We start from the raw sequence: 41904 nt of genomic DNA on the forward strand, positions 1-41904 counted from the left end.
CCTGATAAACCGCATTAACTAATGCATTCAGGTCTTTCTCTTCAATACTGGCGTCGTCGCTGTTTAAGGTAATTAAACGGCGAAGAGCGCTAATGCTGTCTACATCCATTCGTTCAACTTTACAGCCTAATGAAACCCGTTCTTTTCTACTGTCGGCATGACGATACAACTGCGAAATAGAGAGGGTTATTACAGGACTGTCTTCATTTGCTTGGAAGGTAGCAGTATAAGGGTCGTGACTGTCGAAGGGTAATTGTGACAACGCCGTTTCGGTAGCTTGAAGTTTAATGCCTTGAAGCGATACGTCGCTGACTACCACATCAATACTAACGTCATTGTGTGCCAGTGTGCCATTTACATTCAGAGATACCCGTTGGAATTGGCGCTTATCTGTCATTACTCAAATACCTAATGTTTGTCTACGACCTCAGTATTGGCCAATTTGCGTGGGTTCGCAATGAAAAGCGAACAAATAAAAAAGCCGCTATCAGCGATAGCGGCTTTAGGCGTAAAGCAGAGATACAGATCTTACATCTCTGAATTTGTGTTATTTAGACATACGCTTATATTTAAGGCGGTGCGGTTCAACCACATCTTGTCCAAATTCTTGCTTCAACCAGCTTTCGTAGTCTGAGTAGTTACCTTCGAAGAAGTTGATGTTACCTTCATCGCGGTAATCCATAATGTGTGTTGCTACACGGTCTAGGAACCAACGGTCGTGCGAGATAACCATGGCACAGCCTGGGAACTCCAACAGCGCGTTTTCCAAGGCGCGAAGTGTTTCTACGTCTAGGTCGTTGGTTGGCTCATCCAGTAGCAATACGTTACCGCCTGCTTTAAGCAGTTTCGCAAGGTGAACACGGTTACGCTCACCACCTGACAAGTCTTTGATGAACTTCTGCTGGTCGGTGCCTTTAAAGTTAAAACGGCTGCAGTAGGCGCGGCTGTTAATTTCAAAGTTACCAATGCGAATAATGTCTTGTTCGTCAGAAATTTCTTTCCACACGGTGTTGTTTTCGTTCATGTGGTCGCGGAACTGTTCTACCGCAGCAATTTGAACGGTTTCACCTAAATCGATGGTGCCTGAATCAGGTTGCTCAGCACCGGTAAGCATTCTGAACAAGGTTGATTTACCCGCGCCGTTAGGGCCTACGATACCTACAATGGCACCCTTTGGTACTTTAAACGTTAAGTCGTCGATAAGTACGCGATCGCCATACGACTTTTTAAGGTTGCTTACTTCAATAACCTTGTCACCTAAGCGTTCACCTGGTGGAATGAAAAGCTCATTGGTTTCATTACGCTTTTGGTAATCGCTGGTAGATAGTTCTTCAAAGCGGGCCATACGAGCTTTACTTTTAGCATGACGTCCTTTCGGGTTTGAGCGTACCCACTCAAGTTCCTGTTTCATGCTCTTCATACGCGCCGTTTCGGTACGCTCTTCTTGCTCAAGTCGGTTTTCTTTTTGCTCCAACCAAGAAGAGTAGTTACCTTCCCACGGAATACCTTCACCACGGTCAAGTTCTAAAATCCAACCTGCAACGTTATCAAGGAAGTATCTATCGTGGGTAATAGCGACTACCGTACCTTCATAATCGTGAAGGAAACGCTCTAGCCATGCGACTGATTCTGCGTCTAAGTGGTTAGTGGGTTCGTCTAGAAGCAACATTTCAGGCTTTTCTAGAAGTAGGCGGCACAGCGCTACACGGCGGCGTTCACCACCAGATAGTTTGCTAACGTCCGCATCCCACGCTGGAAGGCGAAGGGCATCAGCAGCACGCTCTAATGCATTTTCTAAGTTGTGGCCATCTTTGGCTTGAATAATAGCTTCTAACTCGCCCTGCTCTTTAGCAAGGGCGTCAAAATCAGCGTCTGCTTCTGCATAAGCTGCATATACTTCATCTAGGCGAGTTAATGCGTGTTTAACGTCGGCGACGGCTTCTTCTATATTGCCGCGAACATCTTTTGTTTCATCAAGCTGAGGCTCTTGTGGAAGGTAGCCCACTTTTAAGCCCGGTTGAGGACGCGCTTCACCTTCGATGTCGGTATCTACGCCGGCCATAATGCGAAGTAAGGTAGATTTACCTGCACCGTTTAGACCTAGCACACCAATTTTGGCGCCTGGGAAAAAGCTAAGTGAGATATTTTTTAGAATGTGTCTGTTTGGTGGGACGATTTTGCCCACGCGATGCATACTGTAAACGTATTGCGCCATGCTCTATCCTCGCTGAATAAGCGGTGAAAAATAAAAAAGTGATTGTGGTCTATTCTACTCGTAACAGGGTAGTTTGTGCCAGTTACTTACGCTTAGTGTATTTGTGCTTGGCGATATTTTAATCACTCATGCCAAAAAGATCGATTTATGCATCGGTTGGCGAGTTGATTTAAGGTAAACTTGTTTTTATAAGCATGAGTAAACATGGGCTTTAGGGTGAGCTAGCAAACAGCAATAAAGAACCCAAAGCGATAGACTCAACACTATTCATATCTCTGAACAGGTAATTATGATGACCGCTATGAGTAAACGCACATACAGTCTGGAAGAGCTTGCCAAACATGTAAGTGGGGAAGTGCAGGGCGATGGAAACATTACTATCTCTGCAGTAGGTACGTTATCCGGTGCAGCATCGCACCAAATTTCGTTTCTAACAAATCCTAAATACAAGCCGCAGTTAAAAGATACTCAGGCTGGTGCGGTAATTCTGCACAAAAACTTAAAAGATGATAGCCCAGTTCCAGCGTTGGTTGTGGCAAACCCTCATGCAGCGTTCGCCCTTATCGCTCAGTTGTTTGATACTACTCCAGCGGTAGCGACAGGTATTGCTGAGACAGCGGTTATTGCGCCATCTGCCCGCATCGGCAGTGATGTATCGCTAGGCCACAATGTAATCATTGAAGAGAACGTGGTTTTAGGCGATAGAGTTACTGTAGGCGCGAATACGGTTATTCGCAGAGGTACCCATATTGGTGAAGGCTGTACCATTCACCCGAACGTAACTATCTATCATGACGTTGTGATTGGTAAGCGCGTGACAATTCATAGCCAAACAGTTATTGGTGCGGCAGGCTTTGGTTACGCAAATGATAAAGGCGTTTGGATCCCTATTCCACAAACAGGGTCGGTTCGCATTGGTGACGACAGTCAGATTGGCGCAAGCAGCAGCATTGACCGCGGCGCCATGGAAGATACGATTTTAGGCACTAACGTTATTATCGATAACCAAGTACAAATTGGCCACAACTGTATTATTGGTGATCACTCTTGTATTTGCGGCGCTACAGGTATTGCTGGTAGCTGTCATATCGGCAAGCACGTTATTATCGGTGGTGGAGTGGGCATTAATGGCCATATTAGCATTTGCGATAATGTTCAGGTGACTGGCTATACCATGATTGTACAAGATATCACTGAACCGGGTGTTTATTCTTCTGGCCAGCCAGCACAAACCAACCGTGACTGGCGCAAAAATACGGTTCGCCTTGCCAAAATTGGTAGTTTATTTGACCGTGTTAAAGCCCTGGAAAAACAGGTCTGATCTCGCGCTGGCGCAGGTATTTCGTTAAACCTGCGCCATTTATATTAATTTGGTCACAAAGCGGTATACAAGCCCCCGAAAATGACTAGAATATGGCTCGAATTTGAGCAATCAGTGCGTAACGCCATATAAAAACCGCAGTTAAGGAGCCCCCATGTTTTCTCGCGAAATGAATATAGCCGACTTCGATCCTGAATTAGCCGATGCAATGTCTAAAGAGGTTGAGCGTCAAGAACATCACATAGAGCTAATTGCCTCTGAGAACTACTGTAGCCCACGTGTAATGGAAGCACAGGGTTCGCAGCTTACTAACAAGTACGCGGAAGGCTACCCAGGCAAGCGTTACTACGGTGGTTGTGAGCACGTAGACGTTGTTGAACAACTTGCTATCGATCGTGCAAAAGCACTATTTGGTGCAGACTACGCGAACGTTCAACCGCACGCTGGTTCACAAGCTAACTCTGCCGTATTCATGGCACTACTTGACGCAGGCGATACGGTATTGGGAATGAGCCTTTCTGAAGGTGGTCACCTTACTCACGGTTCACACGTAAACTTCTCTGGTAAAACCTACAATGCTGTTCAGTATGGTCTGAACAAAGAAACCGGTGAAATCGATTACGCTCAGGTTGAGGCACTTGCTAAAGAGCACAAGCCGAAAATGATTATCGGTGGTTTCTCTGCGTATTCTGGCATTGTTGATTGGGCAAAATTCCGTGAAATCGCTGATAGCGTTGGCGCTTACTTGCTCGTAGATATGGCGCACGTAGCAGGACTTGTAGCAGCGGGCGTTTATCCAAACCCGCTTCCCCATGCTCACGTGGTAACAACGACTACTCATAAAACCCTTGCTGGCCCACGTAGTGGTTTAATCCTTTCTTCATGCGGCGATGAAGCGATTTACAAAAAGTTAAACAGCTCTGTATTCCCAGGCAACCAAGGTGGCCCTCTTTGCCACGTGATCGCAGCTAAAGCGGTTGCATTCAAAGAAGCACTACAGCCAGAATTTAAAGCGTATCAGCAGCAGGTTGTTGCAAATGCGAAAGCTATGGTTTCTGTAATGCAAGAGCGCGGTTATAACATCGTTTCTGGCGGTACTGACAACCACTTGTTCCTTCTTGACCTTATCGACAAGGACATCACCGGTAAAGATGCTGACGCAGCACTTGGTGCCGCAAATATTACGGTAAACAAAAACTCAGTGCCAAATGACCCGCGTTCACCGTTTGTAACCAGTGGTCTTCGTATTGGTAGCCCAGCGATTACTCGCCGTGGTTTCAAAGAAGAACAAGCTAAGCAAGTTGCAACATGGATTTGCGACATTCTAGATAACATGGGCGATGAGTCTGTTATCAAACGTGTTCAAGACGAAGTGGTTGCACTTTGCGCACAATTCCCTGTTTATAAATAAATAGGTTTGTGTTTTATTGCGTACTTTGGTACTAATGCTGGACTAACTAGTCTAGGTTTAATTTAGATACCTAAGTACGCAATATTTAAGGATTATTCATGTTTTGCCCGTTTTGTTCAGAACAAGAAACAAAAGTCATTGATTCTCGTTTGGTTGCAGAAGGGCAACAGGTGCGTAGACGCCGTGAATGTATGGTGTGTCACGAGCGCTTCACGACCTTTGAAAGTGCTGAGCTCGTGATGCCTCGCGTTATTAAACGCGATGGTTCTCGTGAACCGTTTAACGAGGATAAACTTCGTGCAGGCTTGCAACGCGCACTCGAAAAGCGCCCTGTGAGCACAGAAAAAGTTGAACAATGTATCCTCTCACTTAAGTCACAGTTGCGCGCAACCGGTGAACGTGAAGTGAGCAGTGAACTGCTCGGCAACCTAATTATGAAAGCCCTCAAAGAACTCGATAAAGTTGCTTATGTCCGGTTCGCCTCCGTTTATCGCTCTTTCGAAGATATTCGTGAATTCGGAGAAGAGATTGCGCGATTAGGAGATTAAGTCGGCGACCTCTCAAACATCAGGCACTTAGGGCTACAACAGGAATCCAAGTGAACCACGATACGGTTAAAAACGATTATTTTTGGATGGCAAAAGCCATTCAGCTTGCCCAACAAGGGCGTTTTACCACTTCTCCTAACCCTCGCGTAGGCTGTGTAATTGTTGACGAAAACAATCATTTGCTCGGTCAGGGATATCACATTCAAGCTGGTACACCCCATGCCGAAGTGCATGCATTAAGACAAGCATCTAACGCACGTCCGCAAGGCGCAAAGGGCGCGACGGCATACGTTACACTTGAACCTTGTAGTCATTTTGGTCGCACACCGCCTTGCGCTGTTGCCTTGGTAGAAGCAAAGGTAGCGCGTGTTGTTATTGCTATGACCGACCCGAATCCAAACGTATGCGGTAACGGTATTAGCATTCTGCAGGAAGCAGGCATCGAAGTGGTAAGCGAAGTGATGGCTGCTGAGGCCGCAGCGCTAAACCCCGGGTTTATTAAACGCATGCTTACTGGTAAGCCCTTTGTTCGCGTGAAATTAGGCATTAGCCTAGATGGAAAAATAGCCCTTCAAAATGGGGTGAGTCAGTGGATTACTGGTGCAGAAGCAAGGCGGGATGTGCAACAGTATCGTGCACAAAGTTGCGTGGTGCTCACAGGCTCAGGTACGGTGAAAGCCGATAACCCTAGTTTGTTGGTTAGAGAACAAGAAGCACAGTTCACTAATTATCCTCTGGAACACATTCGTCAACCTGCCCGTGTTGTTATCGATGGCAAAAGCGCGCTTAGTCGAGGCTACGCATTGTTTAATGACGGCAACCTAACCTTAACTGCTACATCGCAAGCCCACCCAGATACGGCAACACAGCACTATCTTTCGGTAGATGAAAAAGACGGTAAACTCAATTTACATTCACTTATGTCAGCACTAGGCGATAAGCAATATAATGAAGTGTGGGTGGAAGCAGGCCCTGGCCTTGCCGGTGCATTATTGCAAGAAGGGCTGGTGGATGAACTTATATGCTACCAAGCGCCTAAGCTTTTAGGTGATAAGGGAGTCAGTATGGTTAATTTACCCGCGTTCACGTCGCTAAATGAATGTATTTCGCTTTCGCTTATTGAAAATCGTCAAGTGGGTAACGATATTAAGCTTATCTTCCGTCCTGATGTTAGCAACACCCGTGGTTAACGCGATTAAAGAGGAACTTTATGTTTACTGGAATTATTCAAGCGCTAGGTACAATTAAGAAGCTTGATAACCGTGGCAACGATATTCGACTTACCGTTTCATCGCCTACGCTTGATATGTCTGATGTCGCACTCGGCGACAGTATTGCGACCAATGGTGTTTGCTTAACAGTTACTGATATGGGCCCCGATTATTATTGTGCAGATGTGTCGGCAGAGACCATCAAATTAACAGGCTTTGCACATTACAGCGCAGGCTCTACGGTGAATCTTGAGAAAGCGATGCGTCCAAGCGACCGTTTAGGCGGACATATCGTTTCCGGTCACGTTGATGGTGTAGGCGAGGTTACACAAATCATTAAGCACTCAGACTACGTAGAGTTCTGGGTAAAAGCGCCAGAAGCCTTGGCTAAATATATTGCGCATAAAGGTAGTATCACCGTTGATGGTATCAGCTTAACTGTTAACGAAGTTAATGGCGCAGAATTTATGCTTTGGATCATTCCTCATACATTGCAAGAAACCATTATGGGGAGCTATAAGGTGGGCACAGCGGTGAACTTAGAGGTTGATGTTATTGCGCGCTATTTAGAGCGACTGATGTTGGGCGACAAAGCCGCCGAACCAAAAAGCAAAGGCATTGACATGGCATTTCTTGCCGAGAACGGATTTTTAAGAAAATAACCCTACAAGAAGCACACAACATGGCATTTAACACTACACAAGAAATAATTGAAGACATTCGCCAAGGTAAAATGGTTATCTTGATGGATGACGAAGACAGGGAAAATGAAGGCGATCTGATAATGGCGGCAGAGCATGTGACGCCTGAAGCCATTAACTTTATGGTAACCCACGCTCGCGGTTTAGTGTGTTTACCAATGACGCAAGAGCGCTGTCGCACCCTGAATCTTCCGCTTATGGTGGATAAAAACGAAGCACAGTTTTCTACCAACTTCACTGTGTCTATTGAAGCGGCAACCGGCGTGACCACAGGCATTTCGGCGGCAGATCGCGCAACAACCATTAAAGCTGCTGTAGCGAAAGACGCGAAAGCGACAGACATTGTACAGCCGGGACATATTTTTCCGCTAATTGCTAAAGACGGTGGCGTGTTAAACCGCGCAGGTCACACAGAAGCCGGTGTAGATTTACCGCGTTTGGCAGGGTTAGAGCCTGCTGGGGTTATTGTAGAAATCCTCAATGAAGACGGCACGATGGCCCGTCGTCCAGAACTAGAAAAGTTTGCTGAAAAACATAATCTTAAAATCGGCACCATTGCTGATTTAATTGAATATCGCAATCTCAACGAAACCACCATTCAAAAGGTCGCTCAATGCAATATGCCAACCGAGTATGGCGACTTCGAGCTTCACACGTTTAAAGACAGCATCGACAACCAACTTCATTTCGCACTTAAAAAAGGCGAAATTAAAGAAGATGAGCCGACACTTGTACGTGTACACCTTCACAATACGTTTAGTGATCTTCTTGGATCTACCCGCGGTATTCATCGCTCGATGACGCTTGCAGATGGCATGCGCAAAATTTCAGAAGACGGTGGCGTATTGGTGTTATTAGGTAAAGAAGAGCATATTGAAAGTCAGGTACGCCGCTTTGCCGCAGAAGACCGAGGCGAGCGCCCGACTGGCGCTGACTGGCAGGGATCGTCACGCACTATTGGTGTAGGCAGTCAAATTCTAGCATCAATGGGCGTACACAAAATGCGTCTTCTTAGTAAACCAATTAAATATCACGCACTTTCAGGTTACGGCCTTGAAGTAGTGGAGTACGTGCACGACTAGTGCTTAGCATTAGGGCGGAGCTTAAGTGGAGAGGGTTTGCGACGAGCACTCCCTTCCCACATTGAGTCAAGCTAACGTACCCGTTTACGAATAGTTGAAGTTAAAGAAACAATCGATTTAGTTTGGGCGCAGTTGTGGTATACTTCGCGCCGTTTTTTCTCGAGGAATGAATCCATGCAGGTAATTGAAGGTAATATCAGAGCAACCGGTAAGAAATTTGCTATCGTTGTATCACGCTTTAATAGCTTTGTAGTTGAAAGCTTACTTGAAGGTGCACTAGATACACTAGAGCGTCACGGTGAAGTGAGTGATGACGATATCACGTTAGTACGTGTACCTGGTGCTTACGAGTTACCTGTAGTAGCTAAGAAATTAGCTGAGAAAAAGTCATTTGACGCCATCATCGCACTAGGTGCGGTTATTCGTGGTGGTACGCCACACTTTGATTTTGTAGCAGGCGAATGCAACAAAGGTCTTGCGCAAGTTTCTCTTGAATACGGTGTACCCGTATCATTTGGCGTAATTACAACAGATTCAATTGAACAGGCTATCGAGCGTTCAGGAACCAAAGCGGGCAACAAAGGTGCAGAAGCTGCACTTGGTGCGCTGGAAATGGTTAACGTTATCGATGCTGTTGAAAAGCTTTAAGGTAAACATTAAGTGAAAGTTTCAGCTCGTCGTAAAGCCCGTGAACTCGCTCTGCAAGGCGTGTATTCATGGCAAATGAGTCACAACGATATTCAGCAGGTTGAACTGGCGCTAGCCACCAGTAACGACATGCAAAAGGTAGATATGGCGTATTTCCAAGCTCTGCTTCGCGGTGTTGCACACAACGCAAGTAAACTTGATGCGACCATCAAGCCTTACCTTGGCCGTTTGCCTGAAGAGTTAGACGCTATTGAAAAAGCAATCTTGCGCATTGCGACGCTGGAACTGACCGAGCGCATTGACGTCCCTTACCGCGTAATTATTAATGAGGCGATTGAGCTTGCTAAAGCATTTGGTGCTGAAGAAAGTCACAAGTTCATTAATGGTGCACTGGACAAAGCAGTGCGCACATTGCGCAAAGACGAGCGCGACTAACCTTACCGTGGCGGCATGGACTGCCGCTAAAAGGGTTTAAAAATTACCGTGAAAGAATTTGATCTTATCGGCCGCTACTTTTCAAACAGCGGCCACAAACGCAAAGACGTTGTTATTGGTATTGGTGATGACTGTGCTGTAACAACGGTTCCTGAAAACCAACAGCTTGCCGTTACCACAGATACCCTGGTTGCAGGTGTGCACTTTTTGAAAGACGCACCGGCGAAGTCTGTTGCGTATAAAACAGTGGCGGTAAACTTAAGCGATCTTGCCGCAATGGGCGCAGAGCCAGCGTGGATTAGTTTATCTCTGTCATTACCGGAAGTGGACGAAGCTTGGCTAGATGACTTTGTTTCGGGCCTCTATGAGCTAACTCAGTACTATTCTGTACAGCTTATCGGTGGAGATACGGTTAAAGGCCCAATGGCGTTCACGATTACAGCTCAAGGCTTTATACCGCCGGGTTCTGAGCTAACGCGTAGCGGCGCTAAGCCGGGTGATTGGCTTTATGTCACAGGAACGCTTGGTGACGCGGGTGCTGGTTTAGACATCCTGCAAAATAAGCTGAGTGTAAGTGGTGAAGCGAAAGACGTATTGGTAAATCGTCATTACTTCCCAACTCCTCGCGTAGCGGTGGGCACAGCTATCCGACGTATTGCAACGTCGTGCATTGATATCTCTGATGGTTTAATTTCAGATTTAGGTCATATCCTAAAAGCGTCTAATTGCGGTGCAAATGTTCATGTAGAGCGTTTACCGTTATCACGAGCATTAACAAGCGCGGTTACACCAGAGCAAGCTATCGAATACGCGCTGTCTGCAGGCGATGACTATGAGCTTATTTTCACCGTAAGTGAAGAGCAGCGCGGAAGTCTTGAAACCTCGTTGGCAAGCACAAACGTGAAAGCCACATGTATTGGCCAATTAACCGGTCATAACGGCACACTTTCATTGCTCAAAGACAACGAAAAGTACACACCTGTTAACGTGTCAGGTTACGAGCACGCCTTTTAGGCAGCCGATTTGTCCGACAAAAGCAATAAAAAGGAAAAAGCATGCAGGCTGAGTTTCGCGCTAGAGTGAGTATGAAAAATCCCGTGCATTTTCTCGCACTAGGCTTTGGCAGTGGACTTATTCCTTTCATGCCGGGAACCTTTGGCTCACTTGCTGCGTTGCCCCTACTTATTGCGTGTAGCCAGATTTCCCTAATTTCCTTTATCGCGCTTACGCTGATATTCTCAGTTGTAGGCATTTACCTGTGCGGTAAAACGGCTGACGATATGCAGGTTCACGATCATGGCTCTATTGTGTGGGATGAAATAGCGGGCATGTTTGTGACCTTTCTGTTTGTACCTATTTCAGCGTCCTCTTTACTTGTAGGCTTTGTTCTATTCAGGCTTTTCGATATCTTGAAGCCTTGGCCAATAGGTATCATAGATAAGCGCTTACACGGCGGTACAGGCATTATGCTTGATGATCTTATCGCTGGCGCCATGGCATGCGGTTGTCTACATTTACTAATAGCGTTTTGGCCTGCCGCATTGGCTTTGTTTTAATTCATTACGAATATTCGCCGCCATTTTGTTAGACTTACCTCAAAGGAAAGCCAGTTGACGGTGAGCAAACTATTTACGAAAAAGCCCGCAAAATAGCGGGCTTTTTAATGTCTTAGTGGTGATTTTAAAGCTCAATTAGTTAGCGCTTAAACTGCTAGCCGCTGCAATAATACCTTCAGCGTCAAGGCCGTGCTCTTTGTACATTTCCTGCTGAGTGCCTTGCAATACAAAGCTATCAGGCAGCCCTAACATCTTCACCGCTTTTAATACGCCATTTTGCTGCAAGTGTTCAAGCACCGCACTACCAGCTCCACCCATAATACAGCCGTCTTCCAACGTAATAAGTGCACTGTGCTCACTGGCAGCTTTTAATACTGCGTCGCCGTCTAACGGCTTAATGAAACGCATGTCGATAACGGTAGCGTCAATCGCCTCTGCAGCTTCAAGCGCGTAGGGCAGTAGGCAGCCAAAGTTTAAAATGGCGATACTTTCAGACTTGCCTTTTGATGATTCTCGACACGTACGAGATTTACCAATCTCAAGCTCTGTCATAGCTTCGTCAGGCGTGACACCCATGCCAGCACCGCGAGGGTAACGAACAGCAGCTGGTTTTTGTAGCTTGTGACCCGTGTAGAGCATTTGACGACATTCATTTTCATCTGAAGGAGCCATAACCACCATATTCGGAATACAGCGCAGGAAAGCGATATCAAACGCCCCCTGGTGAGTAGGGCCATCTGCGCCAACAATACCGGCTCTATCAATGGCAAACAATACGGGTAAGTCTTGAATCGCCACATCGTGAATGAGCTGGTCATAGGCGCGCTGCAGGAACGACGAATAAATAGCAACAACCGCATTCATACCGTCTTTGGCAAGGCCTGCGCCAAAGGTTACCGCGTGCTGTTCAGCAATCGCAACATCGAAATATTGCTCTGGGAAACGCTGAGAAAACTCTACCATGCCTGAACCTTCGCGCATGGCTGGCGTTACGGCCATTAGCTTAGGGTCTTGTGCCGCCATATCACACAGCCATTTCCCAAAGATTGCAGAGTAGGTAGGGGCTGAAGGCTTAGATTTTGGCAAAGCGTTGTCAGCAGGATTGAATTTTGGTACCGCGTGGAACTTGATAGGGTCTTCTTCAGCAACCGCGTAACCTTTACCTTTCTTGGTGACTACGTGAAGTAGCTGCGGGCCGTCAAACTTGCGCATATTGCGTAGCGTATCGACAACACCATTTACGTCGTGGCCATCGATAGGGCCAATGTAGTTAAAGCCAAGCTCTTCAAATATCGTGCCCGGGACAACCATGCCTTTAATGTGTTCTTCTGCACGGCTGGCAAACTCCTTAATAGGAGGTACATTGCTTAGCAGCTTTTTGCCGCCATCGCGTATAGAGTTGAAAAAGTTACCTGTAAGCAAGCGAGCTAAGTGACTGTTCAACGCACCTACGTTTTCAGAAATAGACATTTCGTTGTCGTTAAGTACAACTACCATGTCTTTCTTGATATCACCAGCGTGATTAAGGGCTTCAAACGCCATACCAGCGGTCATAGCACCGTCGCCAATTACCGCTACAACCTTTCTGTTTTTGCCTTCTTTTTCGGCAGCCACAGCCATGCCCAGCCCTGCACTAATCGATGTAGACGAATGACCGACTGCAAAGGTGTCGTAGTCGCTCTCAGGCGGCCATGGGAAAGGGTGCAGACCATTCTTTTGGCGAATGGTACTCATGCGCTCTGCACGACCTGTAAGGATTTTGTGCGGATAAGCTTGGTGACCTACATCCCACAGCAGTCGATCGAAGGGGGTGTCGTACACATAGTGCAAAGCGACGGTCAGTTCCACTGTGCCTAAACCAGATGCAAAGTGCCCACTGGTTTGGCTTACGCTGTTAAGTAAGTACTCACGCAACTCATCGGCGAGCTCGCGTAATTTGTCTTGGGGCAACTGCCTCAATTTATCGGGTGTTTGCGCAAGCGCAAGCGTTGGGTAATGTTGGAGATCTAAACTCATGTACTTATTATCTTTTTCAACATGGCGCGTGGCTAATGGTCGCGTTTTACCAAAAGCTCGCTAAACGCAATTAAACTGTCAGTATTGTAGGGTAAACGCGCCAATGCTTGAAGTGCATTATCGTGAAGCATTTCTAATTCTTGTTTAGCGCCTGTAATACCAAGTTTGGCTGGAAAGGTATTTTTCCCTAACGCTTCGTCTGACCCCGCGGGCTTACCTAATTTTTCGCTACTGCCTTCCACATCTAAAATATCGTCTTGAACTTGGAAAGCTAGCCCAATATCCGCGGCATAAGCCATTAAGTCAATTTTAGTTTGAGGCAGTAAGCCTTCACTAACAATGGCGACCATTTCTACGCAGGCTTTTAACAATGCACCGGTTTTCAATCTATGCAGCTGTTTTAGTTCTTCTAGCGAGATGGTTTTGCCGGTGCTGGCTAAATCGATAGCTTGCCCACCGCACATACCTATATAACCCGCACTTTTCGCAAGTACAGACAGTAACTGGCTACGCTTTGTTTCAGCATACGTGCTTAATGGCGCATCAGCTAACACTGTAAATGCAAGTGCCTGCAGCGCATCGCCAGCTAAAATAGCGGTAGCCTCATCAAAGGCAATATGGCAGGTTGGCATACCGCGGCGCAAGTCGTCGTCGTCCATGGCTGGTAAATCGTCGTGGACTAACGAGTAGGCGTGCACACATTCAATGGCCATACTAATAGCCATTTGGTCTTTTTTGGGCACGTCTAGGGTGTTACCTACTACTTGAACAAGTAGTGGCCGCATCCGTTTACCGCCAGCAAGTAAGGCGTGACGCATTGCGTCTTTCAAGCGCGGCGCGTAATCGGGTAATTCGTCAATTAATGTAAGAAGAGATGCATCAGTTTGCTGTTTAACTTGCTGATGCAAAGCAGAAAAATTCATAGATTGCCTGTTAGTTAAAAATGAACGATTTATGGCTGTTCACTTTCAGGAAGAGGGTGGAGCGTTTCTTCGCCTTGTTCACTGAGCAGTATCTTTACTTTTTGCTCGGCGTTTTCAAGAGATTGTTGGCCTTGGCGGGAAAGTGCTATACCGCGCTCAAATTTTTCTAGTGCTTTATTAAGAGGCAGATCACCGCTTTCCATTTCGTTAACGATAGCTTCTAGTTCTGATAAAGTTTCTTCAAAAGACGCTGATGCTTTTTCTGTCGTCATAAAAACACTCAATATAGTGGCCAAAATACGTATACCGCGCACATTAACCGAGGGTTGCACAAGGGTCAAATGGTTTGTCCGTATATCGCCTATATCACAGTAACATAGCTTTTTTTTCATCCAGTTCAAAAGGCAACATACAAGCAAATTGTGCTATATTCGATGCAGGGTTCACTAACCTTTCAGAAGTAACCGTGTTATTTACTGTGAAGGAAAAAGTAAGGCGCTGAAAAAAGCGCTAGGTATTTTAGTTTAGAAAAAAGACAAAGCTGCGCTTTTGCATAGAACCTACTTCATAATAAACAAATAAATGTGATATTTTTCAATAATGTCGTTTTAGTATTTCTATCTTTTGCCGATAGGGTATTTGTACACTAACAGCACTGACTGCGCATAAATGGGGAAGAGTGAGTGGATTTAGCAACCGTCATAGGTATGTTGGGCGCCATTGGTTTCATAGTTATGGCTATGATTCTGGGCGGCAGCTTGGGCATGTTCATCGACGTGCAATCAATACTTATTGTATTCGGGGGAACACTATTTGTTGTCCTATCTCAGTTTACGTTGGGCCAATTCTTCAGTGCGGGTAAAGTTGCTGGCAAAGCATTCATGTTCAAAATTGAAACGCCTGAAGAGCTTATCGAGAAGATTGTTGAAATGGCAGACGCTGCGCGAAAAGGCGGGTTTCTGGCACTAGAAGAAGCGGAAATTTCAAATGAGTTCATGCAAAAAGGTGTGGACATGCTGGTTGACGGCCACGACATTGAAGTGGTGAGAGAAACGTTAGCTAAAGATATTTCTATGACAACGGAAAGGCATGAGTTCGGCGCTTCTATATTTAAAGGAATGGGTGACGTAGCGCCTGCGATGGGTATGATTGGTACTTTGATCGGTCTGGTTGCCATGCTTTCAAACATGGATGACCCTAAAGCCATCGGCCCTGCCATGGCGGTAGCGCTATTAACCACGCTTTATGGTGCCTTTTTTGCCAACGTCGTGTGTTTGCCAATTGCCTTTAAACTGGCGGTAAGAGCTGGAGAAGAGAAGTTAAACCAGAGTCTTGTTCTTGACGGTATTGTGGGTATAGCCGACGGCCAGAACCCACGTGTTATCGAAGGGGTATTAAAGAACTACCTTGCGGCGAGTAAACGCGGAAGCGCAGAGGAAGAGTAATGGCCGAAGAAGAATGCCCAAAATGTCCCCCCGAGGGGCTTCCAGCCTGGATGGGAACCTTCGCAGACCTGATGTCGTTGCTTATGTGCTTCTTTGTACTGCTACTTTCGTTTTCGGAAATGGACGTACTGAAGTTTAAACAAATTGCGGGCTCTATGAAGTTTGCTTTTGGTGTGCAAAATAAAATTGAAGTAAAAGATATTCCAAAGGGTACCAGTGTTATTGCAATGGAGTTTCGACCTGGCAAGCCTGACCCTACGCCTATTGAGTCCATTCAGCAGCAAACCAACGAAATGACCCAACAAATGCTGGAATTTCAGGCTGGTAACGAAGACTCTGCCGGCGGAAGGCAGAAGCAGCGCGGCGAGCAGCGTGGCGGACAATCTCAACAAACGGCTACTGAGTCGTCTTCATCGGCTGAGCAAAGCACCGATCAGTCGCAAATGGCTGAACTGATGAAAAAAGTAGCGCAGCAATTAGAAAAACAAATTCTAGATGGTTCGGTGGAAATGGAATCGTTGGGTCAGCAGTTAACCATTCGAATTCGTGAGAACGGTTCCTTCTCGGCGGGCTCAGCCTTTTTGCAGCCCCAATTCCAACCGGTGTTGAGAAAAATCGGTACGCTGTTGGCGGATGTGCCTGGAGAAATCGAAATTTCAGGGCACAGTGACGGTCAGCATATTGCTAATGAACTCTATCGTTCTAATTGGGACTTGTCAGCGCAGCGCGCTGTAGCGGTCGCTGAAGCCATGCGGACCGCGCCAGGGTTTGACGAAAGTCGTATGTCGGTAGTGGGTAAGGCAGATACCGATCCAATTGTAGAAAATGCCACTACACCTTCAGACCGAGCGCAAAATCGTCGCGTTGAAATTAATATTAATCAGGGTAAGCCAATGCTGTCTAAGCCTATATCAGTTGTAGATGAGTAGTGCTTTGACCTAGTGTCAGCTTCAAACAAGAAAGCGGCGCCAAAAGGGCGCCGCTTTTTTTGTCACTACTATCGATAATTAGCGTTGTTAAACACGAGCCAAATCAAGTCTGTAATGAGGCTTTGAAATCACAAGTTGAACGGTACTGATTGTTCTTTCTAAAAAACCACCTTCACAATATTTCAGGTAGTAGGTCCACATTCGCATAAAACGCTCGTCATAACCGTCGTTTAAAAGCTCATCTTTTGCAGAAATAAATGCTTCATACCAATGGTTCAATGTTTTCGCATAGTCAATCCCGATGTCGTGTAAGTCACGAATCATCATATTAGTGTACTTTTTCAGGTGAGCGTTAAGCTGGTGCTGAGAAGGTAAAAATCCCCCCGGAAAGATATATTTCTGAATAAAGTCGACACTATTTGAATAGCTGTCGTAACGTCTGTCATCAATGGTTATTGACTGAAGCAGCATTAGGCCGTCGTCTTTTAAAAGTGACGAGCATTTCTCAAAGAAATTTCCTAAAAATTGTTTGCCTACAGCTTCAATCATCTCGATAGACACGAGCTTATCGTACTTGCCTTCAAGTAGGCGATAATCCTTTTTCAGCAAAGTGATTTTGCTTTCAAGTTCTTCTCGGGCAATCCATTCTTTTGCCCATGCATGCTGCTCTTCTGAAATGGTAGTGGTCGTTACGCGGCAACCATAATGCTTAGCAGCATAGACGGCTAGCCCGCCCCAGCCCGTGCCAATCTCTAGAAGATGATCGGTTTCGCTAAGCTGTAACTTGTCGCAAATGGCTTTGAGCTTGTAATTTTGTGCATCATTGAGAGTTGCATTCGGATCTGGGTATATGGCTGACGAATACATCATTGTTGGGTCAAGGAAGCGGGTATAAAGCTTATTACCCAGATCGTAATGCGCCTCGATATTTTTCTTGGCTTGGTCCTTTGTATTTCGACGTGCAAAGTGTTGAATCTTGTTGATGGGCATAGTCACCCATTTAAATTTATTCTCCCATTCGTCAAGGGTAGATAAATTCCTAGCAAACACTCTTACCACGGCTGTTACGTCGTCACTGTCCCATAACCCATCCATGAATGCTTCTCCGGCGCCCACACTTCCGCCAAGCAATAAGCGTCGATAGGCTTGTACATTCTTGATATTTACCGTTGCACGCAAATCGCTTTCGTCTGTGCCGAAACGCGCAACGACATCGCCGTTTTCTTGAATGGTTAAACTGCCAAAAGGCAGTTGTTTTAAGCATTGTAGGAATAGAGTTCTACACGCTTTATCTACAAAGGAGACCTCTGAGGTGGTCAGTAGTACAGATTCACCAAAAGACATTGTTATTGTTCCTGACTTTTTTCTGGGTGTGTATACAGTGGCGTTCGTTTAAGCAGTAGTTTAAGCGCGTGCCAATAAATTCCAGCCACAGTTTTTATTGTCATACTGGGTATACGTTTAAGTGCCGCAGATAGATTCGCATTATCTAAAGTAAATTTAGTCAAATTAATCCCTGCACTGAACTCTTTGTCGTCTCTTACACAATCCATCGCAAGTGACAGTCTAGCCGACGGCTGCGATATCGACCATTTGTAGGTCATATCCATTGGATTAAACGGGGAAACATGAAAAGCTTTTGGCGTATCGTCTTGAGTATCTAGATTTACAAGGTAGTGATGACGCTCATTCCACGGCGTGTTACTTACTTCGGCAAGCATATGTGTATACTTACCTTCGGCATTGCGTAGGTAATAGAAATTCACCGGGCTGAAATAAAGCCCCCACATACGCAGTTGTCCCAGCATAAAGACATCGCCTTGAAGCGTCTTCCCTCCGTTTAACTCTGTCATTCTGTCTATTACTGCCTGACCTAGAGGAAAAGAGGGATCACCTAAGTAGTCTTCACGCTTGAAACGCACTCTAGCCTTGTCGTATGCAGAGAAGCGTTTTAACGAACTGGACAAGATTTCGAGTTCGTTGCTCTCAAGCTTTAGCCAAAATAAATAAATGTCATAGTCAAATTTATGCTGGGTAGGCTTAAACCGTTGGTGATAAACCTTACCCTTGTAGATGGCACTTTCTATCACAGGGCTTCACCAAAGCGAGAACAAACATCAAGTGCGCTAGTTACGCCGTCTTCATGAAAACCGTTATACCAGTAGGCTCCACAAAAATGTAAGTTGTCTACGCCACAAATTTCATTTCTTCTTGCTTGGGCGTTGACCATGCTGGCACTGTATTGCGGATGTGCGTACTGATAGCTTCGAAGAATACTCTTTTGGTCTATTTCCGCCGTATTATTTAACGTTACACAGTAGGTGCTTTGTGCTTCAAGGCGTTGAAGAATATTCATGTTATAAGTGACAGAAGCGGGGCGGGCTTCCTCACTTGCGTCTTCTTTTAAGCTGTAATTCCAACTCGCCCAAGCTAATTTTCTTTTAGGCAGCTGTGAAATATCTTTGTGCATCACCACGTCGTTTTCTGCGTAAGGGATATTTCCAAGGATATCTCGATGCAGCGAAGTCGGTGAGTGAATCATTTTTAACGCTTGGCCACTGTGGCACGCAAATACCACATGATCATACATCGCAGCGTTGCCTGAAGAGTCGGTAACCTGCCACTTATCATCGCTTTTCGCTACCGACAGAACGGCCGTCGATAGTTTTATCTTAGACTCAAATGGTGCGATTAAAGGCGGAATGTATTGGCTTGACCCACCTTTAATTGTGTACCACTGAGGACGGTCGGTAATATTGAGCAAGCCATGGTTGTTGAAAAACTGCAAAAAGAACGTGAGTGGAAACTTTCTCGTTTGCTCTAAGCTGCTGGACCAAATTGCGGCGCACATAGGCAAGATATAATAACGTGCAAAGTCATCGCTGAGTTTTAATTCTCTAATGACGTCTTCTAACGTAAGTGAAGAAGTATCACGGTTTTCTGCGACCATCGCTTTACACGCTTTGTTAAACGTCAATATGTCTTTCACGATGCGCCAAAATTTAGGCCTCAGAATATTACGCCGCTGTGCAAATAAACTGTTTAAGTTATTGCCGTTGTATTCGAGGTTTGCCTTTTTACTCATTACAGAGAAGCTCATCTCTGTTGGTTGATACTCAACATTTAACTGATTAATGAGCTTTATAAAATTAGGGTAGGTCCAATCATTAAAAACGATAAAGCCTGTATCGATATGGTAAGTTTCCCCATTGTCGCTTATTTTCTTCGTTGCAGTATGACCACCTATATAGTCATTTGCTTCGTACACTGTGATGTCGTGCTGCCTATTTAGAAGGTGCGCGCAGGTCAAACCAGAAATACCTGTGCCAATGATGGCAATCTTATTGTTCATTCATCTTCTCTTATTGTTTTTCTCTCATTGCCAACGACAATCGCTTTTGCAGTGGGGTTGGCAGTATATGCATAAAGCGCAGAATAAAACCAAAGAACCGAGGGAAGAAAACTGTTTGTTTGTTGCCCTCTATTCCTTTAAGCATAGCGTCAGCGGCTTCTTCAGCGCTAATTTTCATTGGCATTTCAAAATCGTTTTTATCTGTGAGGGGCGTTTCTACAAATCCAGGAGACACCGCTTGCACTTTCACGCCTTTGTGGTGAAGGTCTACTTCTAATGATTTAGTAAAATAATGTAGGGCAGCTTTGCTCGCACCGTACGCTTGCGTTCGTGTGAAAGGGAGTAGGCGAGCCATGCTGTCAACAATCACAAGCTTGTCGCCTTGCTTAAGTCGTGGAAGAAGAGCGTCTACACAATGAACAACGCCAAAGAAATTAGGTTCGAATACGCGGCGAAACATGTCTGGCTCGAAGTCGTCGATATCTACATATTCGCAGGTACCAGCGTTGAGTACAGCAATGTCAAATTTAACCGTTGTTAGCGCCCGTCGAGTATCGTCAAGATCAGTGACATCGAACTGGCATGCGCTAATATTATTGTACTTACTTAGCTCGTTGAGTGTGTCTTCATTTCGACCACAGGCAATCACTTGATAACCGCTGTTTGCAGCAGTTATTGCTAATGCTTTACCAATACCCGATGTGGCGCCAGTAATTAGAATACTTTTCACTTTGCTAGCTTCCCTTTAATTTTTTTAACGACAAAACCTAGGATGGGTACGTGCTCATAGACCATTTCGCCCAAGTCGTAATAATCTTTGTGGTAAATAATGCTGTCATCGCTGACACCAAGTTGCGTGGTGCCATCTAGCGTAATTTGCTTATCACTATCTTTCAGCGTAAGGGTCATCGTCCAATTTGCGATATGGGTAACCTTTGAATGACTTGATGGATGCTCTTCTGTGCCATTGGGCGAGCAAGTAAAAATGTCCGCAATGTCGAACTTACAGCTTTCGGCTTGCGTCAATAAGTTGGAAAAATAGCGTTTTACTTCATCAATGCCATGGTGTGTAGTGATTGGGTCGATAAACAGTATGTCGTCGGCATAGATATGTTCTAGGTCGTCTGGAGAAATTTGACATATGTCTGTGTAAATTTTACAAAAGCGTCCAATGACGTCCATGGCCTTTCCTTAACTCATAATTCAAAATCAGATTTGCATATCGGTAATGTCGACGCTTAAAAAAATTCGCGGTTATTTTCACGTTCAAATTGCAAGTCTCTGATATGAAATCTGTTAATGTTTTATTTAAAAACTAAATTACATTAATCGTCGTGCTAAAGATCATGTTTTTCCATTTATATGTGAAAAATTTTCCCATTCGATCCTAATTGTTCTCACTTGCGTAATTATTTTCGTGTTTTCGGAAGTGCTGAGTATGAGTGTAGAACGTTTTCCTTTATTTCCTTTATCTGCGCACCTTCTGCCGGAAGGTAGAATGGCATTGCGTATTTTTGAGCCGCGATACGTGCGAATGGTCAAACAGGCATGTGCCGAAAATAAAGGCTTTGTGATGTGTATGCTTAATGCTAATGGTGACAAAAATTTGAATGAGCATATTCATAAAATAGGTACTTATGCGCAGGTTGTTGACTTCGACATGCTCGATGATGGGTTGCTTGGCATAAAGGTTGCTGGTTCTCATTTAGTTGAGGTGAGTAGCATAGAAGTTGAAAAAGATGGTCTTCGTACCGGTAGTTGCAAGGTGTTAGAACCTTGGCAGTGCGATTTGGCTCCTCAACAAATAGCGCCTATGGACGAGCGACTTAAAGAAATTTTTGGAAATTACGAAGAGTTGGCATCGCTTTATGAATCACCAAAGTTTGATTGCCCTAATTGGGTATTAAATCGGTGGTTAGAATTATTGCCAGTAGACGGCTCGCAAAAACAGCACTTTTTAGCGCAAAGAGAATGTACCAGTTTACTGAACTATCTCTCTGCATTAATTGCTTAGTCGTTGAGTCGGTTAAAGACATTACAAATTCGTAATCCAATATTAGCGATTTTCGCATACGTTTTAAGTCATAACGCCGTAGAATGATACAACCAAAACGGAAAAGCGGACGAATCTTATGTTAGTTGGAATTCCTTTGGAACAAAGCAACAGCACAATCAAGCCTAAAGAGTGTGCAACTGAAATGTCTGATTACCTTGTCGCGGTTGCAGACACCCGATGCAAGCGCTCATTTGCAAGAGTGTTCAACTATTTCGCGCCTCGGCTGCGCTCTTATGCACTCAAACAGATGGGTAATGAGGCACTGGCCATGGAACTGGTACAAGATACTATGTCAAATGTGTGGCAGAAAGCGCACCTGTTCAATGCAGAAAAAGGTTCTCCGTCAACGTGGATTTTCACAATTGCGCGTAACATCCGCTTTGATATGCTTCGAAAGCTGCGGAATAGGAAAGAGGATGTTTGTTCTGACGATTTATGGCCAGTTTTATGCGAGCAAACAGCCGATGCAAACGAGGCGCCACTCGACGAACAAGTTACTTTAGAGCAGATTGGCCATTTGTTCGAATCATTACCTGTAAAACAGAAAGCAGTGGTTGAAGCTATCTATATTGATGGCAAGTCACAACAAGAAGTCTCCGATGAGCTTTCAATTCCATTAGGTACAGTAAAGTCGCGGACACGTTTGGCACTTCAACGATTAAAGGTCATGTTAAACGATAATGATTAGGTTTCACCCAAGTGCCCAGCAACTTAAAGATTTTGTTGAGGGCACATTGTCACCTGCTATATCACTGATGGTCTCTGCACATTGTGACATGTGTGAAAAATGTCAGCGTTTTGTTGAAATTGAAACGGAAAGTCTTGCTGCTCAAATGGTTTCGAACGTCAATTCAACCGCAAGCGACAAAGCTGAAATGTCGCTTCAGTTTGGTGACATGCTATCCCAAATTACGCAGCTCCCATCATCGAAACAAAATAACACTTTGATGGAACAGCCCACAGCGTATCGTGAGCCCGTAAAGAAGCGGGCGGCCTTGCGGGCGCAGGCAAGTGTAAATACCATCGAGTTAGATGGAAGAGTATTCACTGTACCCAGAACGCTTCACCGCTACATTGATAAAACAGGTAACTGGTCAAGTTTGGTCGGGAAGCTGTGGCAGGCGCCAGTTGACCTTGGAAACCAAGGTGTAGCTAACTTTATCTTCATGGGAAGTGGCGGTAGTGTACCTGAGCATACGCACCGTGGTACGGAATATACATTAGTCATTGATGGTGAGTTCAGTGATGGGCTAAGTCGTTATGATACCGGCGACTTTATTTTCATGGATGGTGATAAAACGCACACGCCAAAATCCGAAGGTAAAGAAGGCTGCCTTGTATTTAGCATTGTCGATCAGCCATTGCACTTTACTTCGGGCCTTGCAAGATTGTTAAACCCTTTTAGTCACTTGTTTTTCCGCTAGTAATCTATCAAGCGAACGCAGTCAATATGTGACATCCAGATACAAAAAAACGCACAAATGTGCGTTTTTTTATTGGTTGCATAAAGCTCTAGCAAAACAGAATAGCCAAATCTAGCTAATAAATTCGCTGTCAGGGTAGTTAAGCTTTAGTGTCTTCATCGCATTGTTACGCAATTCATCTAGGCCAAGCTGCTCATAACTTGAAACCATGATTTCGAGTGCTTGTTGCACTTGAGTGGTATTCGGGAAGTGCTCTATAACATAGCGACCACGGTTTGCTGCAGCGACATAAGCCTGTCGTCTCATGTAGAAACGTGCAATAGCGATTTCATAGCGAGCCAAGCGGTCTTTAATATGAACCATGCGCTGCTTCGCATCTGCGGCATATTTGCTATCTGGATATTGTTGAATCAGTCTACGGAAATCTTCAAACGCAGCACGAGACTTCGACGGGTCTCTATCCGTGCGGTCAATATTCATTAACTCTTGGAAAAGGTTGCTATCTGATTCCATGTTAGTTAATCCACGCATGTAATACGCGTAATCAACATCTGAATGGTTTGGATTCAGACGAATAAATCTGTCGATAGTGGCAAGCGTTTCTTCGTTTTTACCTGACTTATAATAGCTATAAATAAGGTCTAGCTGTACCTGATGGGATAGGGGACCGAACGGGTAGCGCGAATCTAGCGCGCTTAACGTTTGTGCTGCAGCGCTGAAGTTACCTACTTCCATGCTCTGCTTTGCTCTGTCGTACAGTTGCTGCGCACCCATGTTAGCTAATACGGCTTTTTCTTCATTATCTGAAGAGCTACATCCTGCGACAGATACCATAGCACCCAATAAAACGGGGGCCAGTAGACGAAATGATTTCATAATAATTCTATTTTCCTGCTAAACAGTTTTAATACTTCGCTGTCTAAGCTCATGTGTTAAACAACAACACTTTAATTGCATTCTAACGTACTAACGATGAGAAAAACCATACAAAAACGTAAACAAGGCAGTGTACAGCGTGAATACTTGTTATAATACCCTTTTTTAAACGTAATCAATGGTGTTATGACACAGTCGCCGAACACAATACAATTAGAAGCTTCAACGGAAGCTGCGCATTTTGGTTTACGGTTAGATCAGGTTTTGGCTGATTTGTTCCCTGAATATTCTCGTTCTAAGCTAAAAACTTGGATCCAAGATGGGAATGTTGCTGTAAACGGTGAAGTAATCACCGTGCCTCGCCACAAAATGCAAATGGATGAACTTGTTACTGTACAGGCCGAAATGGATGTACAAGTAACGAGCGAAGCGCAAGACATCGCGTTAAACATTGTTTATGAAGATGAACACATCCTAGTCATAAACAAACCTGCTGATTTGGTTGTGCATCCAGGTGCAGGAAACCCAAGCGGTACCGTGCTAAATGCCTTGTTAAATCATTGTCCAGAGATAGACAAAGTTCCACGTGCGGGCATTGTCCATCGCCTTGACAAAGACACGACGGGGTTAATGGTCGTAGCAAAAACAATTCCTGCTCAAACGCATCTTGTTGACCAACTTCAACGTCGGGAAATGAGTCGTGAATACGAAGCCGTTGCCTTAGGTACGATGGTAGCTGGTGGTATTGTAGATGCGCCTATTGGTAGACACGCAACAAAACGTACGCATATGGCAGTACGTGAAATGGGCAAACCAGCGGTCACTCATTTTCGTGTTATCGAAAAATTTCGCGCATACACGCACCTGCGTTTGAAGCTTGAAACTGGCCGTACGCACCAAATCCGCGTACACATGGCCCACATTAAGCATCCTTTGCTTGGCGACCAAGTTTATGGCGGGCGTCCTCGTCTTCCTAAAGGGGCGTCAGAAGAATTTATCGCTGCGCTTCGCGGATTCCAACGTCAGGCGTTGCACGCCGCACAGCTCTCGCTGTTTCACCCTGAAACTGAAGAGTGGATGACGTGGAAAGCTCCCCTACCTCAAGATATGCAGGACTTGCTTAAAGCCGTGAAAAAAGACACCGCGGACAATCCACAAGATATGCTTTAATGAGTAAGGCGAACTTATGACATTGTCAGATGCAAATTCACCTATATCATCCACGCTGGATTTGATTACGCCAGCGTGGTCATGTCCCGCAAATGTTGTTGCATACACAACGACAAGAATGGGAGGTACAAGCATAGGGGATTTTGCAGGTTTAAACGTTGGCGCCCACGTGGGGGACGACCTCCTACTAGTGAAAGCCAATAGACGCCTGATTCCACATAGTGAAAAGATCACATGGTTGGAGCAAGTGCACAGCAACCGCGTGGTGTCATTGCCGAGCGCAGATACCACCGCTGATGCGTCGTATTCTTCTTCAACATCGCATTTTTGTGCGGTAATGACCGCAGACTGCGTGCCCATTTTATTGTGTGATGAAAGCGGTCAAGAAGTGGCGGCAGTACATGCTGGTTGGAAAGGTCTCGATACTAACATTATCGGAAGTGCTGTTTCACACTTTGGCAGCGATGCAAAAAAACTCATCGCTTGGGTTGGTCCTGCAATCAGCGGGCCCTGCTACGAAGTTGATGCACAGTTGGCGAGTAAGTTTCGCCATATAGACGGTGCCATTGCCAATAGCTCTGATAGAGGGAAGTACTTATTAGATCTGCCTCTAGTGGCACAGGTGCAATTGCAGCAAGCTGGCGTTGAGAATATTACACAAAGTAACTTGTGCACTTACACTGACGAACAGCGTTTTTACTCCCATCGAAGAGCTACGCATCAAAACAAGCGCACGACTGGGCGTATAGTTAGCGTAATAGGCCTGCTTTAAATTGTTTCGAAAAAAGGCGGCAGTTTTAGTCTGATCAAACAGTTGCGCTAGATCAAACTTCATACATTATTTGTTATCTTTTTGGCTAACTTTTTAATCTCATACTTGAATCGCAATTGAGCAGCCTACATAACTAGAACATAAAGAATGCCATTCCGCATAGAGCATTACCCACTCAGCGAGAGTTAAAATGTTCGTAATCGCGGCGTGTTAACGCAGGTATAGTTGTTCATTAATTAGGTTGAGATTATGAGACTAGATAGATTTACCAGTAAATTTCAGCTCGCAATATCCGATGCTCAATCACTCGCATTGGGGCGAGATCATCAATACATTGAACCTGTCCATTTAATGACTGCCATGCTAAATCAGCAAGGCGGGTCAGTACGCCCTTTGCTTGACCAAGCAAACATCAATGTAAATGCGCTACGCTCAGCACTGAGCCAAGCTATTGAGCGCCTACCTCGTATTGAAGGCATTGGGGGAGATGTTCAATTAAGTAAAGACAGCGGCATTTTGCTAAATCTTTGTGACAAGATAGCGCAGCAGCGAAAAGACGAATACATCACTTCAGAAATCTTTGTTCTAGCGGCGCTACAAGATAAAGGGCGCTTGGGGGAAATCCTCAAAAGCCTGAATATCACTAAAGAAGCTATTGAAAGCGCAATAGACGACATGCGTGGTGGCCAGAAGGTCACGGATCCTAATGCTGAAGATGTACGTCAAGCGCTTGAAAAATACACGACAGATTTAACCGAGCGAGCAGAACAAGGCAAGCTCGACCCGGTCATTGGTCGAGACGATGAGATTCGCCGAACTGTTCAAGTACTGCAGCGTCGAACCAAAAACAACCCAGTACTCATTGGTGAGCCGGGTGTGGGTAAAACGGCTATTGTTGAAGGGTTGGCTCAGCGCATCATTAATGGCGAAGTGCCTGAGGGCTTAAAGAACAAGCGTGTTCTTGCCCTTGATATGGGCGCGTTAGTGGCGGGAGCTAAATATCGCGGTGAGTTTGAAGAACGCCTTAAAGCAGTGCTTAATGAGCTGGCTAAAGAAGAAGGCCGCGTGATCTTATTCGTTGACGAACTGCACACCATGGTAGGTGCAGGGAAGGGCGATGGAGCGATGGATGCAGGTAATATGCTTAAACCTGCGTTAGCCCGTGGTGAACTTCACTGCGTTGGTGCTACAACACTGGATGAATATCGTCAGTACATTGAAAAAGACGCAGCACTTGAACGTCGTTTCCAAAAGGTATTAGTTGAAGAACCAAGCGTTGAAGACACTATTGCTATTCTGCGTGGCTTAAAAGAGCGCTATGAGCTCCATCACTCGGTAGATATTACTGATCCCGCTATCGTTGCAGCGGCAAGTTTGTCGCATCGTTATATTAGCGACCGCCAATTGCCAGACAAAGCCATTGATCTTATAGACGAGGCTGCGTCTAGCATTCGATTGCAAATAGACTCCAAGCCCGAAGAGATGGATCGTCTTGAGCGTCGTATCATCCAGCTAAAATTGGAAGAGCAAGCTCTGGCCAAAGAAACAGATGATGCGAGTCATAAGCGACTTGAGATGATTGAGTTAGAGCGTGAGCAAGCGGAAACCAAGTACGCAGAGCTTGAGAAAGTGTGGCTGGATGAAAAAGACGCCATGCAGGGCACTCAAACCATTAAAGGGGAGCTTGAGCAGGCTAAACTTGACTTGGAAATAGCGCGACGTGCATCTGATTTGAATCGCATGTCGGAACTTCAGTACGGCCGTATTCCAGAGCTTGAAGCAAAGTTAGAGCAAGCGGCTGAAAACGAAACTCGCGAGACGACGTTACTCAAAAATAAAGTGACGGACGTTGAAATTGCAGATGTGCTTTCGCGATGGACGGGTATACCTGTAGCGCGAATGCTTGAGGGCGAGCGTGAGAAGTTGTTGCGTATGGAAGACGTACTTCACAAACGGGTTGTTGGACAAGAAGAAGCGGTTGAAGCGGTTTCAAACGCAATTCGCCGTTCACGTGCTGGGCTTGCGGATCCAAATCGACCTATTGGCTCATTCTTATTTTTAGGGCCAACTGGCGTGGGCAAAACTGAGCTCTGCAAAGCCTTGGCAGGCTTTATGTTCGATACTGAAGATGCCATGGTGCGTATCGATATGTCAGAATTTATGGAAAAACACTCGGTAGCACGCTTAGTGGGTGCACCTCCTGGCTATGTTGGCTACGAGGAAGGTGGCTACTTAACCGAAGCGGTGCGTCGCAAGCCATACTCGGTCATTTTGTTGGACGAGGTTGAAAAGGCACATCCAGATGTATTCAATATTCTGCTTCAAGTACTAGATGACGGCCGGTTGACTGACGGACAAGGACGTACTGTAGATTTTAAAAATACCGTTGTGATCATGACGTCCAACTTAGGTTCAGATATCATTCAAGATAAGCACAACGAAAGTCAGTATGACGATATGAAAGCGTCGGTAATGAGTGTTGTAGGGCAACACTTCAGACCGGAGTTCATCAACCGCGTCGATGATATTGTGGTATTCCATCCATTAGGGAAGGAGCAAATAAAATCTATTGCTAAAATTCAGCTTGCCTCGCTTCGCGCTAGGCTCGCAGAAAAAGGATATAAGCTTACTCTGTCTGCTGCGGCTATGGATAAATTGGCGGACGCGGGCTTCGACCCAGTGTTTGGCGCACGTCCGCTTAAGCGAGCGATACAAGTGCAGGTGGAAAATCCACTTGCGCATCAATTACTCGCTGGCGAATTAATACCGGAATCAACCATTCGTATTGATGCAGATGACAGCGGACTTTTCGTTGTCAGCAATTAAAACCAAAAGGCACTGGAGACAGTGCCTTTTTTATTGCCAGTAGATTCCGCGAAAGACCATTAATCGGCAGCTTCATAACAAAAAACGATTTACCAAAAAGCCACTGGTCGAATAGCGACAGATTACGCTTTCTTGTTTAATGAATTTTCCTAATACAGCTAATTAATTTTCTTGATTTAATAATAATAACGATTATCATTAACTTATTGTTGAGAGGGTTAAGAGGTTGCGATGCAGTTATATAATTCAAACGAAGCGGTAGTTTCTGTGCGCTCAATGCCCCGAGATATAGCTAAGCTTTGTGCGCATTTCATATTATGCATGATTGTGAGCGCAGTCGGTGCCATAGGTACTGGTTTTGCCGTATTTGCATTGAGTGTAAATCAAGCGACATTCTCGCCTGCAGATACTATTATGTCTGCACTTACCGTGTTTTCTTTGTCTTTGTGTTTAAGTTGGTTTTTGCAAAGTTGGGGTAAGGCACTTCAGTCAATATCATTACTTTCATTTATAGTATTAGCAACAAGTAGCCTTTTATTATTTTTCTATTGAGCGATTTATGCTCAATATTCTTCATCTCTTTACACAATTAACATTCAAAAAGTAAACCTCTGATTATGCGAATTTAGGAAAAAGTTAATATTCTAAACTCGGTTTATCCTCTGAGCACGAACGAATACATTATCCGCCCGTTAACGACATGTTAAATAGTTTCAGCTATTAGGACGAATAATGAAAACAAACAACAAATACACCCTACGCTTATCTGCTTGTGCATTAGCGCTAATTCTTAACCCTTCTCACGGCATAGAGTTGTTCAACGGGAAGGTCGGTAACGAACACGTTAAGGTTAGTGTTGGAGGTTATGCCAAAGTAGATGTCAGGCATGTTGAAGGGGATATTGCTTATCAGGATTATTGGATTGGTAATTTTCCTGGCGGGGAAGCAATAGAGACATCACACACAGGTTTCAATGTAGGAGAGTCACGCTTAAATATGGGCGTTTCTATAGGGGAGGTGAGTACTTTTATAGAGGTCGATATGTATGGCGGAGGGGGCAACGAAGCGGTAAGTAACTCTACCAACTTGCGATTACGCCACTTCTTCATCACCTATAAGAACTGGAGTGCGGGTCAAAACTGGAGCACCTTTATGCCGCTTCACGTTATTCCTGAGTCGTTAGATTTTGGTGGTCCTCATGTAGGAGAAGTGTTTGCAAGGCAAGTTCAGGTTAGATACACCTCAGGAAACTGGCAATTTGCCATCGAAAGCCCAGAGACCATTGGGGATGGTGATACCGACGCACCTGCCAATGCCGTAGGGCTTACAGGTGTAGCCGCTGACCCTGATGAGTCTACACCCGACTTTGTTGTACGATACAATTTAGATAGTCAATATGGGCAATATGCTTTCGGCTCTGTAATACGACTTGTCGATCAAGGAGGGGTTGAAGAAGTTACAGCAGCAGTAAATATCGCAGGCAAAATACCACTTTTTGCAAAAGATGATCTACGTTTTCAATTAACCGCGGGTAAGCCCGGTCGGTATGCTGCGGCCGGCATGACTGCTGATGTTGTTGAGGATCCTGCAACTCAAACATTGGAAACGGAAAGTACGCTGGCTTATACCGTAGCGTATCGCCATTTTTGGACTGAAACCCTCCGCAGCACTGTATTTTATGGAGCAGCTAAAACAGATATTTTGGGGCGCAAACGTTCGCACTGGGCGGTGAATGTAATTGAAACGGTAGCGCCGCGTCTTGATGTTGGCCTAGAGTTTGGTGCTTATTCTATCAATGATGACAACATAGACAGCATTGACTCCAATTACATCCAAGCGTCAGCTAAGTTCGCGTTTTAAGATCGCTTCAATTATGTTTAGCGCCATGTTTTTGATGTAAACGGAGATTACTTCAATGTTTATCAATAAAAATAGGCGCTTCTATTGCCAAACGCCTCTTGAAGGTAGTTGACCAGTAGCTTTAGCTTTTTGTCAGGCTGACGCGAACGAGGATAAACGGCATAAATACCCATAGTCTTAGTTACGTACTCGACAAGTAAAGGCGAAAGCGCCCCATCTTCGATATCTTCATGCACTAATGCCTTGGGAAGAAATGCTACACCCACACCTGCAATAGCGGCTTGCCTTAACGCATCCAAGTTATTTGACTGTATTCGCCCACCAATTTGAACGTTGTGAAGCTCTCCTTCAATATGAAACGGCCAGAAGTCTGGGCCAGTGCTATCGTACTTGTAAATTAAACAATTATGTTCAGTTAAGTCATCAGGATGATTTGGGCGGCTTTTGTTTTTAAGATATGTGGGGCTTGCGCATACTATCCATTTTGAATCTATAAGGCGTTTAGCAATAAGAGAGGAGTCCTCAAGGTGGGCTGTACGAATGGCGAGATCGTAGCCTTCTTCAATGATATTGGTAACGCGATTGGTAATTGCAAGCGCTACATCCACCTCTTCGTGTAAATTGCAAAACTCGGCAATTGCGCGATTTAAGACCAGTTTTGCCGATACATTGGGCATAGTAATTCGGATTTTTCCACGCACTTCATCACTGTAACCACTGACGGCATCTTCTGCGTCTTGAATGGCTAAATTGGCGATTCTCGCCTTATTGTACAGTGTTCTTCCTGCATCAGTTAAATTGAGCTTTCGTGTAGAGCGGTAAAGCAATTGAACGTTCAAATCTGACTCTAATCGTGCGATACGCTTACTTACTACAGAATTAGTTAGGTTGAGTTTTTGAGCGACCTTTGAAAAAGAGCCTTCATCAACTACGTTCACAAAAAGGATAATATCGTCTGCTTTTGCCACTATTAGTCCAAAAATGGAAATAAACTTTGTCTTTAATGCATATATATCAACACGTGAGAAATTAGTACAGTCGCATACCTAAATTTTAACCCTGCATTAACATCGAGTTTCTAACGTTAGAAACTCGAATAATTAACTAATTATAATAAGAGGAAAACTCATGAATGAGATAACCCTTGGATTATTAGCATTGTTACCTATAACGCTTTCAGCAGTGCTGCTATTGGGTTTACAGTGGTCTGCGAAAAGAGCAATGCCAGTTGTATTAGCAAGTACAGCACTTATGGCACTTTTAGCATGGGATATGTCGGCAGTACGGGTGGGCGCTTCAATTCTACAAGGCTTAGTGATTACAGTATCTGTTTTGTGGATTGTATTTGGTGCAATTTTTCTGCTCAACACATTGAAATATACTGGAGCAATTGATGTTATCCGCCAGGGTTTCACCAACATTTCACCTGATAGAAGAGTCCAGGCAATAATCATTGCTTGGTGCTTCGGTACTTTTATTGAAGGTGCTTCTGGTTTTGGCACGCCGGCCGCTATAGCGGCTCCTTTGCTTGTTGCCATCGGTTTTCCAGCATTGGCTGCCGTACTTATTGGTATGATGATCCAAAGCACACCCGTCTCTTTCGGCGCGGTGGGAACGCCTATTGTCATTGGTGTAAACAAAGGTTTAGACGGCCAAGCGATCAGTCAGACTTTGCAGGCTCAAGGCTGGCAATGGGAGCAGTTTATTCAACTAATCACCTCTGAAGTGGCAACTATCCACGGAATTATTGGCTCATTTATGCCAGTTTTAATGGCTGTAATGCTTACTCGCTTTTTTGGCTCCAACAAGTCTTGGCGCGAAGGGTTACAAATTCTACCTTTCGCCTTATTCGCAGGCGTCAGCTTTACCATTCCTTACGTATTTACCGGCATTGTATTAGGCCCTGAATTTCCATCGTTGATTGGAGGATTGGTGAGCTTGGCAGTGGTTGTTACTGCAGCTAAAAATGGTTTCTTGATGCCTAAAACAACATGGGATTTCCCGCCGAAAGCGTCATGGGACAAAGGTTGGCTGGGTAATTTGGAAATAAAAGCAGACGACATAACGTCACAAAAGGCCATGCATTGGGTTACGGCTTGGGTCCCTTATTTAGTTGTTGCACTTTTGCTCGTTATATCCAGAGTGTTTCCAACAATAAAAGAATTTACTACGTCGCTGACACTCTCATTTGACAACATACTGGGTGAAACGGGTGTAAGTGCATCAATCAGTCCGCTATATCTTCCTGGTGGGTTGTTGTTAATAGGTGCATTGGTTGCAGTAATCATTCAAAGTAAAAAGGTATCCAAGGGAGAAGTGTTGTTTAAGGCTTTCAATGATTCCAGCAAAACGTTGCTAAGTGCTGGTTTTGTATTGATGTTCACAATTCCTATGGTTAGGCTTTTTATAAATTCAGGTGTGAATGGCGCCGACATCGTCAGTATGCCGATAGCTGGCGCGCAATTGTTCGCCAATATGTTTGGCGAAGCTTTCCCATTAATTAGCCCTACTATTGGTGCATTAGGTGCATTTATCGCAGGCTCGAATACAGTATCAAATATGATGTTCAGCCAGTTTCAGTTCGAAGCAGCACTAAGCCTTCAATTGTCACCTGCACTAATTATCGCAGCGCAAGCCGTTGGTGCGGCTGCCGGAAATATGATTGCAATACACAATGTTGTAGCTGCGTCGGCAACGGTAGGATTAATAGGGCAAGAGGGAGCTACTTTAAGAAAGACTATTATCCCAACTATATATTACGTTGTATTTGCAGGTATTTTAGTATGGTTGGGGGTTTATGTGTTTGAAGTCGGTGGTCCACTAGTCGGCACAAATTAATTTTTTAATACGCATTGCACTGTTCTAAGGAGTTATACATGCAAACAACCCCAATTATTGACGCTTTTACACGCGTACTCGGGGAAAGCAACCTTGCCGTAGGAACGCGCCAAACTGAGCACTATCGCAAGGGATGGCGGTCAGGCGAAGGCGAAGCATTGGCTGTACTTTTTCCACATACGCTAATGCAATATTGGGAAGTGCTAAAGGTTTGCGTTGAATATAACTGCATCATTATTATGCAGGCCGCGAAAACCGGCTTGACCGAAGGCTCAACGCCAAGTGGAAGCGACTACGATAGACCAGTGGTGGTTATAAATACGTTAGCAATGGACGATATTGTTCTGGTTAACGACGGAACGCAAGTATTGAGCTTTCCGGGAGCAACACTGTTCAAACTTGAAAAGGCACTAAAGCCACTCGGGCGTGCGCCTCACTCTGTAATTGGGTCGTCATGCCTAGGTGCGTCTATTGTCGGTGGTGTTGCAAACAACTCAGGTGGGACACTTGTCAAAAGGGGACCTGCCTATACTGAGTTATCGCTGTTCGCTCAGGTGGATAAAAGCGGAGAGCTAAAGCTTGTTAATCACCTAGGGATAGATTTAGGCGACACGCCAGAAGAAATTATCGGAAACCTTTCTTCTGGCAACTTTCCAAAATCTCTACCTGAAACCAGTATGAAAGCGTCGGCAAGTGATTATGAACACATCGTTAGAGACGTAAATGCTGATACGCCGAGCCGCTTTAATGCCGATCCAACACGGCTTTACGAAGCCAGTGGATGCGCAGGTAAAATTGCTGTGTTCGCGGTGCGTTTGGATACATTCGAAGTGCCTAATGAAGAACAAACGTTTTATATCGGTACGAATGATGCCTCTGTACTTACTCGTATTCGCAGAGACATACTGACTCAATGTAAAAACGTTCCTGAAGTAGGTGAATATCTTCATAGAGAAATGTTCGATATTGCAGATGTTTACGGGAAAGATACGATTATAAGTATTCAGCGTTTGGGAACTGACTCGCTACCTAAAATGTTTGCACTTAAAGGGCGGGTGGATGCCGTGCTCAACAAGTTACCTCTGCTTCCTCCTTACCTAAGCGACAGATTGATGCAGTTCGGTAGTAAGTTCTTTTCTGACCAAATACCCTCGAGTATAAGAACTTACCGCGACAAGTACGAGCATCATCTAATCCTTAAAATGAGCGATGGTGGCATCGAAGAGGTTAAAACACTTTTGGCCAAGCTGTTTAACGAAGAGAAGCTAGATGGTGACTTCATTACTTGTAATGAAGAAGAAGCGTCTAAGGCGTTTTTATTACGTTTTGCTGCAGCTGGCGCCGCGGTTCGCTATCAAACGTTACACCATAAGCAAGTAGGAGACATCTTAGCATTGGACATCGCATTGCGCCGCAACGATGATTTATGGGTAGAGAACCTGCCTGAGCACATCGCCAAACACGTTGAAAAGTCACTTTATTATGGACATTTTTTCTGCCATGTCTTTCATCAAGATTACATACTTAAAAAAGGCAGCGACGCCAAAAAAGTAAAAGCAGATATGTTGGCACTATTAGACAGTCGTGGCGCTAAGTATCCGGCTGAACACAATGTAGGTCATTTGTATGAAGCCGAAAGTAACTTGCAGAAATTTTACAAAGACTTAGATCCAACCAATACGTTTAACCCTGGTATTGGCAAAATGGAAAAGCACAAACGCAATTGTTCGTGCTGCCTATAGCTGCATGCGAAGAGAGCCTTATAGGCTCTCTAACAGCGTTCTTGCTTGAGGACGCTTAAAGAAAGGGCGTTCCACTTTTACTGCATATTCTAACTCTTTTTTCGCCTCTTCAATTCTATTGAGCTTGGCTAGCGTGTAGCCCAGGTGATAGCGAATATTTGGGTCGTTGGCGTCTCTGGCGAACGCATCCCTCAGCATTTTAAGGCTGCCTTCATAGTCTCCTTGTAGCGCTTTGATGTGACCGTAGGTATCCAATATTTTTGCTGAGTTTGGTTGAAGCTCGTAGGCCTGACGTGCATAGTTTTTTGCAGTGACTAGCGATTTCTCGATATGCATGATCGCTAGGCGATTGTAAGCCTCAGCAGGGTTGAGTAAGTTTGGTTGCTCAACAAGCTCCTTGTAAAGCGCTATCGACTCATCGAACTCTTGAATGAAGAATAAGTATTGCGCCAACAGGTTTTTTGCCAGCAGATTGTTTTCATTCTCGCTCACCAGTTTTCTTGCCGTATTCAAGAATACATCGACGAACTGATCGTTCAGTGCGTAGTTGTAAATGGCAACAAAAGCCTGTGCAAAAGTAGCGTCTACATCTAACGCTTTTTCGAACTCTTTGATAGCACGTTCACTGTTTCCCTTATTTGCTGCCAATCGGCCTTTCAAGAAATAATAAAGCGGATTTTGTTGTTGGTTTGCGGGAATGGTTGTTAGCAATGATTGTGCTTTGTCGTTGTTTTGCATGTCGAGCAGTAGGCTCACATAGCGCAACGTGACAAACGTACTTGTATTCGCTATTTCATACGCTCGGGCCATGGCGTCTAAGGCGTTTTCATCATTATCAACTCTTCGAGCTTGGTCAGCATATGCGATAAGCTTGCCGGCATCGTCATTGATAAAATTCCTCACAATACTTAGCGTTTTTTCTGCATCGGCACGTTGACCTGCTTCTAACTGAAGCGCTGCTTTTCGAAGGAGATAATCGGCGTTGTCGAAATCGTCTTTGATTAAGAGGTCTAAGTGATAGAGCGCATTTTTTGTGTCGCCTTGTTGTTGATACAAAGACGAAACGCGCTCTCTCGCTCCAGTATTTGAAGGTGTGAGCGTCAATATATCGAGATAAATTTGCTTAGCTTCTTCTAGGTTTCCTGCTTTGTTTAAATTGAACGCTTTCAGCATCAGCGTTTCATTATGTTGGGGAGACAGAGCAAGTAACTCTTCTACTAGCAGGTTAGATTTATCGACATTTCCTAAACGGCTTTCCGTGGCTGCTAAATTGAATTTCGCAGGGAAAAGTGTCGGGTTTTGCGCTAGCGCTTTTTCTATGTTGACCTTGGCTTCTTCTAATCGACCCTGTCTAATCAATATACCGGCTTTAAGATTGAAAACTTCTGCTTCGTTTGGAAACAAAGCGCTTAGTAAGTCAGCGCCTTTTAATGCATTCTTAAACTGCTGAGCTTGTAAATTCATCAATGAATAAGTGAAAAGAAAGCCGGCATTATCCTTGTAGGTAGATAAGTTATTTTCAAGAATCGATAGCGCTTCATCTTGTTTACCTCTGGCAGCCATTAATTTAATCTTAAATAGCTGGAGCTTGTTTTCATTCGGGTATTTATATTCAAGATTTTGCAAAAGTCGCTCGGCTTTAAAGGCTTTGTTTTGGCGAATAAATAAGTCACCTAAAAGCAGTGCTGAGTCTGGGTCTTCCATTAACGCATCCTGATGACGTTCAAGCAGGGCAAGGGCCTGTTTATCTTGTTGAGTCGCCATGTAAACTTGGCTCAACATCAATACCGCCTGTAAGTCATCAGGCTCTTGTTGCAAATAAGCGTTAAAATCTTTCGCGGCTGTTTCCATGTTGTTATTAAAGAAGTTAGTTAAACCACTTATGTAAAGCAACATGGGCTGTGAGGTAATAAGCTCAGGATCCAGTTGAGCCATGAAGTCGTTAAGTTCTTTTAGTTTTTCGTTATCGATAGCTTGCTGGTTGTCTCTGCTTTGTAACCAGCTATTAAGTAAGATGGCCAGCGGATCATTGGGTGTATCTTGGATTATCTCATCTACGAACAGTTTTGCCGTGTCGTAGTCTTTCGCTTCTAAATACAAATCAACAAGATTCCGTAATGCAATGGGATCGTCTCGATTAAAAGTCAGCGCTTTCTGTAAATGTGCGGTTGCAGCGTCTGTATCACCCTGTCGGTATGCAAGTTGCCCCTTCAATCGCCATGTTATTGCATTTTTTGGTTCTAACGACATGGCTTTATTGATAAGCGAGGTCGCTTTGGATAAATCTTCATTTTGAAGAGCAATGGAGGCTAAGCCATTTATTGCAGGTACAAAATTAGGCGTGCGTGAAACGATTGTATTGTAATCACGTAGAGCACACGACTCGTCTTGCAGTCTAATACATGCAGTTGCACGTATCATCAGCCACTCGCGCTCTGCATCACCTGACAGTTTGTTTAGATCAGAGAAGTCTACAATTTCTTGGTACCTGTTCAAAAACAACCAAGTGTTGCCGAGAGGCTCTGCCAGAAGGTTGATATCTGCACCCATTTCCAACGCTTCTACAAACTCCATTTCTGCTGCAGTTAAGTAGCCATTAATAAGCAGTATTTTGCCCATTAGGATTTTTGCAGCAAGGTTTTCAGGATCTTTTTGTAAGCTGTTTTTAAGGTGGATATAGGCTTCGTCGTATTCGTTTTGATTAAACGCGGTCAGTGCTTTTTCGTAGTCTTCTGACGTAGAAGCAAAACTGTTAAAAGCGATTAATGATGAGGCAACTGCAGAGACAATAGCGCGTTGTACAACACGCTTTTTATTATTAAAAAAATCCATATATACCTTCGAAACTTAGCCTAGCCGCTGGCTTAAAAATAGCATAAAAAAAGGTGGCCTAAGCCACCTTCTAAAGATACGTGTTTTCTATGCGTTTTTAAACAATTAAACGCGGCGCTTACGTCTATAAAGAACAAGACCTAAACCCAACCCCATCAGTGCTAGGGCGCCAGGCTCACTAACTTCTGCGGTTGGTTGAGTCATTGACACACCAATGGAAGACAGTTTTAATTGTACGCTGTTAAAGTTACTCTTAGCGTTATCGTCGAAAATGGTATTGTATGCACCTATTAACCAGTATTTTGCACTACCAGTTAGCTTCGTAAATGTTGATTCGTACAAACCGTTTGAGCCTTTTGAACCTACGCCATAGTGACCTAGTGTATTCTCAACAATAGCGCTTGTAACAGTGTTCCAAGTTGAGTTGGCTCCGCTCTCAAATGCCGCAATACTATTAAGACCCGCAACAGTAACTTCTTTACTATCATTGTCGCCGACTACCCAAGTGAAGGCTGCATTTTCAAGAGTCACTGACTCGCTAAATGACAGTAAGAACATATCAAAATCTCTGCCACCGCCGTCACCGCTATTATCAACTGCGTGACTATCACCTCTCCAAGAATAATCACTATTTTTAATTCCGTAGCCAACGTGTCTATTTGCTAAAGTACAACCATTATTACCAAGCGTACAGTTCCACCAACCTTGAATATTGCCCTGGGCAAGTTTGTCGTCGGCGTGTCCTGCAGAGTTTGACCAAGCAGTGATTCCTACATCAACTGTAACGCCGTTGATCTCGATTGAGGTATTGCTGTTTTGCGCATTGGTCGTTTGTGAGTAATTAGCGCTGCCATTAGAATTGGCGAGTGTGTATTGTGCATCATACTTTGCACTGTTGAGGCTTGAATCTGTAGCGAAAACTGATGAACTAACAGCAAGTAATAGTATTGTCAGCGATGTAGAAAACTTCATATTTTGAACTACCCAAAAAGCAAAATTAGATGATTATTTCTAATGTTATGCTTATTTCGTGCCAGTTTGTTTAAGTTTATGATTTTTAAGTTAATGTTATAATTTGAAAAGGGACGATATGAGAGAGGGTAAAAAAAACTGACAGATTTTTCAATCTGTTAGTGATCTAAAGTCTAATTTCTTCAAATGAATTTTTTGCGACGCCACATCACGAGAAGTGAACAAGCCATGAGTAAGCCAATGGTGCCAGGTTCAGAAACTTCTGTTGGCGTTGGCGTACCGGCAGACTCTGTTACAGAGAAGCCAACATTAGCAAGCTTAAAGGCATCATTACCTACATGGCCGCCAATATTTCCGAATACGGTGTTATAAGCGCCAACCAACCAATATTGAGCGGACTCAGTGAAAGTAAAGTCAGCGCGGTGATCTAAATATTCACAGTTTTCAATATCAAATGAGGCTGAAGTTAAGGCGTTAGCGACAATATCGCTCCACGTGTTAACACCTGAGGTTAGTTTCGAAGTATTACTTAGTGCTGCAACAGATACTTGGCTGTCGCTGCCACTGTAAAGCCATGAAAAACTTGCGCCCGTTAGTGTCACCGCAGAGTCGAACGATAACAACACGAAGTCATAGTCACGTTCAACGTTAGTCATACCACTGTAATAAGCGTTCGCGCTACCTTGAGAGTAATAGTTGATATTGTCAATGGCGTGGTCGGCACCGTCGCGATAGTATGCTTCATCATTGTTTGTTATGCCGTAAGCCCATTTATCTGAGATTTTTTCTAACTTGGCGCCAACGACTGTTTCGCCGGTAACTCCTTGTGTGTCAGAAAAGGCGGACATATTAATATTTAATCCGTCTATTTGAACAAAGGAATTATTCGTCTGATTGGTTTGTGTCACTTTGTCATCGACTAGATCGTAAGTGTATTCTCCCAACGGAGAGTTACATACTTTGCTTTGTTCGTTGCTTTGGCTCGATGACCCACAGTGAGAATAACTTTGCTTTTTATAGTAGGTAGCGAATGCTGAATTAGCACTCAGGGTAGATAGCAAAGCTGTGGAAAGTAATAGTACAGTTTGCAAAGAAAACGTTTTTTGTAGCGTTCGCATAATTGCTTTCCTATATATGAAGCGCAAAGCACTTCAAGTACACGCCGAGTGATGTGTGCGCACATTATGTGAACACAAACTTGGTAGTACCTAATTTCAACATGGACTTGTATGATATATGAACGGTGAGCTATTTAAGGTATATAACCGTATACTTAGTTATTAGTTGTTTGTTTAATCGTGAGCATACGCGGTCCTGAATAAATAGAAGCCAAGCGCCGGCATTGTGGTAGGAGTACGTGTAATCAATGCAAAGCTAATAACGTTTTGCAACGGCGCTATGTAAAGGAACGAGGCAGTCTTTTTACTTTGCTATGCGTTCCTGCATATCTATGAAATAATTAGTGCAATTGTATATGTAGAAGTATGAGGACATATGTCTGATCAAAAACGTAAAGGGATATACTTACTTCCCAACTTATTAACAACAGCAGGGTTGTTTTCGGGTTTCTTTGCTGTGGTTTCGTCAATGAACGGCAGGTTCGAAGCCGCGGCAGTGGCTATCTTTGTTGCTATGATTTTTGATGGCTTAGATGGGCGTGTGGCAAGAATGACGAACACGCAAAGCGACTTTGGTGCTGAGTATGACTCAATGGCAGATATGGTTTCATTTGGAATGGCACCTGCACTTGTTGCTTATAATTGGGGGTTAACTGAGCTGGGCAAGTTAGGCTGGTTAGCGGCCTTTATATATGTAGCGGGTGCAGCTCTTCGTTTGGCTCGCTTCAATACGCAAGTTGGTATTGCCGATAAGCGTTTCTTCCAAGGTCTCGCAAGTCCGGCTGCTGCGGCAGTTGTCTCTGGTCTTGTATGGGTTGGAGTTGAGTATGATGCTGTTGGTACCGATTATGGTTTAATAGTTGCTGCAGTAACTGGCTTGGCAGGTTTGCTGATGGTGAGTAACTTTAAATACAATTCTTTCAAAGAAGTTAATTGGCACGGTAAAGTTCCATTTGTAGGCCTTCTTTTAGTTCTCCTGATATTCGTTGTTGTAGCAACAGAACCCGCTTTAGTATTGTTCCTTGTTTTTGCACTATATGCGTTAGCTGGGCCTATCAATACTTTCCGTACCGTCGAGAAAGTAACGTTAAACGATGTAGTGGGCGATCATGAAGAAGATGCAGACTTCAATGCCGATAAAAAGAAAAGCAATGAAAGTGTAGACAATAAGCAGGAATAATTACGTAGCAATAATCAGATGTCGCCGCTCAATAATAAAGAGGATATGCTTTTTTGAGCTGATAGGATAAGGATATTCAAGCGTAAACGCATGCTTAATGTACTAATAGATTAAAAAGCGACCGAACGGTCGCTTTTTTTATATTTAATTAAAAAAGGGTGTTGACGATGCTACAGTAATGCGTAAAATGCGCGCCTCCTCAACAGGGAACAGCAAAACGCTAACAACTGATGAGGATGTCAAAAATCAAGTTTAAAAATAAATAAACAAAAGTTGTTGACAAAAAAAAGATGCGCTGTAAGATACGCATCCGCTTCGGGAGAGGCAGCTAGCAAAAGCTAGTAACGTTCTTTAAAAATTTAGACAAGACAATCTGTGTGGGCACTCGTTAAGAGTGTCACAACGACGATTCATATTTCGATATATTTAATTGAAGAGTTTGATC

Annotated in this window: 38 protein-coding genes (1 of these 38 cut by a window edge); 23 read left to right on the forward strand and 15 right to left on the reverse strand. The window is 44.4% G+C overall.

Annotation, left to right across the window (positions count from 1 at the left end; all coding sequences use genetic code 11):
- Together MHM99_RS09905 and ettA are read right to left on the reverse strand one after the other, a co-directional pair.
- On the reverse strand, nucleotides 1–397 hold the 5' portion of the coding sequence (locus tag MHM99_RS09905; protein ID WP_187446178.1) for a PilZ domain-containing protein. Its footprint begins 11 nt before the window's first position; only the first 397 of its 408 coding nucleotides appear in the window; it begins with the start codon at nucleotides 395–397; the stop codon falls past the left edge of the window.
- Nucleotides 398–547: 150 nt separating this feature from the next.
- The gene (gene ettA, locus MHM99_RS09910; RefSeq protein ID WP_014950094.1) at nucleotides 548–2215 is read right to left on the reverse strand and encodes an energy-dependent translational throttle protein EttA; all 1668 of its coding nucleotides are present in this window, start codon (nucleotides 2213–2215) and stop codon (nucleotides 548–550) included.
- Nucleotides 2216–2507: 292 nt separating this feature from the next.
- Here ettA and lpxD point away from each other — a divergent pair, with 292 nt between their 5' ends.
- From lpxD to MHM99_RS09960, 10 genes are all read left to right on the forward strand, one after another.
- Nucleotides 2508–3536: a UDP-3-O-(3-hydroxymyristoyl)glucosamine N-acyltransferase gene (gene lpxD / locus MHM99_RS09915; RefSeq protein WP_014950093.1), complete on the forward strand. Its 1029-nt coding sequence runs from the start codon at nucleotides 2508–2510 to the stop codon at nucleotides 3534–3536.
- 154 nt (nucleotides 3537–3690) lie between these two features.
- The gene (gene glyA, locus MHM99_RS09920; protein ID WP_110289203.1) at nucleotides 3691–4947 is read left to right on the forward strand and encodes a serine hydroxymethyltransferase; all 1257 of its coding nucleotides are present in this window, start codon (nucleotides 3691–3693) and stop codon (nucleotides 4945–4947) included.
- A gap of 98 nt (nucleotides 4948–5045) precedes the next feature.
- Nucleotides 5046–5495 (forward strand): transcriptional regulator NrdR, encoded by a 450-nt coding sequence (gene nrdR, locus MHM99_RS09925; protein WP_012517538.1) that lies wholly within the window; start codon nucleotides 5046–5048, stop codon nucleotides 5493–5495.
- A 50-nt stretch (nucleotides 5496–5545) separates the two neighbouring features.
- Nucleotides 5546–6685, forward strand: a complete 1140-nt coding sequence (gene ribD / locus MHM99_RS09930; RefSeq protein WP_239219176.1) for a bifunctional diaminohydroxyphosphoribosylaminopyrimidine deaminase/5-amino-6-(5-phosphoribosylamino)uracil reductase RibD — start codon at nucleotides 5546–5548, stop codon at nucleotides 6683–6685.
- A gap of 20 nt (nucleotides 6686–6705) precedes the next feature.
- The gene (locus MHM99_RS09935; RefSeq protein ID WP_014950090.1) at nucleotides 6706–7368 is read left to right on the forward strand and encodes a riboflavin synthase; all 663 of its coding nucleotides are present in this window, start codon (nucleotides 6706–6708) and stop codon (nucleotides 7366–7368) included.
- Between the two features lie 20 nt (nucleotides 7369–7388).
- On the forward strand, nucleotides 7389–8489 hold the full coding sequence (gene ribBA, locus MHM99_RS09940; protein WP_014950089.1) for a bifunctional 3,4-dihydroxy-2-butanone-4-phosphate synthase/GTP cyclohydrolase II: 1101 nt from the start codon (nucleotides 7389–7391) through the stop codon (nucleotides 8487–8489).
- Between the two features lie 174 nt (nucleotides 8490–8663).
- Nucleotides 8664–9137, forward strand: a complete 474-nt coding sequence (ribE, locus tag MHM99_RS09945) for a 6,7-dimethyl-8-ribityllumazine synthase (protein WP_014950088.1) — start codon at nucleotides 8664–8666, stop codon at nucleotides 9135–9137.
- Between the two features lie 12 nt (nucleotides 9138–9149).
- Nucleotides 9150–9572 (forward strand): transcription antitermination factor NusB, encoded by a 423-nt coding sequence (gene nusB, locus MHM99_RS09950; protein WP_012518940.1) that lies wholly within the window; start codon nucleotides 9150–9152, stop codon nucleotides 9570–9572.
- A gap of 48 nt (nucleotides 9573–9620) precedes the next feature.
- Nucleotides 9621–10586 carry a thiamine-phosphate kinase gene (gene thiL / locus MHM99_RS09955; RefSeq protein ID WP_014950086.1) on the forward strand — a complete coding sequence of 322 codons (966 nt, stop codon included), beginning with the start codon at nucleotides 9621–9623 and terminating at the stop codon, nucleotides 10584–10586.
- A gap of 41 nt (nucleotides 10587–10627) precedes the next feature.
- Entirely contained in the window at nucleotides 10628–11128 is a 501-nt protein-coding gene (locus MHM99_RS09960) for a phosphatidylglycerophosphatase A (RefSeq protein WP_014950085.1), read from the forward strand.
- A gap of 135 nt (nucleotides 11129–11263) precedes the next feature.
- Here the strand turns inward: MHM99_RS09960 and dxs are convergent, their stop codons facing one another.
- From dxs to xseB, 3 genes are read right to left on the reverse strand one after another with little or no spacing between them, the layout of a single operon-like run.
- Nucleotides 11264–13144 (reverse strand): 1-deoxy-D-xylulose-5-phosphate synthase, encoded by a 1881-nt coding sequence (gene dxs / locus MHM99_RS09965; RefSeq protein WP_239219178.1) that lies wholly within the window; start codon nucleotides 13142–13144, stop codon nucleotides 11264–11266.
- A 32-nt stretch (nucleotides 13145–13176) separates the two neighbouring features.
- Entirely contained in the window at nucleotides 13177–14067 is an 891-nt protein-coding gene (locus MHM99_RS09970; protein ID WP_014950084.1) for a farnesyl diphosphate synthase, read from the reverse strand.
- Between the two features lie 29 nt (nucleotides 14068–14096).
- Entirely contained in the window at nucleotides 14097–14339 is a 243-nt protein-coding gene (gene xseB, locus MHM99_RS09975; protein WP_014976981.1) for an exodeoxyribonuclease VII small subunit, read from the reverse strand.
- Between the two features lie 411 nt (nucleotides 14340–14750).
- Between xseB and pomA the strand changes: the two genes are divergently transcribed.
- On the forward strand, nucleotides 14751–15512 hold the full coding sequence (gene pomA, locus MHM99_RS09980; RefSeq protein WP_014950082.1) for a flagellar motor protein PomA: 762 nt from the start codon (nucleotides 14751–14753) through the stop codon (nucleotides 15510–15512).
- Nucleotides 15512–16441: a flagellar motor protein MotB gene (locus MHM99_RS09985; protein WP_014976980.1), complete on the forward strand. Its 930-nt coding sequence runs from the start codon at nucleotides 15512–15514 to the stop codon at nucleotides 16439–16441. The genes pomA and MHM99_RS09985 overlap by 1 nt, the downstream gene beginning before the upstream one ends.
- Nucleotides 16442–16528: 87 nt before the next feature.
- Here MHM99_RS09985 and MHM99_RS09990 read toward each other — a convergent pair whose 3' ends face one another.
- The 5 genes from MHM99_RS09990 to MHM99_RS10010 are packed head-to-tail and all read right to left on the reverse strand — an operon-like array spanning nucleotide 16529 to nucleotide 20975.
- Complete coding sequence (locus tag MHM99_RS09990) at nucleotides 16529–17785, reverse strand: cyclopropane-fatty-acyl-phospholipid synthase family protein (RefSeq protein ID WP_239219180.1); 1257 nt, start codon at nucleotides 17783–17785, stop codon at nucleotides 16529–16531.
- A 2-nt stretch (nucleotides 17786–17787) separates the two neighbouring features.
- A complete protein-coding gene (locus MHM99_RS09995; RefSeq protein WP_080986395.1) occupies nucleotides 17788–18531 on the reverse strand; it encodes a DUF1365 domain-containing protein in 744 nt (247 codons plus the stop codon).
- On the reverse strand, nucleotides 18528–19793 hold the full coding sequence (locus MHM99_RS10000; protein ID WP_049586608.1) for an FAD-dependent oxidoreductase: 1266 nt from the start codon (nucleotides 19791–19793) through the stop codon (nucleotides 18528–18530). The genes MHM99_RS09995 and MHM99_RS10000 overlap by 4 nt, the downstream gene beginning before the upstream one ends.
- A 10-nt stretch (nucleotides 19794–19803) precedes the next feature.
- Nucleotides 19804–20523, reverse strand: coding sequence for an SDR family NAD(P)-dependent oxidoreductase (locus tag MHM99_RS10005; RefSeq protein WP_049586609.1), 720 nt, complete (start codon nucleotides 20521–20523; stop codon nucleotides 19804–19806).
- The gene (locus tag MHM99_RS10010; RefSeq protein WP_049586611.1) at nucleotides 20520–20975 is read right to left on the reverse strand and encodes a nuclear transport factor 2 family protein; all 456 of its coding nucleotides are present in this window, start codon (nucleotides 20973–20975) and stop codon (nucleotides 20520–20522) included. The genes MHM99_RS10005 and MHM99_RS10010 overlap by 4 nt, the downstream gene beginning before the upstream one ends.
- A gap of 256 nt (nucleotides 20976–21231) precedes the next feature.
- On the opposite strand from MHM99_RS10010, the gene MHM99_RS10015 reads away from it, so the two are divergent.
- The 3 genes from MHM99_RS10015 (at nucleotide 21232) to MHM99_RS10025 (ending at nucleotide 23273) form a co-directional block, all read left to right on the forward strand.
- Entirely contained in the window at nucleotides 21232–21807 is a 576-nt protein-coding gene (locus tag MHM99_RS10015; protein ID WP_014950075.1) for an LON peptidase substrate-binding domain-containing protein, read from the forward strand.
- Nucleotides 21808–21925: 118 nt separating this feature from the next.
- Nucleotides 21926–22537, forward strand: coding sequence for a sigma-70 family RNA polymerase sigma factor (locus MHM99_RS10020; RefSeq protein ID WP_049586614.1), 612 nt, complete (start codon nucleotides 21926–21928; stop codon nucleotides 22535–22537).
- Nucleotides 22530–23273 (forward strand): ChrR family anti-sigma-E factor, encoded by a 744-nt coding sequence (locus MHM99_RS10025; RefSeq protein WP_049586615.1) that lies wholly within the window; start codon nucleotides 22530–22532, stop codon nucleotides 23271–23273. The genes MHM99_RS10020 and MHM99_RS10025 overlap by 8 nt, the downstream gene beginning before the upstream one ends.
- 111 nt (nucleotides 23274–23384) lie before the next feature.
- Here the strand turns inward: MHM99_RS10025 and MHM99_RS10030 are convergent, their stop codons facing one another.
- Nucleotides 23385–24149, reverse strand: coding sequence for an outer membrane protein assembly factor BamD (locus MHM99_RS10030; protein ID WP_014950072.1), 765 nt, complete (start codon nucleotides 24147–24149; stop codon nucleotides 23385–23387).
- A gap of 186 nt (nucleotides 24150–24335) precedes the next feature.
- On the opposite strand from MHM99_RS10030, the gene rluD reads away from it, so the two are divergent.
- From rluD to MHM99_RS10055, 5 genes are all read left to right on the forward strand, one after another.
- On the forward strand, nucleotides 24336–25319 hold the full coding sequence (gene rluD, locus MHM99_RS10035) for a 23S rRNA pseudouridine(1911/1915/1917) synthase RluD (protein WP_014950071.1): 984 nt from the start codon (nucleotides 24336–24338) through the stop codon (nucleotides 25317–25319).
- 16 nt (nucleotides 25320–25335) lie between these two features.
- Nucleotides 25336–26091 carry a peptidoglycan editing factor PgeF gene (pgeF, locus tag MHM99_RS10040; RefSeq protein WP_187447346.1) on the forward strand — a complete coding sequence of 252 codons (756 nt, stop codon included), beginning with the start codon at nucleotides 25336–25338 and terminating at the stop codon, nucleotides 26089–26091.
- Between the two features lie 249 nt (nucleotides 26092–26340).
- Nucleotides 26341–28917 (forward strand): ATP-dependent chaperone ClpB, encoded by a 2577-nt coding sequence (gene clpB / locus MHM99_RS10045; protein ID WP_014950068.1) that lies wholly within the window; start codon nucleotides 26341–26343, stop codon nucleotides 28915–28917.
- A gap of 231 nt (nucleotides 28918–29148) precedes the next feature.
- Nucleotides 29149–29469 (forward strand): hypothetical protein, encoded by a 321-nt coding sequence (locus tag MHM99_RS10050; RefSeq protein ID WP_187447344.1) that lies wholly within the window; start codon nucleotides 29149–29151, stop codon nucleotides 29467–29469.
- Between the two features lie 180 nt (nucleotides 29470–29649).
- A complete protein-coding gene (locus MHM99_RS10055) occupies nucleotides 29650–30777 on the forward strand; it encodes a DcaP family trimeric outer membrane transporter (protein ID WP_239219182.1) in 1128 nt (375 codons plus the stop codon).
- A gap of 62 nt (nucleotides 30778–30839) precedes the next feature.
- On the opposite strand, the gene MHM99_RS10060 is transcribed toward MHM99_RS10055, so the two are convergent.
- Nucleotides 30840–31745 carry a LysR family transcriptional regulator gene (locus MHM99_RS10060; protein ID WP_239219184.1) on the reverse strand — a complete coding sequence of 302 codons (906 nt, stop codon included), beginning with the start codon at nucleotides 31743–31745 and terminating at the stop codon, nucleotides 30840–30842.
- 160 nt (nucleotides 31746–31905) lie between these two features.
- On the opposite strand from MHM99_RS10060, the gene MHM99_RS10065 reads away from it, so the two are divergent.
- Nucleotides 31906–33615, forward strand: coding sequence for an L-lactate permease (locus MHM99_RS10065; RefSeq protein ID WP_239219195.1), 1710 nt, complete (start codon nucleotides 31906–31908; stop codon nucleotides 33613–33615).
- Nucleotides 33616–33653: 38 nt separating this feature from the next.
- Nucleotides 33654–35357, forward strand: coding sequence for a D-lactate dehydrogenase (gene dld, locus MHM99_RS10070; protein ID WP_239219197.1), 1704 nt, complete (start codon nucleotides 33654–33656; stop codon nucleotides 35355–35357).
- Nucleotides 35358–35375: 18 nt separating this feature from the next.
- On the opposite strand, the gene prsT is transcribed toward dld, so the two are convergent.
- The 3 genes from prsT to xdp1 (MHM99_RS10085) form a co-directional block, all read right to left on the reverse strand.
- Nucleotides 35376–38189 carry an XrtA/PEP-CTERM system TPR-repeat protein PrsT gene (gene prsT / locus MHM99_RS10075; RefSeq protein ID WP_239219199.1) on the reverse strand — a complete coding sequence of 938 codons (2814 nt, stop codon included), beginning with the start codon at nucleotides 38187–38189 and terminating at the stop codon, nucleotides 35376–35378.
- A gap of 105 nt (nucleotides 38190–38294) precedes the next feature.
- Nucleotides 38295–39161 (reverse strand): exosortase-dependent surface protein XDP1, encoded by an 867-nt coding sequence (gene xdp1, locus MHM99_RS10080; RefSeq protein ID WP_239219201.1) that lies wholly within the window; start codon nucleotides 39159–39161, stop codon nucleotides 38295–38297.
- A gap of 182 nt (nucleotides 39162–39343) precedes the next feature.
- Nucleotides 39344–40279, reverse strand: a complete 936-nt coding sequence (xdp1, locus tag MHM99_RS10085) for an exosortase-dependent surface protein XDP1 (RefSeq protein WP_239219203.1) — start codon at nucleotides 40277–40279, stop codon at nucleotides 39344–39346.
- Nucleotides 40280–40655: 376 nt separating this feature from the next.
- Between xdp1 (MHM99_RS10085) and pssA the strand changes: the two genes are divergently transcribed.
- Nucleotides 40656–41459, forward strand: coding sequence for a CDP-diacylglycerol--serine O-phosphatidyltransferase (gene pssA, locus MHM99_RS10090; protein WP_061095445.1), 804 nt, complete (start codon nucleotides 40656–40658; stop codon nucleotides 41457–41459).
- Nucleotides 41460–41904 lie beyond the last annotated feature (445 nt).

This window comes from Alteromonas sp. MmMcT2-2, from assembly GCF_022348305.1.
GTDB lineage: Bacteria > Pseudomonadota > Gammaproteobacteria > Enterobacterales > Alteromonadaceae > Alteromonas > Alteromonas macleodii.

What these genes read in the sequence shown, in the direction of transcription:
- ribBA (WP_014950089.1), top strand. Translation starts at nt 7,389, where the DNA reads ATGGCATTTAACACTACACAAGAAATAATTGAAGACATTCGCCAAGGT.
- MHM99_RS09985 (WP_014976980.1), top strand. Translation starts at nt 15,512, where the DNA reads ATGGCCGAAGAAGAATGCCCAAAATGTCCCCCCGAGGGGCTTCCAGCC.
- pssA (WP_061095445.1), top strand. Translation starts at nt 40,656, where the DNA reads ATGTCTGATCAAAAACGTAAAGGGATATACTTACTTCCCAACTTATTA.
- MHM99_RS10030 (WP_014950072.1), bottom strand. Translation starts at nt 24,149, where the DNA reads ATGAAATCATTTCGTCTACTGGCCCCCGTTTTATTGGGTGCTATGGTA.
- MHM99_RS09970 (WP_014950084.1), bottom strand. Translation starts at nt 14,067, where the DNA reads ATGAATTTTTCTGCTTTGCATCAGCAAGTTAAACAGCAAACTGATGCA.
- dld (WP_239219197.1), top strand. Translation starts at nt 33,654, where the DNA reads ATGCAAACAACCCCAATTATTGACGCTTTTACACGCGTACTCGGGGAA.
- xdp1 (WP_239219203.1), bottom strand. Translation starts at nt 40,279, where the DNA reads ATGCGAACGCTACAAAAAACGTTTTCTTTGCAAACTGTACTATTACTT.
- MHM99_RS09990 (WP_239219180.1), bottom strand. Translation starts at nt 17,785, where the DNA reads ATGTCTTTTGGTGAATCTGTACTACTGACCACCTCAGAGGTCTCCTTT.
- ettA (WP_014950094.1), bottom strand. Translation starts at nt 2,215, where the DNA reads ATGGCGCAATACGTTTACAGTATGCATCGCGTGGGCAAAATCGTCCCA.
- nrdR (WP_012517538.1), top strand. Translation starts at nt 5,046, where the DNA reads ATGTTTTGCCCGTTTTGTTCAGAACAAGAAACAAAAGTCATTGATTCT.
- MHM99_RS09935 (WP_014950090.1), top strand. Translation starts at nt 6,706, where the DNA reads ATGTTTACTGGAATTATTCAAGCGCTAGGTACAATTAAGAAGCTTGAT.
- clpB (WP_014950068.1), top strand. Translation starts at nt 26,341, where the DNA reads ATGAGACTAGATAGATTTACCAGTAAATTTCAGCTCGCAATATCCGAT.
- xdp1 (WP_239219201.1), bottom strand. Translation starts at nt 39,161, where the DNA reads ATGAAGTTTTCTACATCGCTGACAATACTATTACTTGCTGTTAGTTCA.
- prsT (WP_239219199.1), bottom strand. Translation starts at nt 38,189, where the DNA reads ATGGATTTTTTTAATAATAAAAAGCGTGTTGTACAACGCGCTATTGTC.
- MHM99_RS09960 (WP_014950085.1), top strand. Translation starts at nt 10,628, where the DNA reads ATGCAGGCTGAGTTTCGCGCTAGAGTGAGTATGAAAAATCCCGTGCAT.
- dxs (WP_239219178.1), bottom strand. Translation starts at nt 13,144, where the DNA reads ATGAGTTTAGATCTCCAACATTACCCAACGCTTGCGCTTGCGCAAACA.
- ribE (WP_014950088.1), top strand. Translation starts at nt 8,664, where the DNA reads ATGCAGGTAATTGAAGGTAATATCAGAGCAACCGGTAAGAAATTTGCT.
- glyA (WP_110289203.1), top strand. Translation starts at nt 3,691, where the DNA reads ATGTTTTCTCGCGAAATGAATATAGCCGACTTCGATCCTGAATTAGCC.
- MHM99_RS10025 (WP_049586615.1), top strand. Translation starts at nt 22,530, where the DNA reads ATGATTAGGTTTCACCCAAGTGCCCAGCAACTTAAAGATTTTGTTGAG.
- MHM99_RS10010 (WP_049586611.1), bottom strand. Translation starts at nt 20,975, where the DNA reads ATGGACGTCATTGGACGCTTTTGTAAAATTTACACAGACATATGTCAA.
- MHM99_RS10050 (WP_187447344.1), top strand. Translation starts at nt 29,149, where the DNA reads ATGCAGTTATATAATTCAAACGAAGCGGTAGTTTCTGTGCGCTCAATG.
- lpxD (WP_014950093.1), top strand. Translation starts at nt 2,508, where the DNA reads ATGACCGCTATGAGTAAACGCACATACAGTCTGGAAGAGCTTGCCAAA.
- MHM99_RS10055 (WP_239219182.1), top strand. Translation starts at nt 29,650, where the DNA reads ATGAAAACAAACAACAAATACACCCTACGCTTATCTGCTTGTGCATTA.
- MHM99_RS10065 (WP_239219195.1), top strand. Translation starts at nt 31,906, where the DNA reads ATGAATGAGATAACCCTTGGATTATTAGCATTGTTACCTATAACGCTT.
- MHM99_RS10020 (WP_049586614.1), top strand. Translation starts at nt 21,926, where the DNA reads ATGTTAGTTGGAATTCCTTTGGAACAAAGCAACAGCACAATCAAGCCT.
- rluD (WP_014950071.1), top strand. Translation starts at nt 24,336, where the DNA reads ATGACACAGTCGCCGAACACAATACAATTAGAAGCTTCAACGGAAGCT.
- xseB (WP_014976981.1), bottom strand. Translation starts at nt 14,339, where the DNA reads ATGACGACAGAAAAAGCATCAGCGTCTTTTGAAGAAACTTTATCAGAA.
- pgeF (WP_187447346.1), top strand. Translation starts at nt 25,336, where the DNA reads ATGACATTGTCAGATGCAAATTCACCTATATCATCCACGCTGGATTTG.
- MHM99_RS10000 (WP_049586608.1), bottom strand. Translation starts at nt 19,793, where the DNA reads ATGAACAATAAGATTGCCATCATTGGCACAGGTATTTCTGGTTTGACC.
- MHM99_RS10015 (WP_014950075.1), top strand. Translation starts at nt 21,232, where the DNA reads ATGAGTGTAGAACGTTTTCCTTTATTTCCTTTATCTGCGCACCTTCTG.